The 57,671-nt window shown below is 40.3% G+C and carries 54 protein-coding genes; 24 read left to right on the forward strand and 30 right to left on the reverse strand.

The genetic code is table 11. The features are described 5' to 3' along the window. Positions 1 to 134: 134 nt before the first annotated feature. From ACOB80_RS20055 to ACOB80_RS20065, 3 genes are all read right to left on the reverse strand, one after another. On the reverse strand, positions 135 to 1,706 hold the full coding sequence (locus ACOB80_RS20055) for an ATP-binding response regulator (protein ID WP_473167659.1): 1,572 nt from the start codon (positions 1,704 to 1,706) through the stop codon (positions 135 to 137). A 122-nt stretch (positions 1,707 to 1,828) separates the two neighbouring features. Beyond that, positions 1,829 to 2,572: a Crp/Fnr family transcriptional regulator gene (locus tag ACOB80_RS20060; protein ID WP_473167660.1), complete on the reverse strand. Its 744-nt coding sequence runs from the start codon at positions 2,570 to 2,572 to the stop codon at positions 1,829 to 1,831. 329 nt (positions 2,573 to 2,901) lie between these two features. Then, entirely contained in the window at positions 2,902 to 3,921 is a 1,020-nt protein-coding gene (locus ACOB80_RS20065; RefSeq protein WP_473167661.1) for a phospholipase A, read from the reverse strand. A 209-nt stretch (positions 3,922 to 4,130) separates the two neighbouring features. On the opposite strand from ACOB80_RS20065, the gene ACOB80_RS20070 reads away from it, so the two are divergent. Then, positions 4,131 to 4,868, forward strand: a complete 738-nt coding sequence (locus ACOB80_RS20070; protein ID WP_473167662.1) for a hypothetical protein — start codon at positions 4,131 to 4,133, stop codon at positions 4,866 to 4,868. 30 nt (positions 4,869 to 4,898) lie between these two features. Here ACOB80_RS20070 and ACOB80_RS20075 read toward each other — a convergent pair whose 3' ends face one another. The 3 genes from ACOB80_RS20075 to ACOB80_RS20085 all read right to left on the reverse strand — a co-directional run bounded on the left by ACOB80_RS20075 (position 4,899) and on the right by ACOB80_RS20085 (position 8,247). Further along, positions 4,899 to 5,645 (reverse strand): response regulator transcription factor, encoded by a 747-nt coding sequence (locus tag ACOB80_RS20075; protein ID WP_473167663.1) that lies wholly within the window; start codon positions 5,643 to 5,645, stop codon positions 4,899 to 4,901. A 130-nt stretch (positions 5,646 to 5,775) separates the two neighbouring features. Then, complete coding sequence (locus ACOB80_RS20080) at positions 5,776 to 6,351, reverse strand: glutathione S-transferase family protein (protein ID WP_473167664.1); 576 nt, start codon at positions 6,349 to 6,351, stop codon at positions 5,776 to 5,778. A gap of 114 nt (positions 6,352 to 6,465) precedes the next feature. Continuing rightward, complete coding sequence (locus ACOB80_RS20085; protein WP_473167665.1) at positions 6,466 to 8,247, reverse strand: acyl-CoA dehydrogenase C-terminal domain-containing protein; 1,782 nt, start codon at positions 8,245 to 8,247, stop codon at positions 6,466 to 6,468. A gap of 154 nt (positions 8,248 to 8,401) precedes the next feature. Here ACOB80_RS20085 and ACOB80_RS20090 point away from each other — a divergent pair, with 154 nt between their 5' ends. Beyond that, positions 8,402 to 9,412 carry a hypothetical protein gene (locus ACOB80_RS20090; protein ID WP_473167666.1) on the forward strand — a complete coding sequence of 337 codons (1,011 nt, stop codon included), beginning with the start codon at positions 8,402 to 8,404 and terminating at the stop codon, positions 9,410 to 9,412. 27 nt (positions 9,413 to 9,439) lie between these two features. On the opposite strand, the gene ACOB80_RS20095 is transcribed toward ACOB80_RS20090, so the two are convergent. Further along, positions 9,440 to 11,341: a beta-ketoacyl synthase gene (locus tag ACOB80_RS20095; RefSeq protein ID WP_473167667.1), complete on the reverse strand. Its 1,902-nt coding sequence runs from the start codon at positions 11,339 to 11,341 to the stop codon at positions 9,440 to 9,442. 103 nt (positions 11,342 to 11,444) lie between these two features. On the opposite strand from ACOB80_RS20095, the gene ACOB80_RS20100 reads away from it, so the two are divergent. Both ACOB80_RS20100 and ACOB80_RS20105 read left to right on the forward strand, forming a co-directional pair. Beyond that, positions 11,445 to 12,461, forward strand: coding sequence for a GlxA family transcriptional regulator (locus tag ACOB80_RS20100; protein ID WP_473167668.1), 1,017 nt, complete (start codon positions 11,445 to 11,447; stop codon positions 12,459 to 12,461). Between the two features lie 88 nt (positions 12,462 to 12,549). Then, entirely contained in the window at positions 12,550 to 13,179 is a 630-nt protein-coding gene (locus tag ACOB80_RS20105; RefSeq protein ID WP_473167669.1) for a dUTP diphosphatase, read from the forward strand. Positions 13,180 to 13,246: 67 nt separating this feature from the next. Here ACOB80_RS20105 and ACOB80_RS20110 read toward each other — a convergent pair whose 3' ends face one another. The 4 genes from ACOB80_RS20110 to ACOB80_RS20125 are packed head-to-tail and all read right to left on the reverse strand — an operon-like array spanning position 13,247 to position 15,449. Further along, positions 13,247 to 13,696: a protein tyrosine phosphatase family protein gene (locus ACOB80_RS20110; protein WP_473167670.1), complete on the reverse strand. Its 450-nt coding sequence runs from the start codon at positions 13,694 to 13,696 to the stop codon at positions 13,247 to 13,249. Positions 13,697 to 13,709: 13 nt separating this feature from the next. Further along, complete coding sequence (locus ACOB80_RS20115; RefSeq protein WP_473167671.1) at positions 13,710 to 14,132, reverse strand: DUF6691 family protein; 423 nt, start codon at positions 14,130 to 14,132, stop codon at positions 13,710 to 13,712. Positions 14,133 to 14,141: 9 nt separating this feature from the next. Then, a complete protein-coding gene (locus ACOB80_RS20120) occupies positions 14,142 to 14,567 on the reverse strand; it encodes a YeeE/YedE family protein (RefSeq protein ID WP_473167672.1) in 426 nt (141 codons plus the stop codon). A 15-nt stretch (positions 14,568 to 14,582) separates the two neighbouring features. Continuing rightward, complete coding sequence (locus ACOB80_RS20125) at positions 14,583 to 15,449, reverse strand: MBL fold metallo-hydrolase (RefSeq protein WP_473167673.1); 867 nt, start codon at positions 15,447 to 15,449, stop codon at positions 14,583 to 14,585. A 136-nt stretch (positions 15,450 to 15,585) separates the two neighbouring features. Here ACOB80_RS20125 and ACOB80_RS20130 point away from each other — a divergent pair, with 136 nt between their 5' ends. The 8 genes from ACOB80_RS20130 to ACOB80_RS20165 all read left to right on the forward strand — a co-directional run bounded on the left by ACOB80_RS20130 (position 15,586) and on the right by ACOB80_RS20165 (position 21,041). Then, on the forward strand, positions 15,586 to 15,882 hold the full coding sequence (locus tag ACOB80_RS20130) for an ArsR/SmtB family transcription factor (protein WP_473167674.1): 297 nt from the start codon (positions 15,586 to 15,588) through the stop codon (positions 15,880 to 15,882). Positions 15,883 to 15,919: 37 nt separating this feature from the next. Then, positions 15,920 to 16,684, forward strand: coding sequence for a sulfite exporter TauE/SafE family protein (locus tag ACOB80_RS20135; RefSeq protein ID WP_473167675.1), 765 nt, complete (start codon positions 15,920 to 15,922; stop codon positions 16,682 to 16,684). 103 nt (positions 16,685 to 16,787) lie between these two features. Continuing rightward, positions 16,788 to 17,429 (forward strand): DUF2726 domain-containing protein, encoded by a 642-nt coding sequence (locus ACOB80_RS20140; protein ID WP_473167676.1) that lies wholly within the window; start codon positions 16,788 to 16,790, stop codon positions 17,427 to 17,429. A gap of 116 nt (positions 17,430 to 17,545) precedes the next feature. After that, positions 17,546 to 18,232, forward strand: a complete 687-nt coding sequence (locus ACOB80_RS20145) for a DUF3313 family protein (protein WP_473167677.1) — start codon at positions 17,546 to 17,548, stop codon at positions 18,230 to 18,232. 64 nt (positions 18,233 to 18,296) lie between these two features. Further along, positions 18,297 to 19,007, forward strand: a complete 711-nt coding sequence (mtnN, locus tag ACOB80_RS20150; RefSeq protein WP_473167678.1) for a 5'-methylthioadenosine/S-adenosylhomocysteine nucleosidase — start codon at positions 18,297 to 18,299, stop codon at positions 19,005 to 19,007. Positions 19,008 to 19,029: 22 nt separating this feature from the next. Further along, positions 19,030 to 19,986 carry a cobalamin biosynthesis protein CobD/CbiB gene (locus ACOB80_RS20155; protein ID WP_473167679.1) on the forward strand — a complete coding sequence of 319 codons (957 nt, stop codon included), beginning with the start codon at positions 19,030 to 19,032 and terminating at the stop codon, positions 19,984 to 19,986. Between the two features lie 29 nt (positions 19,987 to 20,015). Further along, on the forward strand, positions 20,016 to 20,414 hold the full coding sequence (locus tag ACOB80_RS20160) for a rhodanese-like domain-containing protein (protein WP_473167680.1): 399 nt from the start codon (positions 20,016 to 20,018) through the stop codon (positions 20,412 to 20,414). 6 nt (positions 20,415 to 20,420) lie between these two features. Beyond that, positions 20,421 to 21,041, forward strand: a complete 621-nt coding sequence (locus ACOB80_RS20165; RefSeq protein WP_473167681.1) for a trimeric intracellular cation channel family protein — start codon at positions 20,421 to 20,423, stop codon at positions 21,039 to 21,041. Position 21,042: 1 nt separating this feature from the next. Here ACOB80_RS20165 and ACOB80_RS20170 read toward each other — a convergent pair whose 3' ends face one another. The 6 genes from ACOB80_RS20170 to tyrS form a co-directional block, all read right to left on the reverse strand. Further along, positions 21,043 to 21,627: a porin family protein gene (locus ACOB80_RS20170; RefSeq protein WP_473167682.1), complete on the reverse strand. Its 585-nt coding sequence runs from the start codon at positions 21,625 to 21,627 to the stop codon at positions 21,043 to 21,045. Positions 21,628 to 21,771: 144 nt separating this feature from the next. Next, positions 21,772 to 22,092, reverse strand: a complete 321-nt coding sequence (locus tag ACOB80_RS20175; RefSeq protein ID WP_473167683.1) for a ribonuclease E inhibitor RraB — start codon at positions 22,090 to 22,092, stop codon at positions 21,772 to 21,774. A gap of 81 nt (positions 22,093 to 22,173) precedes the next feature. Beyond that, positions 22,174 to 22,617 carry a hypothetical protein gene (locus ACOB80_RS20180; protein ID WP_473167684.1) on the reverse strand — a complete coding sequence of 148 codons (444 nt, stop codon included), beginning with the start codon at positions 22,615 to 22,617 and terminating at the stop codon, positions 22,174 to 22,176. Next, complete coding sequence (locus ACOB80_RS20185; RefSeq protein WP_473167685.1) at positions 22,614 to 23,189, reverse strand: DUF4136 domain-containing protein; 576 nt, start codon at positions 23,187 to 23,189, stop codon at positions 22,614 to 22,616. Before ACOB80_RS20185 ends, ACOB80_RS20180 begins: the two co-directional genes overlap by 4 nt. Positions 23,190 to 23,264: 75 nt before the next feature. Further along, a complete protein-coding gene (locus ACOB80_RS20190; RefSeq protein WP_473167686.1) occupies positions 23,265 to 23,516 on the reverse strand; it encodes a hypothetical protein in 252 nt (83 codons plus the stop codon). A 187-nt stretch (positions 23,517 to 23,703) separates the two neighbouring features. Beyond that, positions 23,704 to 24,903 (reverse strand): tyrosine--tRNA ligase, encoded by a 1,200-nt coding sequence (gene tyrS / locus ACOB80_RS20195; RefSeq protein ID WP_473167687.1) that lies wholly within the window; start codon positions 24,901 to 24,903, stop codon positions 23,704 to 23,706. A gap of 158 nt (positions 24,904 to 25,061) precedes the next feature. On the opposite strand from tyrS, the gene ACOB80_RS20200 reads away from it, so the two are divergent. The 3 genes from ACOB80_RS20200 to ACOB80_RS20210 all read left to right on the forward strand — a co-directional run bounded on the left by ACOB80_RS20200 (position 25,062) and on the right by ACOB80_RS20210 (position 27,918). Beyond that, positions 25,062 to 26,420 (forward strand): peptidoglycan DD-metalloendopeptidase family protein, encoded by a 1,359-nt coding sequence (locus ACOB80_RS20200; RefSeq protein WP_473167688.1) that lies wholly within the window; start codon positions 25,062 to 25,064, stop codon positions 26,418 to 26,420. After that, complete coding sequence (locus ACOB80_RS20205) at positions 26,421 to 27,587, forward strand: anhydro-N-acetylmuramic acid kinase (RefSeq protein ID WP_473167689.1); 1,167 nt, start codon at positions 26,421 to 26,423, stop codon at positions 27,585 to 27,587. 139 nt (positions 27,588 to 27,726) lie between these two features. Continuing rightward, positions 27,727 to 27,918, forward strand: coding sequence for a hypothetical protein (locus tag ACOB80_RS20210; RefSeq protein ID WP_473167690.1), 192 nt, complete (start codon positions 27,727 to 27,729; stop codon positions 27,916 to 27,918). A gap of 105 nt (positions 27,919 to 28,023) precedes the next feature. Here ACOB80_RS20210 and ACOB80_RS20215 read toward each other — a convergent pair whose 3' ends face one another. From ACOB80_RS20215 to ACOB80_RS20230, 4 genes are all read right to left on the reverse strand, one after another. Beyond that, positions 28,024 to 29,625 (reverse strand): methyl-accepting chemotaxis protein, encoded by a 1,602-nt coding sequence (locus ACOB80_RS20215; protein WP_473167691.1) that lies wholly within the window; start codon positions 29,623 to 29,625, stop codon positions 28,024 to 28,026. Positions 29,626 to 29,806: 181 nt separating this feature from the next. Next, entirely contained in the window at positions 29,807 to 31,858 is a 2,052-nt protein-coding gene (gene argS / locus ACOB80_RS20220; RefSeq protein WP_473167692.1) for an arginine--tRNA ligase domain-containing protein, read from the reverse strand. A 316-nt stretch (positions 31,859 to 32,174) separates the two neighbouring features. Beyond that, on the reverse strand, positions 32,175 to 33,641 hold the full coding sequence (locus ACOB80_RS20225) for a serine hydrolase domain-containing protein (protein WP_473167693.1): 1,467 nt from the start codon (positions 33,639 to 33,641) through the stop codon (positions 32,175 to 32,177). A gap of 13 nt (positions 33,642 to 33,654) precedes the next feature. Then, positions 33,655 to 34,500 (reverse strand): TrmB family transcriptional regulator, encoded by an 846-nt coding sequence (locus ACOB80_RS20230; RefSeq protein ID WP_473167694.1) that lies wholly within the window; start codon positions 34,498 to 34,500, stop codon positions 33,655 to 33,657. 568 nt (positions 34,501 to 35,068) lie between these two features. Here ACOB80_RS20230 and ACOB80_RS20235 point away from each other — a divergent pair. The 4 genes from ACOB80_RS20235 to ACOB80_RS20250 all read left to right on the forward strand — a co-directional run bounded on the left by ACOB80_RS20235 (position 35,069) and on the right by ACOB80_RS20250 (position 37,241). After that, on the forward strand, positions 35,069 to 35,557 hold the full coding sequence (locus ACOB80_RS20235; protein ID WP_473167695.1) for a hypothetical protein: 489 nt from the start codon (positions 35,069 to 35,071) through the stop codon (positions 35,555 to 35,557). A gap of 179 nt (positions 35,558 to 35,736) precedes the next feature. Continuing rightward, complete coding sequence (locus tag ACOB80_RS20240) at positions 35,737 to 35,949, forward strand: hypothetical protein (RefSeq protein ID WP_473167696.1); 213 nt, start codon at positions 35,737 to 35,739, stop codon at positions 35,947 to 35,949. An 18-nt stretch (positions 35,950 to 35,967) separates the two neighbouring features. Next, a complete protein-coding gene (locus ACOB80_RS20245; protein WP_473167723.1) occupies positions 35,968 to 36,309 on the forward strand; it encodes an Imm26 family immunity protein in 342 nt (113 codons plus the stop codon). Positions 36,310 to 36,614: 305 nt separating this feature from the next. Further along, entirely contained in the window at positions 36,615 to 37,241 is a 627-nt protein-coding gene (locus tag ACOB80_RS20250) for a PEP-CTERM sorting domain-containing protein (protein WP_473167697.1), read from the forward strand. Between the two features lie 180 nt (positions 37,242 to 37,421). On the opposite strand, the gene ACOB80_RS20255 is transcribed toward ACOB80_RS20250, so the two are convergent. The 5 genes from ACOB80_RS20255 to ACOB80_RS20275 all read right to left on the reverse strand — a co-directional run bounded on the left by ACOB80_RS20255 (position 37,422) and on the right by ACOB80_RS20275 (position 43,159). Next, the gene (locus ACOB80_RS20255; protein ID WP_473167698.1) at positions 37,422 to 38,960 is read right to left on the reverse strand and encodes a serine hydrolase domain-containing protein; all 1,539 of its coding nucleotides are present in this window, start codon (positions 38,958 to 38,960) and stop codon (positions 37,422 to 37,424) included. Between the two features lie 224 nt (positions 38,961 to 39,184). Then, a complete protein-coding gene (locus ACOB80_RS20260; RefSeq protein WP_473167699.1) occupies positions 39,185 to 40,699 on the reverse strand; it encodes a hypothetical protein in 1,515 nt (504 codons plus the stop codon). A gap of 18 nt (positions 40,700 to 40,717) precedes the next feature. Further along, the gene (locus ACOB80_RS20265; protein ID WP_473167700.1) at positions 40,718 to 41,326 is read right to left on the reverse strand and encodes a hypothetical protein; all 609 of its coding nucleotides are present in this window, start codon (positions 41,324 to 41,326) and stop codon (positions 40,718 to 40,720) included. Positions 41,327 to 41,872: 546 nt separating this feature from the next. Next, positions 41,873 to 42,559: a single-stranded DNA-binding protein gene (gene ssb / locus ACOB80_RS20270; protein WP_473167701.1), complete on the reverse strand. Its 687-nt coding sequence runs from the start codon at positions 42,557 to 42,559 to the stop codon at positions 41,873 to 41,875. A 189-nt stretch (positions 42,560 to 42,748) separates the two neighbouring features. Further along, positions 42,749 to 43,159, reverse strand: a complete 411-nt coding sequence (locus tag ACOB80_RS20275; protein ID WP_473167702.1) for an acyl-CoA thioesterase — start codon at positions 43,157 to 43,159, stop codon at positions 42,749 to 42,751. Positions 43,160 to 43,241: 82 nt separating this feature from the next. Between ACOB80_RS20275 and ACOB80_RS20280 the strand changes: the two genes are divergently transcribed. Then, complete coding sequence (locus ACOB80_RS20280) at positions 43,242 to 43,940, forward strand: 2OG-Fe(II) oxygenase (RefSeq protein WP_473167703.1); 699 nt, start codon at positions 43,242 to 43,244, stop codon at positions 43,938 to 43,940. 13 nt (positions 43,941 to 43,953) lie between these two features. Then, positions 43,954 to 45,519: an amidohydrolase family protein gene (locus ACOB80_RS20285; protein ID WP_473167704.1), complete on the forward strand. Its 1,566-nt coding sequence runs from the start codon at positions 43,954 to 43,956 to the stop codon at positions 45,517 to 45,519. Between the two features lie 74 nt (positions 45,520 to 45,593). Here the strand turns inward: ACOB80_RS20285 and pssA are convergent, their stop codons facing one another. From pssA to ACOB80_RS20300, 3 genes are all read right to left on the reverse strand, one after another. Continuing rightward, on the reverse strand, positions 45,594 to 46,904 hold the full coding sequence (gene pssA, locus ACOB80_RS20290; protein WP_473167705.1) for a CDP-diacylglycerol--serine O-phosphatidyltransferase: 1,311 nt from the start codon (positions 46,902 to 46,904) through the stop codon (positions 45,594 to 45,596). 34 nt (positions 46,905 to 46,938) lie between these two features. Continuing rightward, complete coding sequence (locus ACOB80_RS20295; protein WP_473167706.1) at positions 46,939 to 48,909, reverse strand: methyl-accepting chemotaxis protein; 1,971 nt, start codon at positions 48,907 to 48,909, stop codon at positions 46,939 to 46,941. 154 nt (positions 48,910 to 49,063) lie between these two features. After that, complete coding sequence (locus tag ACOB80_RS20300; protein ID WP_473167707.1) at positions 49,064 to 51,118, reverse strand: oxidoreductase; 2,055 nt, start codon at positions 51,116 to 51,118, stop codon at positions 49,064 to 49,066. 148 nt (positions 51,119 to 51,266) lie between these two features. On the opposite strand from ACOB80_RS20300, the gene ACOB80_RS20305 reads away from it, so the two are divergent. Continuing rightward, positions 51,267 to 51,731, forward strand: coding sequence for a hypothetical protein (locus ACOB80_RS20305; protein WP_473167708.1), 465 nt, complete (start codon positions 51,267 to 51,269; stop codon positions 51,729 to 51,731). 41 nt (positions 51,732 to 51,772) lie between these two features. On the opposite strand, the gene ACOB80_RS20310 is transcribed toward ACOB80_RS20305, so the two are convergent. Further along, complete coding sequence (locus ACOB80_RS20310) at positions 51,773 to 53,137, reverse strand: MFS transporter (RefSeq protein WP_473167709.1); 1,365 nt, start codon at positions 53,135 to 53,137, stop codon at positions 51,773 to 51,775. A 138-nt stretch (positions 53,138 to 53,275) separates the two neighbouring features. On the opposite strand from ACOB80_RS20310, the gene uvrA reads away from it, so the two are divergent. After that, positions 53,276 to 56,098 (forward strand): excinuclease ABC subunit UvrA, encoded by a 2,823-nt coding sequence (uvrA, locus tag ACOB80_RS20315; RefSeq protein WP_473167710.1) that lies wholly within the window; start codon positions 53,276 to 53,278, stop codon positions 56,096 to 56,098. A 156-nt stretch (positions 56,099 to 56,254) separates the two neighbouring features. After that, entirely contained in the window at positions 56,255 to 57,049 is a 795-nt protein-coding gene (locus ACOB80_RS20320; protein WP_473167711.1) for a crotonase/enoyl-CoA hydratase family protein, read from the forward strand. Positions 57,050 to 57,671 lie beyond the last annotated feature (622 nt).

Below are 57,671 nucleotides of genomic sequence, written 5' to 3' on the forward strand. Positions count from 1 at the left end.
TAAACGAATCCAAAGGACAGCATTTATCATGCCTTTCTACTGCGTTATCGCTTATTTATGTGGAATAACCACACGGCATAAGCTCTGTCTTGTATAAAAACATGATAAATTGCTGCAAAAATAGCCTCGAAAGATCAACACGCCCTAGCAGCGCCTTTCAGTGCCACATGGATTCTCGTCTCTTTTTCGCGCGCATCCAATTTAATTCCCCCGCCTAAACCCTCAGCAATTAACTTGGCAGTGTATGTGCCCAGCCCTGTGCCGTTGACTTTGCCATGAGTAACATACTTGTCAAAGAAGCGATCTTGAATAGTGGTTGGAACAGCCCCGTCATTGGCAAAAGTAAGGATGTTAATATCGCCCTGCATTTTGTGAACCACCCGAATTTGGCTACTTTTAGGTGCTGCTTCTATCGCATTTAAATACAAATTGCTAAACAGGGTATAGAGTAAAATATCGTCACCTAAAACAATGGCCTGATCTTTAGTATCTAGGTTTACCGACAGATTTTTATCGTCGCGTTCTTTTTCGTGGTTTCCAGTCACTAGCTTTAATACTAGGTTTAAATCAACTGGTGACACATTTGGCTGAAAGTCTCTGTCTTCGAGTTTAACCATACCACTAAGTGATTCAACTAATCGCTCGATAGTCGTTTTCACTTTGTATAAAGCAAAACTTTCTCTAACTTGTGCGGAATCATGAAGGTGTTCAGATATTTCATCAAGCGTTTTCAAGGGAACTTGCATATGATCAAATAGCAGTCTTTCTAAGTCTGCTTTCAACGCATAGTTTTCGATATAGCCTTCTACTTGATCTTGTAATGCATTTTGTACTTCGATACTTCTTTTTTGATTAGCTACACGAGCTTGAAGTATTTTCGGATTAAAGGGCTTAGTAATATAATCGACCGCGCCCATTTGAAGGCCTTTTGCTATTTCCTCATCCTCAGATTTCGCAGTAAGGAATATAACAGGAATAGATTCAGTTAACGGGTTATCTTGCAAGGCTTGGAATACTTGATAACCATCCATTTCCGGCATCATTATATCCAACAGCACTAAATCAGGTGAGAAGTCTTCGCAAATCTCTAACGCTTTGGCGCCACTAGTGGCAAACCTTACTTTTCCCATGCCTTTTATTGTTTGTGCGGCAAAATCGATGTTAATGGGGTTATCGTCTACCACCAATATAGTAAATTCTTTCTTTTTAGGTTTGCTTCCGCGTTGAGAATATTGAGCGATACTCAATTGATGAAGACCTAAACCTGGTTCGCTCGAGACCTGCTGCTCAAATCGGGAATTAAGCGGTTGGTTGATGGCCTTGTCGACGTGTTTTTCAAAAATAGCGCGGCTAAACGGTTTAGCAATAAATTCTGAGACACCGGCTTGCAGCGCTTGCAAAACCGTTGATTGTTCAACTACCGAAGCACAAATGATAAAAGGTAGCTGCGCGGTTTCATCTCGCTCTCGACACCAAGATAATAGCGTCAGGCCTTCTCCGTCCTCTAAATCCCATTCCGAGACAATAACATCTGGCGTTGATTTTTCCAGTATGCGTTTAGCATCCACAACCTTAGTGGCGTGGAGAATGGTTTTCACCCCTAATTCTCGTAATATTTTTGCCTGAGCCTTTCTCAGATTGTCTGTCGGCTCTACCAACAAGGCAGATTTTCCAGTGTATTTTTGTTTTTGTGAAAACTGTTGCATCAACCAACCTCAATAATGTTTCAATTAAAGAGTAGAATATCTAAAACAAAATATCTTTATTACTTGTAAAGCAAGAAAAAGATATGTTCAATATAAATAGCGTTTGGCGAGAAAACGAACCGTTATGCGCTTGTTTGCCAGCTGCTCCGAAAGTTTGCATTAAATACCTGCTCTATCGGCATGAAACCAACACTTTTCGCTAGGTGTATTAACTTATCTTTGTTTAAAAAATACATGTGCTCACGACTAAGATCAATTAGATCGCGAGATTTCAAATCTTGTAATACTTCATTTACACGTGACCGAGATAAACTAGCCATAGTTGCAATCTGACTTTGAGATACGCATAGTGCAGCAACATTGTCACTTCCTTGTGGCATAACGTACTGGCTCAACCAAGCCAAAATAAATAGTACTTTTTCTTCCTTTTCACATCTTGAATACGCCAACGCATTTGCCCACCTAGGAGAAAAGTCATACGTAATTGCAAAAAGAAAACGATACACTTCAGGATAGTGTTTACATAACTTTTGCAACCCTTCTCTCGGAAAGAATACCAACTCAACTTCAATCAATTCTTCATGTGTTATCCACGTTGTATCAAAGATGTCGATACTAATAGCACCTAACCAGTCACCTTGGCCGACAATAACTGCCTGAGAAGATTTTTTATCTCTATTTAGCATGGCCATATAAGCTATGCCTTTTAGTAAAAAGCACGCTCCTTGAAGCTTTGATGCATAAGGAGGAAAACCAACGTGTTTGAGTCCCTTCGTTATTTTCGCAATCGATAACAAAGCATCTTGTGTTTGGTTGCTTAGCTCACATGGCCACAACACATACTGTTCATAGTTAAAACTAGGCATTTTCCGCGCTTCCTTGGTCAAAATTGAGGTTATTTGCCATTGAAAAGTTTTCTACATTTTTCTTAAAGCCATGAGAGCTTTAAATTAATTATAGATGCTGAACCCTTTAACACCCGATTCCTGTTGCTCTTTTTGCATCAGGTGTAAATATTTATCGTGTTTTACAGCAAAAAAATTATGCAGATTGAGAATAGATACAACAAATAAGGTAGCATTACCTAAACTTTACGGTGTACCTAACTGATTGCTGAGAGGCTAGTACTGAAGAGTAAGGATGAGATGATAAAAGAGTCATCAACGACTCTTTTATCAATGAGGGGTAATAATACTTAAAGTACGTCAGTTAACGCAAAACCAATACCTATTCGTTGTTGGTTATGATTGTAGTCGATTAAGCTTTCACCGTAGCCGTTGGTATATTGCACATAACCACGTAGGCGTCCCCAAACAGGAAAAGTAAAACCAAGCTCTAAAAACCCTTTATGTGTCGAGAAGTTTTCACGACCTTTAATAAAGGCCTCATACGAATCCCACTTGTACGCCATCGCTAATTCAAAATGGCCCATATAATCGAGGATATCTGGGTTATCATCACCAGCTGAGTCGAGAGGGTCTGTTTTTTCTTCTTCAGGTAAGCGATACCATGGACGAAATGACAGGGCAAAGTTGTCTTTTTCAAAAAGAAAATTAACATACGCTCGGTTCCAACTTCTCGACAATACATTACCGCGACCGTTGGATTGATGCTCTAAACCTACCACCAAGCCAGTGTTTCCTTCAAATGGCTGCCATTTTAGAGGTGTTATATAAAACACTTCTGGTTGATAGTTGGTTTCCCTAAATGGTTTGGAAATGTTTTTAGAGTAAATTTGCCACCAAGAATTTAAGGTGAAGCCAAAATACAAACCGTCACCTCTGGTGAACAAGTCTTGATATAACAGGGGTACCTTAATACTTAATTGAAATTTTGCTTCTGCGTCATCTAAGTTTTCCGGCCATGTCGGAAATACTTCATAAGCAGTTGTATTAATTTCATCGGTGCCAATGTAAGGCAAAATATAATTCATTTTATGCGGCGTAATTACATGAGGATCCTGCTCTGATAATCGCTCAGAGATGATTCTACGAGACAATACACCTAAATTGCGTGGCAATACTTCCTCTTCTTCTTCAATTTTGTTTTTTTCAGTTTTGATCAAACATTCCTTTTTAATTTCTTCTACGGTTTTTTCAGCAGACGACTTTTTTAAAGAACTTAACAAACAATGATCAAAGTCAGTAATGACGCTTTCTGCAAATACTGTAGTAGAGAATGCACCTAGTAGAAGTACCATGGATAGTCGGAGCATAAATTTCTCTCGCCTCTTATTTTTATTAATAAATTTTTATAAAACAAATAGCTAATTAACAATAATAGCTCAATTGTTTTACTTTTTAATTAAGCTTTTCAAAATTAATGTTTAAATTGTTACCTAACTTGCTGTTGTTTGACTATAGTTAAAATAAACACTATCACTCACTTCAAATTTATATATACGAATAAATTGTTAGGTGGTCTATGAAACAGGGGATGTGGCTTGTATTGCTTGCCTTTAGTGCGAGCTCTCTTGCTCAAACACAAATAGATAAATCGGCTAATCAACAAGATTCTTTAATAGAAGATTGGGGATTGTCTGCAATATCTATCCCGAAAACATCTTACAAAAGTGCAGACATATTAATGCAAGTTAATCAGTCAGAGCTGCAACAACAGTTCAATAAAAAACCTCTTGCACAAAAACAACTGGTAGCCATCGACGGACAAGCAGGTAAAATTAGTATTCACGGGGTAAGCAACATCGATAATGATAGTTTAGCCATGTCCAGCGATATTAGCCTTGATGAACAAAAAGCCATTAATCATGACGTTCAAGGTATGAACGCATTGTATCAATTAGGCTGGTTTAGTGCCGAAACGGGTGTATACCAAGATCAGAGTGAATTAAACCTCGGGCAAAACTTCTATTTGCAAAGTAATTTTTTATTGTATGAGAGAGAACATTTTCATGTCTCTATTATGGCAAGATTTGATGCAACGCAATTGGATGGTGTCCCAGCTATAACGCTTAATCAACATCAGCAATACAATTCATTCGTTAGTCAAAAATCGTTAGGATTGATTACCACCTATACACTTGGCAATGCTTGGACTATTCATGGCTCGATCAGAGCAAACTCCTTTGACCATGATTTAAATCCCGCATTGCCCGGTGAAGATGACGCTAAAGCCAGTGTTGGCGCAACGTTTTCCTTTTAGAGAGCACCTTTAGACTACCGTTAGCGACGATTATGCTGTTCGCTGGTTGAAGTCTTTTTCTTTAAGTATGTACCCTTTTCCCCATACGGTTTCAATTAATGTCTCTGACATGCCACGTGACAATAACTTATCTCTTAATCGAGAAATACGTACATCGACGGTTCTTTCCGAACCATTGTATTCTCTGCCGAGCAGCACATTGTAGATAGTATCTCGTGTCATCACTCGTCCAGCATTACGTAATAATAATGCTAACAGTTGGAACTCAAAAGAACTCAACTTAACACCAGCACCTTGAACCGTACAAGAGTTTGCTTGGGGATTAAGCTCTACATCACCAACGCGAAAAACACTTGGCGCATCTAAACTATTTTGAACAGGCTGTCGTCTAAACAAAGCGTGAATGCGTGCTTTTAATATGGCCGGTGAAACTGGCTTAATAAGATAATCGTCGGCACCTAAATTTAGCGCAGTCACTTGCTCTTCTTCACGTTCATGGGCCGTCAAAATAAGTAGAGGCCCTGAATAAACTTCTCGAACTAAGTGACATACTTGAAAACCGTCAAGTCCTGGTAGCCCTAGATCTAAGACCACTAAATCAGGTTGAACTTTGCCGACTTCTTGTTGTGCTGTATCGCCACGGTAGCATTGATGAACATTGAGACCTTCTTTCTCTAATGTCGACTTAATCAACATAGAAACCATGCGATCATCTTCAATTAACAACACACTTCTAACTTTTGCGACACCATCGGTTGCCTTTGCAGAGTCAAACATAATGCCTCCTACGACTTATACAATATTGTAAAGATTATAGTGAACTTGCTGACCCGCTTGTGTTATTGATTGCTGCACGCGCGTAACGAATTGTAATCACCACATTCCTAGCGCATTGTATTCTAACGATTTAAACTCTTGGATCTGTCTCCTTAAGAACACTTCTAGAACTATTTTGCTGAAAAAATTGATATAAGTTAGGTAGATGTTGCCATTTAGCCAGTTCTCTAAATGTTGCCCAGTCCAGCAAACACCACAAGCAAACCGACGGGTAATGCCACTCGGCAAAAGCACCTTTTGCTACTTCTTCATCGAGTACAGCAAGAACCGTATCGACACGTTCACGCTGTAAATTAAAGAACAGTGCGTCTTGCATGGTATCAACGTCGCTGCGACTCAAAATCAGCATAGAAACCAATGAATCATTCACTGAATCGATTAACGTCAATAGGTTTTCTTGATCCCAACTAAGTGCTGGATCTTGATATTTGTCAGCTAAATAGCGAAAAATTACCCGTGAGTCATAGATACATTTATCGTTGTCCAATAAGGCGGGAACTTTCTTAGCAGGGTTGTTTTCGGTGAGTAACTTTCGATCTTCGTCAGCAAAGATATCAAGATTTACGAATTGATAATCTTTGTTCTCTAAATAAACGCGCAGTCGTCTAACAAATGGTGAAGTCGTCGAACCTAATAATTTCATCATGTGGCCTACAATACAAATAGTTGAAAGTAGGCCAGAGTATAATGCCAATCATGTAATTGGAATACTGGCGTATTAATATTTTATCAGTAATACGCCCTTATTTTAGATAGTGGTTTAAAACAATTCGTCTGCTATATCAAACATAGGAGCAGAACCCGCTTTAATCGCCAGAATTAGCGATTGAGTACGCGGCAATAGGCGGGCAAAGTAGTATTTTGCAGTCACTATTTTACTTTGATGGAAATCATTGTCTTGATCCATATTATCTTTCGACACACGAACCATTTTCGCCCATACATAAGCCATCGCCACGTAACCAAATACATGTAAGTAGTCATTAGCGGCTGTACCTAAAATTTCAGTATCTTGTTGCGCTTGTGTCAGCACAAACTCTGTAATTTGTTGTAAGTCGTTTACCGCAGCTTGTAGTGGCTGAATAAATTCTGCCATGTCTTCACCCTGCTCTTGTGCAATAAATGCAGCGACATCCGTCAAAAACGGTTTAATTAGCTCACCTTTACTGCCTGCAACTTTACGTGCCAACAAATCCATAGCCTGGATACCGTTAGTGCCTTCATAAATTTGAGCAATACGCGCGTCACGAACAAGTTGTTCTTGGCCCCATTCACGAATAAAGCCATGACCACCGAATATTTGCTGACCTGCTACCGTATTATCAAAGCCCATGTCAGTAAAGAACGCTTTGGCAATAGGAGTCATCAGTGCTACCAGTTGATCAGCTGTTGCTTGAGCTTCGCCTTCACCATAGGTCGCAATATCTAATTGGTTAGCAATGTACATCGAAAGCGCACGAGAACCTTCATTTAGTGCTTTCATGTTTAACAACATACGACGAACATCACCATGCACCATAATGGAGTCAGCAGCTTTATCAGGTGATTTTGTGCCTGTTAGAGAACGGCTTTGAATGCGATCTTTCGCATATTCTAATGCCGCTTGATAAGAGCGAACACTTGCTCCTAGACCTTGAATACCAACGCCAATACGCTCAAAGTTCATCATGGTAAACATGCAAGCTAAACCTTTGTTCAGCTCACCTACCAGATAACCTTCTGCATCATCAAAATTCATCACACAAGTTGCTGATGCATGGATTCCCATTTTATGTTCGATAGCACCACAAGATACATGGTTAAACTCGCCTACCGACTCATCGTCATTCACTTTATATTTCGGTACTAAGAATAAAGAAATTCCACGAGGACCGGCTGGCGCATCGGGTAACTTAGCCAAAACTAAGTGAACAATGTTTTCTGCTAAATCATGTTCACCGGCAGTAATAAAAATTTTATTACCAGTAATTCGATAACTGCCATCTTCTTGTGGAATCGCTTTTGTGCGGATCATACCTAAGTCGGTGCCAGCGTGAGACTCAGTTAAACACATAGTTGCTGTCCACTCACCTGAGTACATGCGAGTCAAATAGCGCTCTTTTAATTCTTCACTGGCGTGTTTAGCTAAAGATAAAGCGGCACCAGCGGTTAAACCTGGGTACAGAGAGAAAGAAATATCAGCAGAACAAAGCATTTCTTCGTGTAACGAAGTAATAGCTTTTGGCATCCCCATACCACCGTAGTTAACATCGCCGCCAAGCGCTGTCCATCCACCTTCAACATAGGTGTTGAACGCTTCTTTATAACCTGGAGCTGTTGTAACTTTACCATCGTCAAAGCTAACACCTATTTCATCGCCTTCACGCGTTAATGGTGCCAATACCTGCTCTGAGATTTTTGCACACTCAGACAGAATTGCTTGAGAAGTTTCTTTGTCTACGTGCTCAGCCAGACCTGGCAAGGTCTGCCACGTTTTATCAACTTGAAACACATCCCATAACAAATAATTCATATCTTTTAACGGCGCTTGATACTCAGCCATAAGGTCACCCTGAATTTAAACAATCATTTCAAACATATGTTTGAATATATACAAATTACTGAAAATGTAAAGTAAGGATAGACAATTTACTTGTTCTTGCCTGCTTACTTGCCTAAAGTGAAAAGGTAAGAGAAAAAATGCAGAAGTAGGTACGATGATATTACTCAAAAAAGTAACAAAGAAAGCTTTGATTATATTAAGTTTATTGAGTGTATCTGTTGTTTCCAGCACTAATGCTAAACAGGTATCTTTCACCAAAAAACGTATAGATGACGGCTATCAGTTTAGCTATGTGTGGCGTGATGTTAAACAACAAACACAACGTTTATCTTTTACCTTATCCAACGAACAATTATTTGATAGGTATAGAAATTTTGGTGAATATCATCCCAGGATAGCACAAGAATTCGTCAATAATGCTTTACGCCGCTATGTTGTCACAAATCCTACGCCTGGCGTTTATGTGGTGTTAGATAACCCCGAACAAGGGCAAATTTCCGCAAAGATCAGAGGTAAAGACAACAAACTGATCCAAGAAACCGAACAAAAGCTACAAAACTTAGGGCAGGAATTTAAAAAGAGTTACTTAGATAAAATTTATTATCACGAATTTGTTACACCAGATAATGACATTGCGGTAAAACCAGATCACCCTCGTATCGCCATGGAATCAGTCGATGACTTTAAACTGCTTAAAGACACGATTATCGAAAAAGCGTCGATAAAAAATATTCGGCGAGTCACTAACTTTGTCTTAGGGTTTGTTCAGAATATTCCTTATTCCACGCTTGAATCTAGGCTAACTTCCTCCGGTGCAGGCTTTAACCCGCCAACAAAATTGCTATGGGAAAACCAAGGAGATTGCGACAGTAAAGTCACCCTAACCGCCTCTTTATTGCGAATGCTGATGCCGCGAATAAAAATGGCGATGGTATTTATCGAAGGTCATGCCTTGATAGGTGTTGAATTAATGCCAAAAGCGGGAGATGAGTACATTGAACACAATGGTGTATTTTATGTGTTAGCAGAGCCTACTGGGCCTGCTCTGTTAGAAATAGGTACTATTGATGAAGAATCGAGCATAGCCATTAACAGTGGCTATTATTCTCTCAATTTATTTCATGCTGAAAATAACGAAACGGAAGGCGATACGCCTTCCGAATAACTGTTTACTCAACAAAGAAATGGGCCTTTACACCATGTCGGCAAAAGGATTTTCTTTAGGTAACGGAATAGTTTTCGCTTGGCCTGACATTCCAATAGCATCAGTGCTCAATTCAATATCATCATCAGTTAACACGCCGTTGCCAAATCGATAAATTAACTCAAATTCACCATTGTCGGCTTTTTCTTGATAAGCATGTTGCGCTTGTTGCACACCAGAAAGTTTTTCTTGGTATTGCGCATGAGCATCATCACCATGTCTTTTCGCCATCATCGACAATGTCACTTTCGGCGACAACAGCGTTGCTGTAGCATTGTTACCACCAAAGCCTTTCGAGTTAATAAATGCCACGTCCATATCGTCACAAACCCAATGGTCAGTAGCGATATTTAAACGCTCGGCATAAACATCATCAGCAACTTTATCGATAGTCGTTATACCGGGCATGATGTTATGAGAAAACACGCCTAATGCCCAAGCTACTTGGTCACCACTAGCAGGACCAATTGTATGGCCTACATATGCTTTAGGCGCGGCTACTGGCCAGCTAGTAATATCAAATGACTCAGCAATACGGTGATAAATAAGTGACTCTGTTACTCTGTTTTGTGGCGTACTTGAGCCGTGCGCCAAAATAAAACTGCGCTTTTGAACGGCTTCTTCACCCAAAATGCTTACCGCTAACGATACAGATTTAGCCATAGTGACATAGTTACCAGGGCCTGGAGCGGTAATCGATTTCTTGATGCCATCAGCATTGGTGTAAACATCAGCAATAGAGCCTAATACATTAGCGCCCATTTCCATCGCTAAACTGTCGTCCATCAACACTAGGAACTGCGCTGCTTCACCGATAGTAAAACCACAGTTATCACCAAATGGACGGCTTGTACGACGATGATTAGCTTCACCTTCGGTAATACCGTCTAACTTTTTAAGCCCTTCTTCATTTGCCAAAGCACTCATGTTACCGAAACCTTCGATAACTTCAGGCGTTACCGAACAATCGTTACTGCCAACAATCGCTAAACGAATACGACCTGACTGAATATCATTAACCGCTGCTTTTAAGTTATATAAGAAAGTTGCACAAGCGCCCGTAGATGTAAAAGTAGTACCAACACTACCTGTGACATAAGCATTGATAAAATCTGTCGACATAGTGTTTAAACCTAAAGCAAGGTTTTTAGTGGTTACGCGATCCCCTTTTAAACGGTTTTGCATCATGCCGCCCAACCCTTCTGATTGCATTTGACCAAATACAGAAGCAGAATAGGTCCCAATTTGATCTGGGTTTACTTTGTCAGCCAATGTTTGCCAGCTAAACCCTGTCGAATGAATCGCATCAGCAGCGCCAAAAATTGTTGCTTGCAAGCCGCGAGGTTGATAACGACTATTGTATAGGGTTGCAGGGTTAAAGCCTGTTGGAAATTGGCCCGCCGCTTTAATTGGGTTGTCACGAGTTGAGTCGTGTTTAACCTCTAAAGTCCCTTCGATTTTAACTTCGACCGTTTTCTCGTCAATGTCTGTTAGTTGCCAAGTTCTTGGCAAAGGTTGAGGCAAATCGCGCTTTCTTGCGGTAAATACAACTGAGTCCTCTTTTGTCTCAAAAGTAACTTTTTGCTGCCACGCCGTTGCATCGGGATCAAAGTGCTCTTTCTCAATTTTACGAATCAAGGTACCCGCTAGGATTTGTTCACCAAAACGTTGTTCAATATCACCACGAGCGACTTCATTGTTGTCTTGGTCTACATACTTACCATCTTCAAACTTCACTAGCTGCATTAAAGTTGCTAAGCCAACAAAGGTTTCTTGGCGCGCTTCTGCGTTTAATTTTTCTAATACAATTCGGCGAAAGCCTTGATGAAATGAAGTTCGACCTGCGGCGTTAATACCACCCATGCCAACAATAACAGGTAACGATGTCATACGATTTATCTCTATTAAGATGCAAACTAATTGAACACAGTGTAAAAACTTTGTTGATAAATTAATTGTTCAATTTAGCCATATACTGTGCCATTATGGCCAAATGAAGCAAAGTAGCACGAATTCAATCCCTAAAGTCAGTATCGCCTTAGTGTTATACGACCATATGTTGGCAACTAGTGTCAGTCTACCTGTTGAAATGTTGCGCGCAGGTGAAGCGGCTGGTATTCGTGAAAATCCAAATGCCCCTCGATTATCTATTCAAATGGTGGCCGAGCAACGTAAACCTGTCGCCACTCGGGCATTAATTCGCTTACTACCAGATGTTGATGTAGATAACGCCCAAGATCCTGACTTTATCGTCATTCCAAGTTTGTGGCGTAACCCTAGGCCATTGCTGAGAAAGCATCCCAAATTGATCCAATGGTTAAAATCTCAATGGCAAACAGGCAGTACATTAATTGGTGGTGGCACAGGTGTTTGTTTTATGGCTGAGGCTGGAGTCCTCGATGGTAGACCAGCAACTACCCATTGGCATTATGTCGCGCAATTTCAACGCGATTACCCAAACATCGCATTGAAGCCCGACTTCTTTATTACCCAATCAGAACGGGTTTACTGCGCCGCCAGCTTAAATGCACTAGCTGATATTGTTGTTCATCTGATAGACCAAATTTACGGAAAGTTTGCCGCTCAAACGGTTGAGCGTAATTTTTCACATGAAATTAGGCGACCATACGAAGAGCAGCGTTATTTAGAAGGTGCTGCAGATAGACATAGTGATGAGCTTATCAGTCAAATTCAGTTTTGGATGCAAACCAACTTAAAAACAGATATTTCTTTAGCTGATTTAGCGGCACAATTTGGCATTAGTCAGCGAACGTTTACCCGAAGGTTTAAAGCCGCAAATGGCATCAATGCCATGCAATACTGGCAACAACTAAGACTCGAAGCGGCTAAAGAGTTGTTATCTTCCAGCAATTTATCGATACAAGAAGTGGCTTACCATGTTGGCTATCAAGATCAGAGTCACTTTACTCGTTTATTTAAAAAAGAACTTAACATTACCCCGAAAGACTATCGAATTGTCGCTAAGAAAAAGTTGTTCAGCGCTCAGTAGTTTTAATTAACAAGGCAAATTTTGCGTAGTCATTATCTTTAGCTCATGGCACACTATAGCCAATTAAGAATGACCAATTAGGAACACTATGAGCGATAACGCACTAGCTCAATCACAACTGAGCCAAATGTTACAACTTCAAGATGCCATGAACACACGTGTCAGCGACACATGGCGAGAGAACGGTTACGAGTGGTACCGTGCTATTTGGGTAGAGTGTGCAGAAATGTTAGATCACTATGGTTGGAAATGGTGGAAGCATCAAGAAGTTGATGTTGCTCAAGTACAGTTAGAGTTAGTCGATATTTTCCATTTTGGCTTAAGCTTACGTTTAATGACAGGTGCTTCTGCCGAAGCTATCGCTGACGAGTTAGCGAATGAATTAACCCATAAAAGCGATCAAGCAGACTTTAAAATTGCGTTAGAAGAATTAGCCTCAAGTGCAGTTAGCAATAAGGCGTTTAACGCGCAAGCATTCGCTGATTGCATGCGTTTAATGGACATGGATTTAACCGAGCTTTTCCGTCAGTACGTGGGTAAAAACACGTTAAACTTCTTCCGCCAAGACCACGGCTACAAAGATGGTAGCTACATAAAAATTTGGAACGGTGCAGAAGACAACGAAGTACTAGCTGAAGTGGTGACACAACTAGATCCAAGCGATGCAGACTTCCAAAAAGCCGTATACAACGCACTTAAAGATAAATACCCTGCTTAAAAATTTGGTCTTTTACACCACAAAAAAAGAGGCTTAATAGCCTCTTTTTTCTTTTACGAAAACCAGTTTAGCACTGCAATACGTGCCTAACATCCGCTTCCAATTTCGTTAAACCTGCTTGTAGTCCATGTGCTAAGGCTACTGAATTGTCGATATCGTTTAACCAGTAATCGGCAAGTGCCACTAACGCCCCCACTCTATTGCCACTGGCACAGTGGACTAAAATAGGTTGCCCCAAGTTGACGATAGATTGGTACTGCTCAGCAGCAGTTTTAGAGTAGCTGGCAATATCCGTTAAAGGAATTAGGTGATATTCCATGCCTAATTCTTTCACCAAACATGGTTCATCATAATTTATTGCTTCTGTTTCAGGCCTTAAATTAACAATATGCTTAATACCTAAATCTTTTAATATAGCTAAATCATTTTCGCTAGGTTGGCCACCAACAATTAGCTTCTCGTTCGGCACTAAGGTATTAATCATGTCTAACTGTTGAGTAATTTGTTCTACGTTCATGATGCGATCCTACCTAGCTTGCTTTTGACTTATTTGTCATCACTTGTGCGACTTTAATACCGACAACCATAGCCGCCACAAAAATAAAAGTTTCTTGCTGTAGTAATACCAACCCAGCCAGTGCAGGGCCTGGGCAGTAACCTACTAAGCCCCAGCCGATACCAAAGATACTGGCACCAAGGACAAGTTTCTTATCGACATCAGTTTTTTCTGGCAAAGAAAATTTGCCCGTAAATAAAGGTGACTTTTTCTTAAAAACGATCGGGTAACCTATCGTCGTGACCAATAAAGCGCCGCCCATTACGAACATAAGAGCAGGATCCCAGTTTCCTAGAAAATCCAAAAAGTTTAAAACAACTGTCGGGTTTATCATGGCAGACACAGAAAGGCCTAAGCCAAATAAAACCCCTGAAATCAATACAAGTATTAGTTTCATCGATGGCTCCTATGAAAATACGTGTCTAACAAGAAAAACAGTAACAATGGCCGCAAACATAAAGATGCAAGTGGCGATAATTGAACGTTTTGAAAATCGACCAATGCCGCAGACACCGTGGCCACTTGTACAACCGCTTCCTAAATAGGTACCAAAACCAACTAAGAAGCCACCAATAACCAATAGCCAAGTTGCCGGAGCGTCTCTAAAAGGTAAGTCAAAGCCAATCGTTGCTTGATAGATGAATGCGCCTAGCAATAAGCCAACTAAAAATACCCATCGCCAGCTATCACTAGCACCTGTTTTTGATAAAGCTTGTCCTAAAATGCCGCTAATACCGGCAATTCGACCAATAGCTAACATCAACAAAAGCGCTGAGCTACCGATGAGCAATCCGCCAACTAAAGCGGAGGTGAAAGGAAAAAAATCGTTCATTTAGTTACTCCTCAACTAAGCTTTTGGTAAAACAATGGGCGCTTTCATATACGACTTTCCATTAGCCTCAGGCTCAGGAATGTGACCCGCGTCTACATTTATCTGGACAGAAGGATAAAGCAGCTTAGGTACAGCTAGTTGAGCATCGCGTGATGTTCTAAAAGAAATAAAATCTTGCTCGCTATTACCGTCATGCACGTGAATATTTTGTTGTCGTTGTTCCGCTATAGAAACCTGACATACTGGCTCTCTATCGCCACTTGGGTAGTCATGACATAAGAACAAGCGCGTATTTTCTGGCAAAGAAAGAATGCGTTGAATAGAAGAATAAAGCATTGATGCATCGCCACCCGGAAAGTCACATCGTGCTGTTCCAACTTCAGGGTGGAACATAGTGTCCCCAATAAAGGCTGCGTCACCAATTAAATAAGTCACGCTATCATTCGTATGACCTGGCGTTTCCAACACAGTGATATTCATCTTACCAACGGAAAATTGCTCGCCATCAGTGAAACAGCGATCAAATTGCGAACCGTCAGTTTTGAAACTTTCTGGTAGGTTAAAGACGTCTTTAAATGTCGTTTGAACTTTGGCAATACCGGCACCAATGGCGACATCAGCGCCTGTTTTTTCTTTAATGTATTGTGCGGCGGTTAGATGGTCTGCATGGGCATGAGTTTCCAACACCCATTTAACAGCTAACCCATTGCTCTTGATATACTCAAGCACAAGATTGGCAGATCGGTAATCAATCTGACCCGATGGCTGATCAAAATCCATAACAGGATCAATAACAACGGCGTTTTTTGACTGCTCGTCGTAAACCACATAAGTAAAAGTAAATGTGGCAGGATCAAAAAAGGACTTCACCTCTGGTTGCATGAAAACTCTCCAAACATAACATTCTCTTCTAGTCTAGAACTAGACATTATATTAGTCAATGCTAATTTAGAATTTACTTATTTAGAGTTTGCTGATATAAATAATACAGTTTTTATAGTTATTGAGATTCTCGCTAATGGACACCGCAGAGTTAATTGCAAGTGCAAAGCATACCGCAGGTTTACTGAAACTGATGTCGAATGAAAATCGCTTGATGATCCTATGTACGTTAATGAATCAAGAAATGTCGGTGAGTGAATTAAATGATCACATTCCATTGAGTCAATCAGCTTTGTCTCAACATTTAGCGGTATTAAGAAAGGAAGAAGTTGTGACAACAAGAAGAGAATCACAAACCATATACTATCAAGTGGCAAATCAAGATGTCGTTAAAATCATCCAGACATTGCACGATTTGTTTTGCCCCAAGTAAAACAGGTTTGAATCTAAATTCTTAGGAGACATGTTAGGTGGTATCTATTTTTGGTTGGTTAGGTGCAATTTTAATTGGTGTTAGTTTGGGCTTGCTTGGCTCAGGAGGCTCCATTTTAACTGTACCTGTTTTACTGTACTTGTTTGATCAACCAGAACGCCTTGCCATCGCCAGCTCCCTTGCAATTGTTGGCCTTATAGCGCTATCAGGCGCTATTCCCTATATTGTAAAGAAACAGGTCAACTGGCGCTGTATTTGGTTATTTGGCTTACCAGGAATGGCTGGAACCTATGCAGGCGCATATCTCTCTCAATTTGTAGAACCCGCAGTTCAGCTCATTACCTTTGCTGTTGTTATGTTATTGGCTTCTTTTTTCATGTTACGCAAAAGCAAACAGCAAACATCTGAACAAAACCGTGGTAATAGCAAAATAATTATAGATGGACTCATCGTTGGCGTTCTTACCGGCTTTGTCGGTGTCGGCGGTGGTTTTCTCATTGTTCCTGCTTTGGTATTAATGGCTGGCTTACCTATGCTTTCAGCAGTAGGCACGAGTTTAGTCATTATATTCTTAAAGTCAGCGACAGGCTTTTATAAATACCTAGATGTACTTGCCAAAGAAAATATTGAGCTTAACTGGCAGGTTATCATTTTAGTCACGTTACTTGGTGCTATCGGCAGTTTTACCGGCAGTAAAATCGCTAATAAAATATCTCAACAACATTTGAAAAAAGGCTTTGCCTACTTCTTAGTGCCCATGGCAGCCTTCATTATTTGGCAAAACATAGACAAAATACTTTAACGATCAAAATAGCGATCCTCAGATCTAAAGATCAGTTGGCATAATATCTGCTTTGTTATATTCAAAAAGTTTTACGTCAATTTTTTGAATACTGGAGTCCCTTATGGAATTTATCCTGTTTGCCATGATCAGTTTAATCGTTATTGTAGCTTTACTTGCTAATCGCTTAAATGACAACAGTTTCCCATTTCCATTCGATAAAAAAGCGACTGTATTTACAGGCGCAGAAAAGAATTTTCAGAATTTGGTTGAGCAAGCTGTTGGCTCAAAATACCGCGTTATCAATCGCGTCAAATTATCAGATATTGTCAGTATTCGTGGTGGCGTATCACAACGAGCAGCACAAACTGCTGTCAAAAATGCCGATAGCAAATATTTAGATTTTGTTATTTGTGAACGTGACACTATGCGTTTAATGGGCGCCATTGATTTGGTGGATACACAAGGTAAAGGATACAAAGTCAAAAGAGATTGGTTTGTCGGCGGTGCACTAGAAGCAGCAGGTATTCCACACGTACGCATTAAAGTTAAGGCGACTTATTCAGTGGAAGAAATTAAGCACTGTATTCAAAACAGATTGTTTGCGAATAAAATGCCAGAGCCAAAAATGAAAGGAAAAGTTATTCCTGCACCTATGGTAAAAGCACGCGCTAACAGAGCTCCAGCGGGTGTGCTAACAGCGCAAGCAGCAGCTGCTCAAACTCCGCAATTAGCCAACCAAAGTGTGCCAGCTTTACCCCACTAATTTCAAACCCCTGTGGTAAATTACAAGCTGTAACAATCTGGTTAATAAAGCTAGTCTATACTAAAAATGTTACTCACTTTGGGTAACATTTTTTATTGAAAATGGAGGAAATAATAATGAAAAACACGGTGTTGGTTTTAATAGCACTTATCGTACTGATAGGTTGCAGCAATCGATTACAAAAACCTGATTCAACCTCAGGCTTTTTAAAAGATTACACATTATTTCGCCCCATTCCAGATCGCGACAATGCGTGGATTCGCGCCAAACAAGGCTTTAAGATTGACGAGCTTCGCAACTACAAATACATTGCCATTGCCCCAATTGAACTGTGGTTAGATACGAATAAGCCACTGGCTATCAAAGACAAATCAAAGCAAGAAAGACTGACCGAATACTTTGAAGAACAAATAAAATTACGCGCAGGTGATCAATTTGACATTGTCCGCCCTGGCACAAAAGATTCATTACTTATTCGCATCGCAATCACCAATATCGAAGAGTTTTCTCCTGAGCTTAGCGCATTAGACGCGCTGCCTTTCCGCATTGTAAAAAATGTTGGTGAATCGGCTTATTTAGCAGCAACAGACCAAAAGTCGATTATTGCCCGTGCGGGAATTGAAGCTGAGTTTATTGACCAAAATTCCGGACAATCAAAAATGGCTGTGATCGTTAATAAGGAAACTGACGAGCAATACGTTCCAGATAAAGTACAAAACATTGACGCACTTAAAACCATCGTTAATGGTTGGATTGATAACTTATTCGATAGCTTAAGAAAAACGAGTGAATCTCAATCATAGAGTTAAAAGACATTTAGCTCGGAAGCGTTTATAATTCGCAAAAATTTTATCGGAAATAAAACCTATGATCGCTGGTGTAATTGGCGCGATGGAGCCAGAAGTAGCCATCTTAAAAGAAAAACTATCAGATCTTACAACCTCTGAAAAGTCTGGTTTTACCTACTATCAAGGTAAACTTAACGGCAAAGAGGTTGTTATTGTGCAATCAGGTATTGGTAAAGTTGCTGCAGCACTAGCAACAGCTTTCTTAATTTCTGAATTTTCACCAAGCTATGTAGTAAACACAGGTTCAGCTGGCGGCTTTGATCAATCTCTATCTGTTGGCGATATCGTCATCAGCAATGAAGTTAGATATCACGATGTAGACGTAACAGCCTTTGGTTACGAAATTGGTCAGCTTCCAGGTAACCCAGCCGCTTACACACCAAATACTCATTTAGTTTCTACTGCTGAACAAAGCGCTAAGAAGCTTGACGGTATTCACACCATGATTGGCCAGATCACCACGGGTGATACCTTTATGACTAAGGAAGATGATATTGCTAAAGCAAGAGATAACTTCCCAAATATGGCTGCTGTTGAAATGGAAGGTGCCGCAATTGCACATACCTGCCAGTTATTAAATACTCCATTTGTTGTCATTCGCTCTTTATCTGATATAGCAGGCAAGGAATCTCCTACTTCATTTGAAGCTTATCTGGAAACAGCCGCAGTTAATTCATCAAAACTTGTAGAAGACATGATTAGCCAAGTTGATGTTGCTCAACTTAGCTAGTTAATCGCTAATTCAGGTTGTAATGACAGAGCTTCAACATTTACCACCTTTGATACACAACTTGTGTATTTTATTGCTAGTAATCACTGTAAAAGCGATTACTAGCCAGTTCAGCTCGGCTCCCACGGTTTCGATTTATTCGCTCTACTTAGCTAAGTTGGCGGAAAAAGTAAATAAATCCGAAAATAGCGCATACCAACAAAAAATCGCTGGTTTTGTAGGCCTTATCATCACGCTAGCGCCCTGCATTGTTATTTTATGGTTATTTGAGAGCTTTATCGAAGTTCCAGAAATTTGGCATTTCTTGTTACTGTTTTTTGCATTAGGTCCTTTTAATTTAAGAAAGACCCTCAAAGAGACTGCCGATGCTTTGCAGCAAGGCAATAAAATAAAGGCACGTCAAATTCTAGAACCATTCACTTTAAGAGAAGTAGGTGAGCTCTCCACCTTGGGGATGTCGAAAGCAACAATTGAAGCGGTATGGCTTAAACATGTGCAACAGCACATCGTCATTGCCGGATATTATCTGTTGTTTGGCCCTATTTTTGCCATCGCCTTGCGTATGGTATTAGAAGCCCACTATCAGTGGAACGTAAAGCGCCATAAATTCTCAGCCTTTGGTGCATTCCCTAATTATGTCGTTAAACTGTTAAGCTGGCCGTTTTCACGGATGTTCATCGTATTGTATGTGATCAGTAATACAGGTCGAGTCATAAGTAAAATGAATCAACTTTCATTTTTTCATTTTTTTAGCTTTGATAATAATTACCTTGTTCATGTCATTGCTTGTGCTTCAGGCATCCAGCTTGGAGGGGTGGCAAAATACGACGGAGTTAAACTGCGCAGGCCTTCATTTAACCCGCAAGGCCAGCAGCCACAGATAGTAAATTTGCAGCAAGCTGCCAGCCAACTTAGATTAATCAATATATTTTTTATCAGCTTGTTAATGTCAGCATTAGTTATCGGGTTTATACTTTAAGCTCGCACATTTTTAATAGGGAAATAATAATGAAAATAACCAGAATCCTACTGAGCTGCTTGTTGCTACTAAACGCGAGTTACTCTATCGCAGAACAAAGCAACGTATTAGAAGTTTCTCAAAACCAAGTCATGAGCTTTAACAACGCCGCCAAGACATCTCCGTTCGTCGTTCTTGACGTTCGCTCTGAAAAAGAATTTGCCGAAGGCCACATAAAAGGTGCTGTGAACTTGCCCCATAAACAAATTCTTGAACGCATTGACGAACTAGCAAAATATAAAAATACCTTAGTTATTGTGCACTGCCGTTCAGGTGCTAGAGCAGCCAAAGCTATCAAGATATTACAAGGTGAAAATTTTTCTCGAATAGGACACTTGTCAGGCGACTATCTAGGCTGGAAAGCCGCAGATCTTCCTCTTGAAAAATAACTTTAAATGACAGAGCTTATATACTGGTTAGATATCTTTGGCATAGTGGTTTTTGCCTTATCAGGCGCACTCATGGCAGGCAGATATCAATTAGATCCTTTTGGTGTCGTCGTGCTTGCAGCAGTAACAGCCATAGGCGGTGGCACCATTCGAGATGTAGTACTAAATACCCCAGTATTTTGGGTTGAAAAACCCCTGTATTTATACATCATTATGATAACAGCTCTACTCACTATTCTGTTAATTCGTCAGCCTAAACGGATCCCTAAGCGCTTTTTATTAATCGCCGATGCATTTGGCCTGGCCTTGTTTGCCGTACTCGGAGCACAAAAAGCCCTCAATCTAGGCGCACCTGTCCCAGTATCAATTGTTATGGGTACTATTACCGGCGTGGCGGGGGGTATGATACGTGATGTTTTGTGTAATGTTATTCCACTGATATTGCGCCAAGAAATATATGCCTTAGCTGCCATGTTAGGTGGCAGCTTATACGTCTTATTATTGTGGTTTGGCATAACCGATTATCTTGCAATTGTTGGCGCAGTTATAGGTGCACTGGCTTTGCGACTCGCAGCGATATATTGGCGGGTATCTTTACCCGCCTTCCAGATTAAAGACGAAGAATAAATTAGAACGAATAGCTCATACCTAGGTGCGTCGTGTTTAATTCTACGTCACCAGCATCTGAGTATTGTAGCCCTGCGTGAATGCCTAAGCCGTTATCCCATTGATATTGCCAGCCAATCTCACTTTGCCAGCCTAGGCTACTATCGTCGATATTAGCACCTTGAAAGACGCGTAAGTCATAATCAAAATAATTAGCACCTATTTTGCCATACAAGCTATTTCGTTTACTCAGCGCTACTTGTGCTTTAGCGGCAATATAAATCGAGCGATACTCAAATTTATCAGCGTATAAGTCTTTATTTACACATTTAACGACGTAATCATCTTGATTGTATTTGCATTCTAAATCATCTAAATCACTCGCATATGACAACCCTGTCTCTACACTAAAATGCTCTGACAATTTCAAATTGTAAAAGCCATTTATTTTCCAAACAGATTGGTTTTTAGAGTCCTTTCCTTTAAAAGCAATAGATCCAGAGCCAGCATTAACGCCGACGGTATTTAGCCAATCATTTGAAGAGAATTGCGCAGCGCTAACGCTGCCGGTAAGTAATAATGCGAGGCAAGTAACTAGAGGTTTCACTGTATTTTCCTTAATTAATGGGTGAAAAACTAACAGTGATTACTCTAGAGAAAAAGATGAGAAAGTGATGTCCTAAAAATGTCCAATAGCTGTCAGAAAGTGTAAGAAAGTCATCAACATTCGTAAGTGACTTTCTACATTTATTTACGCTTCGATACCCCAGCCATCGTTATAGCCTTTAAACTTTCGAGCCACTTGCTCAAATTCAGCTTCTTGTGCCACGATAGCATCATAATCAGGGATCATAGCTACCGTAACTTCCAAATCCCATACATTTGGTGTTTCATCTGGTTTAACGTCGATTTGCATATCTGGCACTTTTTCTTTTAAGTGCTTTTCCATCGCTAATGCATCTTCTTTGTTTTCGAACAATTGAAAATAAACCACTTGATGTACTTGGGTTAGATCTATGCCAGCTTCATGCATTTCAGCTAAGACCTGGCCGGTATCGTCGTTTGGAAACATATAGTTAATTACACTCTCGTTAGAATGGCGTCAGTATACCTAGGTATTGCGCTTGTTCACACTCAAATCAACAAAAATCTCTTATTCAGAGGCCCCACTGAACTGACAAATATTATTTGCACAGACTAATTCACCGTTTTCTGTATCTGAATCGCATCCCTCCACCATGACTTTTTCTTTCATCTTGCGTAAGCTCGCTGCACCAATTTTATTAACAGCGACGACACAACTAGCATTAGAAAATTTAAGTAAGGTACGTGTACATTGACTCGCATCAACACAAATTAAATGTTGCGATAATGTATTGAAGCTCTCAGTTTCCGACAAAGGGACAATGGGAATGATGTCCACCTTCATCTGATTGCTGTTAGCTTCTTTCTCAGCTTCGGCTTGCTCTTCTTTTTGCACTTGCTCGATATAAGCTTTATTAGCTTCTTTATTCGATTGCAACAAATGGCCAATACCCGCCAAAATAAGCAGCATGATAAAACCCGCCACTAGCGTAATCACTATCCACTTAATCAAGAGCATACTCCTTTACAGTTAGCTGCAGGTAGTTCTCGTAATAACAAATCAATTGCCGCATGAAGTTTTTGTTGAACCTCTCTTGGGTTATCGTCTTCATCAATAGCTAGGGCGCCAACGCCACGCCATATCGATCGCTTCTTTTTAGTGTCAACCAAATCCAAAATAATGCTGCCTGCGACAGTATCAAGATGTTTAGCTTTACTCGCACTATCATTAGAACTTGCTTGTAAGCGGTACTTGTTATACCTAACGCCAGCATTGTATCGCTTCAGCTCTGTGTCTTTAGCCACTATATGGTATCCAACAATAACGTCAGCCTCATCAGGATTTTTATAGACGTATCCTTGCTGATCTAACGCTTTCTCAATAGCAATTTCTATACTATTGCGTGTTGAATCACTGATATTTTGAAAATCGGAAAAAGAAGAGTTTCTATCGTATAAGCTGTAGCTTTCAATAACAGAAAAATTGAAATTATTTCGATAACGCGTGTCAATTTTAGGACGTTCAGCGCACCCTTGAATTACCAAAATGATAAAGAAAAAAAGTACACTAAGTTTTTGTAGCATAGAAATAATTGAGACAAAGTTTTATGTCATCATTACCTGAGAAGTACAAAATTTCAAGGTAATTTAATCGAACGATTATCTTAGGTTAATATTAGGAGAAGTATCAATTTGTCCGTCATTGGCAACTGTTGTAACTTTATCTTCAAGTAATAATACCGCTAAGTTACCGGCTGAAGAATGACGAATAAAAGCGAGCTCATAGCCATATTTAGCTAAGCTACTGGCAGAAAATTTCTGAGCGATGGTTAAACTAGACCACATCTGATCTCGATTCTCATTGTGAAAACGCCGTTCTATGAGCGGATCTCGAGCTTGGTTATCTTCCATGGTTATCACGTAAGTAGTATTGACCTAAAAATTATCAATGCACATTACATTCCAAACAAAAATTTAACCTAAATTACAACAAGTTAAATAAGAACGCATTCTTAAAAACATTTGAATTGTAAAAAAAATCGACAACAAAAAAGCCGACAACAGTCGGCTTTATTATTCTGCTTAACAAGTGCGAGTATTAGCTTACCGTAACGCGAGCGAATTTACGCTTACCCACTTGGAAAACACCTTGTGTACCTGCGGTAATTCTAAGTTTATTGTCGGCAATTTTTTCGCCATCTAACTTAGCAGCACCTTGTTTAATCATACGCATTGCTTCAGAAGTACTCGCTACTAGGCCAGCCTCTTTAAGTAGGTTAGCAATTGCCAACCCTTCTTCACCACCGTCGAAAGTAAATTCCGGCATTTCGTCTGGCATAGCGCCTTTTTGAAAGCGGTTAATAAATTCTTGATGAGCCGCATCAGCTGCTGCTTCGTCATGGAAACGCGCAATCAATTCTTTCGCCAACGCGATTTTTACATCTCTAGGGTTTGAACCGTCAGCGATTTGTTGCTTGTAACCTTCAATTTCTTCCAATGGCTTGAAGCTTAACAATTGATAATAACGCCACATTAAATCATCAGAAATTGACATGACTTTACCGAACATATCTGATGGTGAGTCAGTAATACCGATATAATTACCTAACGACTTCGACATTTTTTGAACGCCATCCAGGCCCTCAAGTAATGGCATCATTAGTACAGTTTGAGGACGCTGCCCTTCCGTTTTTTGCAGTTCACGGCCCATTAAAAGGTTGAACTTTTGGTCTGTTCCGCCTAATTCAACATCAGCTTCTAATGCGACAGAATCCCAACCTTGAACAAGCGGATACATAAACTCATGAATGGCAATGGCTTGACCACCAGCATAGCGCTTTTTAAAGTCATCACGTTCCATCATACGAGCAACTGTTTGACGAGAAGCAAGCTTTAACATGCCAGCTGCACCCAACTTTTCCATCCAAGTTGAGTTAAAGGCTACCGTTGTTTTTGCAGGGTCCAAAATTTTAAACACTTGCTCTTTATAGGTTTCAGCATTCGCTAACACATCATCTTTAGACAACGGCTTACGGGTCACATTTTTACCCGTTGGGTCACCAATCATGCCAGTAAAGTCACCAATTAGAAAAATAACTTCATGACCAAGCTGTTGGAATTGACGTAATTTGTTAATTAGAACGGTGTGACCTAAATGTAAATCTGGAGCTGTAGGATCGAAACCAGCTTTTATTTTTAACGGCTTGCCTTCTTTTAACTTCTCTAGCAACTCGTCTTCTAACAAGATTTCTTCCGCGCCGCGTTTAATTTCTGCAAACGCCTGGCTGACATCTGTCATGATTTAACTCCAAAGATTGTATAAATTTTACGAAACTGGTGGCGAATTCTACTGTAAACAAGCGATTGCGGAAACCCTAAGATTGTTTCTCCGCATAAAATTTTGGTATAGTTAAGAACAATTGTTGCACAAAACAACGAAGTAAAGGCCTTATCTCTTTGAAAAATATATCTAATTTCTATACGCAGCTTCCTAAACAGCATAGAGTTTTATTGTCTGCTGTTAGCGTATTATTTTTGATCTTACTGTTTTTTCCTTCAGAAAAAGCCACGGCTAGCCGTCAAACCGAACAATCTTCGTTGAAAATTGGCGAGCGCTATCAAATAGCCCTTCCTGAAATAACGACAGAAACAGCAACAAAAAACGCTTCAGATTCTACAGACACTCATTTTGAAGAAAACGACGCTAATGCTATAGCCTGGCAGACCGCCAAAGTAAAACGTGGTGATTCGCTAGCAAAAATATTTAAGCGTTTGGGTTACAGTGCCAAAACTACTCACAAAGTGAGTAACGCCCACGGCTCAGAGAGCAAGTTGTTGAGAAAATTAAAGGTTGGCGACACTCTTCACATTGGTAAAAACAAAAACGGCCAACTCGCCGCTATTGAGTATCCACTATCAAAAACAGAAACGCTGTACATTACCCTTGAAGACGATAGCTACTTAGCTATGGTTGATACCAAACAAGTTGAGATACGCGAAGCCATTGCCCATGGCGTTATCAAATCAAGCTTTTGGAACGCAGGTATCGCGGCAGGTTTAGATGACGGCCAAATTATTAGCTTAGCGAATGTGTTTGGCTGGGACATCGATTTTGCTTTAGATATCCGTCAAGGCGACAGTTTTCATGTGGTCTATGAAAATAAATTTGTTGATGGTGAATTTATTGGTACCGGTAAAATCTTAGCTGCCGAATTCAATAACCAAAATGATACTTTCCAAGCGATCCGTTTTGATGATGGCAATTACTACACGCCTGAAGGCAAAAGCATGCGTAAAGCCTTTTTACGCGCGCCTGTTAATTTCAAATACATCAGTTCAAACTTTAAGCCGAGACGTTTCCACCCTATTCAAAAACGCTGGAAAGCTCATCGCGGTACCGACTATCGTGCGAAAACAGGCACACCTGTAGTTGCTTCCGGCGATGGTAAAGTTACGCATTCAACCTATAACAAGTTCAATGGCCATTATGTATTCATTCAACATGGCAACGACATTGTGACTAAGTACCTGCACTTTTCTAAACGCGCAGTGAAAAAAGGCCAGCGTGTTAAACAAGGCCAAGTTATTGGTTACGTAGGTTCAACGGGGATGTCTCAAGCACCCCACCTTCATTACGAGTTTCTGTTAAACGGTGTTCATAGAAACCCAAGAACAGTGAAGCTTCCTGATGCTGAGCCAATTGCTAATAAGCACGCTGACAAGTTCGCGTTATTAGCACAGCGCCGCTTAAAGGAATTAGCGGGTTCACGTTTAGCATTAAATACCAATATTCCAAGCACCTCGGTAACACCTTAGATGGCTAACGCGCCTTACTATATTGGCGTGATGTCTGGGACTAGCGCCGACGGTGCTGATTTGGTGTTAGTGTCTTTTGAAGACGAAAAGCCAGTTGCCGATAAATGCGACATTAAAGCCACGTTGCACCAGCCATACCCTGATGCGTTAAGACAGAAAGTACTGAGCTTGTATCAGCCTAGTGACAACGAGATAGATAGACTAGGCAGTTTATCTGTAGAACTCGCTCACTTTTACGCGCAAGCGATACAGTTGCTTTTAGCAAACGCTAACATATCGCCTGATCAAGTCGCTGCAATTGGCAACCATGGGCAAACCATTAGACATCGCCCTGATGTTAATGACCAAATAGCACATCCTTTTACCTTACAGATAGGTTGTCAGCAAACGTTGGCGCTTTTAACTGGCATCAAAGTAATAGCTGATTTTCGCACAAAAGATATTGCTTTGGGCGGCCAAGGTGCGCCCTTAGTTCCAGCGTTTCACCAGTATTTATTTTCTCCTGTCGAGCAAGATACGTTTATCGTTAATTTAGGCGGAATTGCTAACATCACTTATTTGTCCACCGACGAAAGTAAAATTTTAGGCTACGACACAGGCCCAGCAAATGCATTGATGGATGCTTGGTGTGAGCGACACACGGGTAAACCTTACGATAAAGACGGGCAATGGGCAGCTAGCGGTCAAGTCAATCATATGCTACTTGAGCGTTTACTTCAGGATGACTACTTTGCCAAACCAGCACCTAAAAGCACTGGACGAGAATATTTCAATCTAGCTTGGCTTGAACAGCACCTCGCCAATTTAGATATTTCGCCCGTAGATATCCAAGCAACACTTTTACAATTAACTGTTGTTACCGTTGCCGACCAAATCCAAAAAACCATTAAAGCTAATTTAAATCCCGCAGTAAATACCTCCCCGAAAAGCTTCGTATATTTATGCGGCGGCGGAGTTGAGAATATTACTTGTTATAAGAATATAAAACAGTTACTTAGCGAGCACGAGGTCAATTCGATTCATTCACTTAAGGTGAATAATCAAGCATTCGAAGCCACAGCTTTTGCATGGTTCGCCTACGCTTATGACAAAAAAATCTATAACCACATACCAGAAGCGACGGGGGCTAGCGCAAAAACTATCTTAGGCATCGCCTATTACCCTTAATTCCCTGTAGATCTTAAGCGATAGCCGCTTATAATGATTAACTCTGTTTAAAAATCGCACATAACGGTCGACATTTGAACTATGTTCAAGAAGTAGTGTCTAACGGATGTGCTGTCTTTTCAGCATTAAAGGAGGAACTATGGAGTTTAATGATATTCACATTGGCATGAAGTGCGGCAGTAAAAAAGGTAGTGGCACAGTTACATGGATTGATGGTTCTACCCGAACAATTTATCTTGCAAACACAGAAGATAACAATAGTTTTGAAGTTAATTTTGACGAGATCATCGATGATCCTCAAGTCCATAATCGTGAAGATACTTACTATTAGCCTCGCATTCTCACACAACGATTAGTTAATTAATAACAGCCGAAATAACCAATAAAAGCCTCGTATAGAGGCTTTTGTTTTATTGAATCTTAGCAGCTGAACTTTCTATAGCTTAAATTTAGATACCTGCTTATTAAGCTCATAAGACAAGGCAACCAGTTCTTCACTAATTTGCTTACCTCTTATAGCATCTTGGCTTGATTGCTCAGCAATATCACTGATAGAAACAACATTATGGTTAATTTCCTCTGCCGCTAGGTTTTGTTGCTTCGCAGCGTTCGATATCTGGCAATTCAATTCATCTAACTCTTGAATTTGATCAGTAATTTCCACCAATACTTCTGCGACATTAGACATTTCCGCCGCTTTTTCTTGCGCTTGATTACTCACATCTTCCATCAATACCACTGCACCATTGGCGTCTTCTTGTAGCGAGATGATGGTTGCTTGAATTTGCTCGATTGATTCACGGGTTCTTGTAGCAAGTGAGCGCACCTCGTCAGCAACCACAGCAAAGCCTCTTCCTTGCTCGCCAGCTCGTGCCGCTTCTATCGCTGCGTTTAGCGCTAGTAGATTGGTTTGTTCAGCGATTGCAGTGATAACCTCAAGCACAGTACCCACTTGCTTAGTTTTCTCACTCAGTTCTGTGACCTTACCGGTATTGTTGATAACTTGATCTCTAAGCTGATCAATGCCTTGTTTTGTCGACTCCACTAGGTCTAACCCTTTCTGGGCATGATCACTTACTTTTACCGACTTATCGGCGGCACTTTCCGTATTTAACTGAACTTCATCTGCTGAAGCATCTAGCTCATTTATCGCTGCAGCGACTGAGTCTGTGCCATTTTTTTGAGTTAGCACAGCTTCACGCGTTAAACTTGAAATCTCATCAACATGGGTTGCCGACTCAATTAACTTGTCACTAGCGGTAGAAACCGAGATAAAGCTAGTTTTAAACTTAGTCATCATATTGTTGAGTGCTTGAGTTACAGCGCCTAGCTCATCTTTATAGTGCACTTTAATATCTTTATTAAGGTCTAAGTCTTTCTCAACCGCTTCGATTGTGCCGCGTAGTCTTTTTAAACGGAACAGCACCATGCGATTAAACAGTAAGCTCAATAAACCAAAACAAATAACGGTAATGATAAGTTGAAGTACGCTGGCTTGCGTGATGGAATTTCTAATTTCCTTTTCAACTGTCGACAAGTCATAAGTAATCTTAACTGCACCCAACACGGTATTTTCTTCAACCTGATGACAACCAAGACAGTTAGTGCCACGGTAATCTTTACTCGCACGAATAGGATTAATAAAACTAATAAAATGCTTACCGTTTTGCTCGAAATAGTCGAAGGACTTTATGCCAGCAATACCAGAACGTTCAAAATCATTATTGGCTATCTGGCCATCAAAGCCTTTACCGAAAGTTTTAACTAGCTCAGGTGCTCGCAGGATCTTTGCCTCGACAATATCTTGCTGACTTTCAATTTTGTGTTGGATTATCTGCCTATTGGCGATTGTTCCCGTTAACATCATGGTATTAACAGAATCAAAATAATTTAAAGAGAGTGATTCAAGGTTTTGTTTTACGAACTTCTCACTTAACGCTTGTTCATCGTAGTAGAAAAACAGCATAGTCGTTGATAAAAACAAAACAGCAAAGACCACCAGTGACAAATTTATTTTTTTTGCCAAAGACAATTGCATGTTATACCCCAATTTAATGTTTTTTAATTGCAGGTATTTTATCGACTAGCAGGTATTTTGCAGATTTAACCAACGAAAGCTTAATCTAGCGCAAAGTTTTTCTTAAGGTTTATAAAGCGAGAACAAAAAAAGCCAGTATAAATACTGGCTTTTGAAAATAACTAACTATTTGCTAGGCAGCTTAAATAGCTTCCGGACACTCTACATGACAAACTTTCAAACAGTTCACTAGCACTTGCTGAACAGCATTAGTAATGATCAAGCGCGCATGATTCGCTTTACCATCAACAATCACTTTTGCTTGCGCATAGTACGAGTTATAAAGTGCCGCAGTTTCCATCAAGTGACGAACTAATAACGCAGGATCTGACTTTGTTGCTGCAGCGATAATACGGTCTGGTGTTTGTTGTAGTTTTAAGATTAATGCTGCTTCTTGAACATCAATATCAAACTCTTCGATCTCATCAACACGCTTCACCGGCTCTTCTAAACGACGTAAAATACTACGTGCACGACAAGCAGAGTATACAACGTAAGCACCACCAGACTTCTCAAAGCCAGCAATTGTCGCTTGTAGATTTGTTGTATTGATATCTACAGAGCCTTTCATGTCTTGTTTAAGATCATTAAACACTAATGAACCAACCGCAAGTTCCTTAGCGGTTTTTTGCAATTCTTGTTCGTCCTCAGATAAACGCTCACTTAGCTTGCTATGGAAGTATTCCACCGACTGGCTAAGTAAGTGGTTTACGTTAGCTACTGTGTCACGAGAGGATAGTTTTTTACCTGTGTCTGAATCAACATAAAAACCAAAGTACAAGTGTAATAAATTCATCTTGTCTTTATCAGCTAATCCCGTTTGGTAAGCACTGTTGAACAAACGCGAAAAGTGCACGCGTTGCTCTTGGCCAACAACATAAATAATATCCGTTGGGTCAAACAACTTCTTACGAAGCTCAATTGCACCTAAATCACGGGTTGCATAAATACTGTTACCATCTGAGCGTTGAATAACGTAACGCGTACCATCGTCTAACGCGACTAGCACTGCGCCAATGTCTTTTTCTACAGACTGACGGGCGATATCGTATTCAGCGTCTGACATGTCACCGCCAGCTTTTTTCGCTTCGATTTTCGCTAACTCTTTATCAGCTAGTTCTTGAGTAAACTCAACAGCGCCACCAGAAGCTAAGCAACGTTGAACAACTTCACTACCCGCATCGTAGTAGAAGCTTTCACCAACAACATAGTCGATGTTTACGTTAAGCTTTTGGTAGAAACTATCGAAGTCTTCTAAACTCCAAACTACCATCTTCTTCCATAAAGCCACTTCGTCTTCGTCACCCTGTTCAAGCGCAGCAAAACGCTTATCTGATACTTGCTCAAAGTCAGCAAAAGCTGCTTTAACATCATCAAGTGTTTTAGCTTCTGGTAGGTATCGGTTAACTAACGCTTTTGCGTCTTGTTCGAAACCGTCTACAGCATCACCATAATCGCCAGCAACCGCCTTCTCTAAAGTACGACGGATACTATAAATGGCTAGCAACTTATCGTTTTCGCTAAAGTCGGCAGGAAACTGTGCTTGGAAACGGCGGTAGCCTTCTAAAACAAAACCAAAGCCACCAAAATCATTAATATGGTTGAATCTAAATACTTGACCACCACACGTTTCATATAGGTTTGATAATACGTGGCCGATGATAGTTGAACGAATGTGACCAGCGTGAAGTACTTTAGCAACGTTTGGCGACGAGTAATCAACAATGTAACGTCTGTCAGTAAGCTGGCTGTTAAAACCGAAATCATCACCGAAATCACAAATCGCTTGAGCACTGCTCAATAACCATTTTTGTGAAAGCGTTAAGTTGATATACATACCGCGCGTTTCAATTTCACAGATGTAATCAGCAAATTGCTCGCCTTGTAATACTTCGGTTACCCAAGGTAAATGCTTTTCAATGAACCCTTTAGGACCACCATCTCGTAATAACTGAGGAATTTTAACAGCGATATCACCACCAAATTTGGCACGATCAATCAATTCAAATTGTGGCTGTAAACGACCTTGACCCCATCGCTCAGACAAAGCAGTGGCAATATTATCGTATAAATTTTGCAAAGGATAATCGGTGAGTTTAGGTAAAGTGCGTTTTGCAGCAGCTTGTTGTTGCTCATCACGTAACGCGGAAATTTTGTTCTCTAACTCGATATTAGCTTGTCTTAAGTGGTTCATTTTTCGTCAAATTCTCAATGAAAACCTTGTAGGAATTTACAAGATTTATGGTTAAGTTTTGGTGTTAATAAAGATAGAAATTGGCAGACTATTTTTTCAGGTCGAAGAATACTATAAATTGCCTGTTACCGCCAGTGTATATAATGATGACGAGAACTTTTTAAATCTTGGTATGAATCGATCTACGTACAAACTTAAACCAGTATTCCTTCGAAGAGAAAATGATTTAAAAACGCAAAGAGACAGAGCATCTGAGATATCGAGAAATTAAAAAAGGCTACGTTACCGTAGCCTTTCGTTTAAGCGTGTCAGTAGATCACTGTTTAACAAACTTATAGTCGTTAAACTCAATATAGTGGTTACCATCCGTCCCAGTTAAGAACAGGACTCCTCGAGGGCGATTAGGGAAAAACTCCACCGCCATTTTGGTATCATTAGAACTCTCCCAAAGCGGGCTTTTTAGATTTCCCCAAGACAGTTCTACTCCATTTTTTAACGATGTAACTGTTATTGAGCCCATAGTATCGTGGCGAAACTCGCCCACATATTGCGATGGCAAATTAGCAACCATCGAAGCAGGCTTAGCGCTTTTATCCGCATAAAACTTATCTGCTTTCTTTTTAGAAAACTGTATGTGTTGCTCTAACAATCCCAAAACTTCTTCTTCAGATTTTCCTAATCCTATCGAGTACGCGATATCTTCTAATGCCCAGTAAAGGTCACCGCCCCACTTATCTTGATTAGAAAGTACGATCAACCCTAGGTTATGTTCTGGCATAAAAGACATGTAAGTATTAGCGCCCGCATAGCCTCCACGATGTTCAAAAATATTCTCGCCAAATAACTCTCGATTGAACCACCCCCAAGCATAATTCCCTTTTTGCTTATTCTTACCGAAGCTAGCTTCAATTTGATGAGACTTGGCAATCACATCAGCAGGGATGACTTGTTGATTATCAACTTTTCCTTGATTAAGTTGAGCAATAATAAACTTCGAGAGATCTTTCACAGTAGAAATCATGCCACCGGCAGCGTGCATCGATTTATCCGTTTTCTGTAAATATAGCGGAGCAGCAGGATCTGGTGATTTAACTGAGTAGCCCTGTGCATAACGCCATTGGTTTTTAGCGATATCGCTCATTTTTGCTGATGTATGATTCATGCCCAGTGGCATAAAAATTTCGTTCGCAAGTTTAGATTGCCATGTTTCCTTAAACGCCTGATCCATCCAATGGCTTAAAATGTTATAGCCAACATTTGTATAACGGTAGCTTCCTAAAGGCGCTGACTCATTCACATATGAATCTGCGATAATTTGGTCTAAACGCCCTTTGTCATAATCCCCTGTATATGCTGTTGCTTGTACTAAAGGCCAATTATCAATTCCACTTGTATGAACCAATAAATCTTTTATTGTGACCTCACTAGCTCTGATACTTGGTTTAAACGCTACTTCGGGCATAATCTTAGCTAATGACCAAGCGCTATCTAGCTTACCTTGTTCTTCTTGCATGAGCGTCAACAGTGAATAAAAAGGTTTTGTCATCGAAGCGATATAGAAAACTGTGTTTTCATCTACTTTCGTTTTATTCGCTATATCCGAATAGCCAAAATAACCCTGATAAACAATATCTTGCCCTTTAACAATGGCAACAGCAGTGCCTGTTGGCAGTTTGATCGCTTGTTTATGCTGATTAACGTAATCATCAATCACCGAATAATCGCTAGCGGAAGAAACAAAGCTAGCAAGTCCAATGAAAAGAGTTGAGATAAAGGTTTTCATAAAAACTCCTGTTCTAAACCTTGTAACGGCTTTTAAGCCTCTGAAAAACAACATTTTCAGCGCCAAGAGGGTGTAAATGCTCTGTTTCTTGTAAACAAACTTTTGCAGACACTAAGTCGTCGTTTTGGATGAATTTTTTAATGTTGGTCAGCACTTGTCCGTAAAGAATGTAGTTGTGAACGGTTAAGTTCATCAACGCACTGTGACTCTTAAAGGCTTGAATTACTGACTTGCCTTCAGGTGTGAGCATTGCTGTCACAAATTCGTGTCCGTCAGCACACAAGCTGTATGAGATATCTTGGCTTTTATCATGAATATCAGGACCGTGGTCACGGAGTGTCAGGTGCACGCCAGGCAGTGATATTTTCTCATATATTTTAACTCTAACTTCAACGCCACGGGCTGCGGCAGCTACCAAAGCATCTTCAAAGTATTTCATCGCTTTTGGCTCAATATCGCCTAAAACAACATCTTTCGCCTTTTCAATCATGTAAAGAGTGCTTTCGATAACCTGATCTTTGTTGTCTAGTTGATACACTTGTTCATCGACATGCTGTTGATCAACTTGGATCAGCTTTTCACTCAGTGCTTCCAAGTTTTGCTGAAACTGTTTTCGATGTCGTTCCAGCAACTCTTTCCAGTGAATTGCTGAGAAACTTTTACTATTACTCACCGATGCATTCACAGCACCTTTTTGACTTAATGTACCCAATGCCTTGTAGACATTAGCAGCAGGTTTATTAATACCTTTCGCAATTGAGTAGCCGGTACTCAAACCATTTGCCAACAGAAAACAATAGATATCGCTTTCTAATTGAGTAAAACCTAGCGCTTGAAAATGTTCAGCTATTTCTGACATTGCTTTAACCTCATAAAACTTTATTAGTAGCACATGCAACTAACACCTTAAATATAGTGCAATGAAATTTTAAAAAGATCAAATGGAATTGTGAGTCTTCAAAGAGAAACGAAAGAAAAATGTCGAAAAGAAAGTGATAATTTATATTTGAAACAATGAGTTAATAAAATGAATTTTTTATTCACTAAATCAATTTCAAGAGAATGAAAAAGGATCGAAACAAGATTTAACACACAGCAATATTCTAAAGCATTAGCTCAAATCTTAAGGTAGTTTGAATGAGTTTAGACTTCGCCTAACAGACTGTTACGAGCGAACAGCGGACGTTTAAATTTTTTGCACTCCTTACTGTTAATCCTTTGAAATAAAAACTTTCCCCCATATTCAGGAAAATGCGCAAGTTGCGCACTTTTATCTTTCTCAAAAAATTAATAACATTTACTTTTAATAAGGATAGCAATGAGTTATCAACTTTGTTAAAAATAACATTTTCAGAAAAGTACGCGATTGCAAATCAGAAATATGCGCGATTTGTGCACTATTAAATTGTTATGTTTTCAGAGGTAGTATGAGCTTCTTATCAGACAAAAAAGATCAAATTGCATCTTTTGCAGCAATATTTGGTATGACATTAAGCTTTATTGCTCTTTGTATAACTGCGTATTCACTTAGAGATGTCCCTAAATCACCAGATTTAGTACTCAAAATTGCAAACTTGTCTGATAAAGAAATTCGAGTTGTCACATATAATGGTGGAGAAGCGCCATGTGCAGAGTTCAAAATACATTATCCAAATACATTTAAAAAAGTTGAGCATATTATTCAGTATCAAGAATCGGTTTTATCTAATGCATACATAATTGATAAACGTATTGAGCTGCCACCACTATATTATGCTGAAATAGGCAAGTGTGGTACTGACAATCAATGTGTAGTTGAAGGTGGTTTTCTAAAACCGAATCAAGTATTTGCTTTAAGGGTTACAGAGCCTCCTAAATCATTTGAATTAACTGCGAGTTGCATAGATGATTCAATTACTGAAGAGTTTGAAACATAACAAGTTACTCAAAAGGACGCAAAACGCTTGGCTTGTGCTCCTTCGTCGCTAATTTTAGCCAAGCATTTATACGCCCGTTAGTAAGGCGTTAGGTGCCTATGCGTATAGTAATACTTTTATTCACGTTGTTTTTAACAAGTTGTACTAATTCAGAGGTGAAAAAGCTCTACGCAACATGTATGAGCTTTAAAAAGCCATTAAGCGCTGATACCCTATATCAGAATTTTAGGAACGGTGAACTGTTGGAAGTTAATGAAGAAGGAAATCAATTTCACTTTTTCTCTCCACACCCAGATTACAACTTGATATACAGCTCATTTATTGTTGCTGAGATTGGCAAAGATAAGCTTGTGTTGCATTTGAAGTGTGCGGAAGATAAATATGCATTTTGATAGTCAGCACCTAACAAGCTGTTTAATAGTGGACATTGGACTCCAGGAAATTATGTAGAAATACCTTTTAATAACGACAGGTATTGCTATGGAGTAGTTACTATTACGGAAAGGTTGGCAATTATGGATTATTGCAACACCGAAAAATTAACTCCTGAACAAATTTCTGATTTACCTAATTTGTTTGAAATTTCTGTAATGAATTACGCAATAGGAAAAAATGGCTGGCCTCTAGTAGGTCACATTGAGTTGGATGAAAAATTCAAAACTTATCCGATCTATTACAAAAAAGACCCTATAAATGGAAATTACAACATATTGGATCACACATGGATGAATGAATCGCCAGCAACGGAATAAGAATGTCAGAATTTAGAAGTTGCTGCATCATGGGAACCTTGCCACATAATTGAAAGGCTCGCTGAACACTACATTAGTCATTAGGCGCAACATAACAAGTCAATGATGGATGGGGCGTTAAGTGTCTTAGTTGAACTAGGTTTAATATCACACTCAGGTAAACAAAACTTTAACTGTCAGGTAATTTTACATCTAATTTGCAAAATGTAATCTTGTGCTTTGTAATACATTGAAATATATAACTTAAATTTCTTGGTGTAACTTTTGCTTTGCGAGCTTAACAATAGTGAATTAAGGAAAATATTATGAAAAACAATAATATATATAGCTTATTTATAAAAGTGTTTTTTTTCGTCAGTCTAGCCTTTACTAGTTCGGCAAACGCAAGTTTGATTTTAAATATCGATACTAATACAGGGGAACTAATTGGAGCATCAAACATTGACGTAAATGGTACATTTTATGATGTTCTCTTTAGGGAAGGTTCAATCGAAGAAATATTCAGTCCACTCCATTCGTTTGACGCCAATAGTAAAGAAGAAGCTGATTTATTTTCCCTCGCTTTACTAAATCAATTATTTAGCCAGAATCCGTCTTCAGGCTACGATTATAATCCAGACCAAATCTTTGGGTGTAGTTACCTTAATGAATGTAGTATTTTGACCCCATATGCTGTAGATATTACTAATACGTATACAAATTCTTCTGGTGTAGTTAATCAAAATGGAGACTCAGCAGACTTTATTGCTCTTTTTTCAGGGTTGTATGACTTTAGCGATTCAAGTTTATTGTATAGCGCTCGAGTTGACTGGAAAGTATATGCTGACTGGACGTTATCTACTCCCGTTCCGGAGCCTTCAAGTTTAATTTTATTTGTATGTGCTATTTTGGGTTTAAGCAGTCGTCGACTATTTCACCATAAATACACTTAACAAAGCACTCAAACGGAAAAATAACAATTGGCTCGCGCTTCTCATATTATAGCCAAACTGTTATTTTCCGCTTATTTTAGCATTACGAATGATAGTTGTTGGCACAGTAAAGACTGCCAGATTCGATTAAGTTGTATTAGTCGAATCTGACAAAACAAGCTAACGCTTATTCATATTACGCTAGTTGTTAGAAGCTACCTTCAAGGCTTTGCTCTTTGCAAACACATTACCGTCATACGTTAAGCCAACGACCTGTTTATTTAGCTCATCTAAAGTGAAAGTTATCACTTCTCCTGAAGTAGGATTCAGCGTAACACGCACTTTGTCTAGCTTGTTAAAGCCTTGCGCTTTCGACTGCATTACGCCCCAGGTTATTGTTACGCTATCGGTACTATCTGCATTAACATACACAGAGCCAAGTAATGGATGTTGATAATGACCTTGATAAGACTCAGCAGGCAAAGATAGATTCATTTTACGGCTGGCAATCTTGGCTTGCTGTTTTGCCAACATCTTATCTATGTTTGCTACTTTGCTATTAAGATGAGTAAATCTAGTCGTTACTTTTTCAGCAACATTGTCCTCATTTAGCAAAATACCGTAAACGTAATCTGCAATCAGACTGGTCATTTTACTACTCAGAAAATCTTCATTGTTTAATACAACTAAGCCAATCTTTTTCTCCGGTATAAATGACACATGTGCATGCGCTCCAGCAAAGCCGCCAAAATGATGTAACATGCGCTCGCCTTTGTATTCTCCTGTGTACCAACCCCACGCATAGCCATCACGTTTGAAGTCCATGTAGTTACGTTCAGTTGTTACTTGTTGTTGTTGTGATTGCTTAATTACATGTTCAGGAAAGACCTGTTTACCATCAACTTTTCCTTCGTTTAACTGCGCAATAACAAATTTCGCTAAGTCATTGGCACTCGCGTACATTCCACCTGCGGCATGCATCGTTTGATCTTGTTTCTCCAGATAAAGAGGCTTATTCAACGGCGCAACCATTAACGAATAGGGTTTAGCTACCTTCACTTGTTTGCCTTCAAAATACGTTCTGGTTGCAGAGGTATTTGTAGTATTAAGAGGGCTAAACACGTTGTTTTGTAGGCGCTTTTGCCAAGGCTCACTAAAGTATTCATCAGCATACACACTGTAAACGTTGTAACCGACATTGGTATAGTCAAAATCACCTACTGGGTGTTTATCCTTTATTGTGTGTTCATACACCATGTCTTTTAAGCGAGTTGGCGAATGTTCACCACTGTATGCGGTAGCTAATACTAACGGAGAATTATTGAGAGCACTGGTATGTGTCATTAAATGCTTAACCTGTACATTGGCAGTATCTAAGCCATCTACTGTTAGTGTAGGAAACATACTTGCCAGTGTTGTTTCTAACTTTAGCTTGCCAGCGTCTTGATCAAGTAACACATTTAGCGCTATAAACGGCTTTGTTGCGGACGCAATATAGTACGGCGTATCACTGCTCGCTTTTACGTTATTGAGTATGTCTGCATAACCAAAATTGCCAGCATAAATGACACTATCACCTTGGATAACCGCAATTGAAGTTCCGGAAGAAAGCCCCGCAAGAGACTTAGTTTGATTGATATTATTTTCTAGCGTTGAAAAAACTGAATCAGCCCGTTCGTTCGCTTGAACACTTCCCACAGAAAAAAGAGCACTACACAAGAATACTGATAATTTTTTCATCATTTGTACCTAATTAACTTCATTTAATTAACTAGATACAAATAAGTAAGGTTTGGATGCAAACTGAGATGAAAAAGAATGTTTAGGCACAAAAATCCCAGCGTGTAGCTGAGTTCTTAATAAATGTTTTAGCTTTAATACGTGCTTATATTTACACTTTTAAATGTTAATAATTTACGCTGAGTCCATCAGCGGTATACATTCATCCATGCGGCTAATATCAGTTAACTTTGCATTATTTTCTCTGAGTAGCTTAGGTTTAATCTCTCTATTGAAGCTTCAATTTTTTCAACATTAAGCTCAATTCTAGATTCTAGTTTTCCCATAATGAAATCATGTCTCTCATTTTTATTTACACCTAGAAGGTCCAATTTATCAATCATGAATACGACAAAGAGGGAACCCAGTCCTGAAATCATTCCTGTCAATACCATTGAGATGGTATCGGCAAACGGTATCCCATTTAACATAGTAGCTATAGATTCGCCTGCTAATATACTTCCACTGACAACTAAACCAGTCGCTAGAACTTTTGTTGCTTCATGAGCCGCTTGCTTAGGCGTTAAGCCTTCCGGTGGAAATATAAATGTCTTCAGTGCTTTCATTAATGAGACAAAGCCTTCTCTAATTAATCTCACTATATTTTTCCCGGTGCGGACAAACATATTAATCAAAGCCGTGATGATAGCTGATAAAAAACCTGACAATGCACCGGTAGCAAAAGCCTCTACAACATTTTTCCATTTAGATAATAATTTACTTTTAATGTTATTTAATCGAGTGACTAAAGCATCAACCCATGAAACATCGTATTTCCCGTTCTTCCAACCATTATCAAATATATCTTTGACTTCGGAATAAGATGCAGATATGAATTCTGATATTAGAGCACCCAAAGCCTGCTGTAAGCCTTGGGCGGCGCCTACTTTAACGCCATCTTCCGCAGCTCTTTTTGCAACAAACGCTGTCTTTTCAACTTTATTCGAAGGAACATATTTTTCTGCTGCTTTCTCTCCTCTCTCGTGAGCTGCATTACTTCGTCTTTTATCGATATCATCATTACCTGACTTATCAACAAAGTCTTTGTGATCTTGGTCTCCTTTCGACCTATTTATACTTCGGTGAGTAAAGTCATGGTTATCAGGGTCTGAGCCAAACTGTCTCTTTTCTTCATCAGTCAACATAAAGCCGCCTCCATCATGAAATGATTTAAGAGGCTTGTTATGATCTAAATCCATTTCTGAAGCATCATGGTAAAGTCCTGTATTTACATCCTGTATTTTCCCATCTGAGGTTATAGCTTTATCCCTAGTTTGTTTTCTTTGAGCGTCAAATGAAATACCGTCTCCACCGATGGTTGAAGGCGACTTGGTATAATCGTCTCTATCATATTTGAAATCCCTATCTACCTTTGCCAGATCAGATCGACTTAACTTCAGAGGAGCTAGCAATTGCTCTATCAATACCTCTCTACTGGACTCGAATAGTGTATCGTATTTATCCTTGGTGAATTGTCTATCAATAAGCTCTAAAGATTCTATAACCTCCTCTTGGGACACTTTGAGGTTGTAGGTCGGAACATCTTTTTTCAGTACTCTTTCAACAAATTCAGTATCTGGTTCCTGAGCTAACAAACGCCTAACTGGAGCTGAGTTAGATAACTCCTTCATGTGAGCTGTTTCTTGATACGCATTGCGAATATTTTTTCTCTGCTTATAGCGTTCCGCTCTACTAGACATTAAAAACCTCCTTGCTTATTAAGCTGCTACTAATTCATTCCATGCATTCACAAAGTCTTGCTCATTTTCATGCACATACCCATCAGCGTGCATTACTACTTCTATAATTTCATTAAACAGATCAAAAGAATCTAGACCTACGTTAGAAGCAAGCTGGAACGCAGTTGTTATATTCGGAGGGTTGTTAGCGATAGCTTCAATCTCTCTTTTTACATTGGAAGGTAATTCACTAGAAGATATTCCGGCAATAAATTCGTCTATTTCTTGGCGTTCTTCAGGAGCAATTTCACCATCACAAGCCGCACAAGCTAACCCAACGGCTTCCATAGCTATTATTAATTTAAAATAGTCTTCTGATTCACTCAGCCTACTTTCAGCGTCATTAAACGCAGCCTCAAGTTTTTCATACTTTTTGTCATATTTAGCCGCTGCGCTTCTAGCTCCACGTTTTTCTGCTTGCTCTTCACTATCGTCCATTGCAGAAGCAATTCCTCCTGCCGTTGCACCAACCCCACCTGCAATAGCCGCCCCAGCGGCCGTAATTGCTCCTACAGGACCCGCAACAGGCAACGCAACCACACAAGCAACTCCAGCGGCTGCACCACCTAATACTTTCCAAAAACTCATAAAACATCCTCTTTACTTAAGTTTGTATTTGAAAGAAATTACTTTTTTAATATCATAACAATTGATAAGTAAGCAATTTTTTAATTCAGGTCACATTATTAATTCATGTAAATAACTCCGCCTTTTATGGGAGTTACTGATGGATTTAACACTATGACTTAATATCTCTTTGCTAGAAACAATATGAATTTCTATTTCCGCTCTTGTTATTGCTGTATACAACCAAGCACCATGCAATCCAAAATAGATTGATTACCCTCTACCTTCCCATATATATCAAGCATGACCTCGCAATAAATATCACCAGAAAAAATAAGGCTGGTTAGCGTACCAAGAGAGCTGTTTGGAATGCCACAATGTTAAGAGTTCGCAGTAGTCAAGATGAATGAGTTCATCTCGCTTTATCGGCTGAAACTACAGATCTCCAGTATTGCAAATACTGTGAATTTATAATTAAAGCTCGCACTTTTTCACTTTAAATTGTTAACGTAAAAAACCCAGCATGTAGCTGGGTTCTTAAAAATCGTTTAGCTGTTAAATAGCTATTTAGAACGGAATATCGTCATCGAAGTCGATAGATGGTTCTTGTGGGTTTACCTTAGGTGCTTGCTTAGGTTGCTGGAAGCCACCTTGTTGACCTTGTGGGCCACCTTGTGACTGGAAACCACCTTGCTGCTGTGGAGCAGATTGTTGTTGGAAACCGCCACCTTGCTGCTGTGGAGCTGACTGTTGTTGGAAGCCACCTTGTTGCTGTGGAGCAGACTGTTGTTGGAAACCACCTTGTTGCTGTGGAGCAGATTGTTGGAAACCACCTTGTTGCTGTGGAGCAGACTGTTGGTAACCACCTTGCTGCTGTGGAGCAGACGCTTGGAAACCGCCACCTTGACCTTGGCCACGCGAATCTAGCATTTGCATTTCATTGGCAACAATTTCAGTTGTGTACTGATCTTGACCTTGTTGGTTCTGCCACTTACGTGTTTGCAGACGACCTTCTAAATAAACTTTTGAGCCTTTTTTCAGGTACTCGCCAGCAATTTCAGCCAAACGTTGATAAATTACAATACGATGCCACTCGGTTTTCTCTTTTTGCTCACCTGTTTGCTTGTCCTTCCAAGTTTCAGAAGTAGCAACAGTAAAGTTAGCAACAGCACTACCATTTGGCATAAAACGTACCTCAGGATCTTGTCCTAGGTTTCCAACGATAATGACTTTATTAATCCCGCGACTGGCCATGTAAAAATCTCACTCAGTATCTAGTTAACGTTTAACTTGTCGACTCTCATCGATTTGGGCGAAGTTAACGTTAGTAAAGTTGGTAACTTATTGATAATTTAGGCCTTTAAATAAAAGCCTCGCGCCTTGCGCTTATCAATTTAATCGAAAGAGATCCATTCTATCACTGCTCTTTGTCTAGCGATAGCATCAATTTACTTTCTTTAAGTAATCCGACATTTTTTCAACGATATCTGCCGGAATTTTCTCAGCTTTTTGTTCATCGTAATTAAAATGAACCATCACCGCCGTACCGGAAGCTACACATTTATCGTTTTGCCAAAGCTCTTGCCATACGTCAAAAGAAGAGCCACCAATTCGACTAACATAAGTGCGTACTTCCATCGGAAATTCGTAATACATTTGTAGATGAAAAGTCACGTCTATTTTCGCCAGAATTAAGCGCCATTTTGTTAAATCTAAATCTGGCGTGAACCATTTAAATACGTCATCTCTGGCACCTTCAAACCACACAGGAACCATAGTGTTATTAATGTGCCCCAAAGCATCAGTATCGCTGAACCTTGGCTTGAACGTGTCACTAAAATATTTAGCTGTCATATGAACTCGATTTGCAGTGAAGACATGATCCTTTGTACACTTCAGTTGGTCTATAACAATTGAACGCAGTTCACACATACAAATGACAGACTTTATTGAAGTATACCCAAACACCTTGTCTAAAGAATTTTGCCAAGAATTTATCGCCTCTTTTGAGCAAAGTCCACACAAAAATAAAGGACGCACTGGTGGAGGTGTTGATGAGTCGAAAAAGCTCAGCCAAGACATCTATCTACCTGAACATGAAGAGTTTCATCCAGCATTAAAAGTCATTCATCAAGCTTGCACCGACAATTTACTCGCTTACATTAAGAAGTATTACTTTAGTTTGATCAGTGGCATATCTCTTGTCGTTACTCACCCTAAAACGAAACAGCCAGTGCAACTAACTGCCGAGAACTTCGAAGAAGTTACCGAAGGTAACTTGTTTAATCTCGTTCGTTATCTGTTTAGGCTTGCGCCAATTAATGCGCAAAAATATGAGAAAAATAAAGGCAATTACCAGTACTGGCACTCAGAAATATTCCCAGAAGTAGGTGAAAACAATGCGTTGCATCGTATGCTGCTATTTATCATCTATTTAAATGACATTGAAGAAGGTGGTGAAACTGACTTTTTCTACCAAGAACGCAGCATTAAGCCTAAGGCAGGAACTATGATTATCGCACCGTGTGGTTTTACGCATACTCATAGAGGAAACATTCCGCGTTCAAATGATAAGTACGTTTTAACGTCTTGGATGCTGTATAACCCTGCGAAACAAATTTACACCAATGGCTAACATGAGAATAACCATGAAGAAAATACTGATCTTACTCTGCACGCTTACAAGCATGCTGGCATTTGCAGATGCCGGAAAGAAAGCGCCTGAAAGAACCACAGGTGAAGGCCCATACAAAAGGCTTATTCTTCGTGGTGGCACCATAGTCAATGGTGAAGGTGCGCCAGCCCGTGGCCCAGTCGACATCGTAATAGAGAACGACAAAATTGTTCGTATTGCTAGCGTTGGCAACCCTGGGGTACCAATTAAAGCGAATTATCGGCCTAAAGCTAGAAAAGGTGATATTGAGTTAAATGTTGAAGGCCAATACATATTGCCTGGCTTTGTTGATATGCATGCTCACATTGGCGGTAGTGCTGACAATATTCCAGCTGAATACGTGTTTAAGTTATGGCTAGCACACGGTATTACTACAGTGCGCGAAGCTGGCAGCTTTAATGGTGTCGATTGGGTGATGGATCACGTAAAGCGTAGTAAAGACAACTCAATTGCCGCGCCAAGAATTATCCCTTATGTGGGTTTTGGTATGGAGCATAAAGGTCCAATTACCACACCAGAACAAGCAAAGAAATGGGTACAGCATATTGCCAAACGCGGTGCTAAAGGCATCAAGTTTTTCGGCGCGCAACCTAAGATTATGGCTGCGGCAATCAGTGAAGCGAAAAAGCAAGGCTTGGGCACCATGATGCATCATGCACAGTTAGAAGTAACCAACATGAATGTTGTTGACTCTGCCCGCTTAGGCTTAACGTCGATGGAACACTGGTACGGTTTACCTGAAGCATTATTTGAACATCAACATATTCAAAACTACTCGCCTGATTACAACTATAACAACGAGCAAGACAGATTCGGCGAAGCTGGACGTTTATGGCTTCAAGCCGCTGAACCTGGCAGCGAACATTGGCAACAAGTACGTGACGAATTAATCAAACTGGATTTCACTATTAATCCAACTATGACCATATATGAAGCGAGTCGTGATTTAATGCGTGAAATGAATGCCGACTGGCATCAAGATTACACCTTGCCAACCCTATGGGAGTTTTTCCAACCTAATCGTTATGCACATGGCTCTTACTGGTTTGATTGGACAACCGATGATGAAATCGCCTGGAAGAAGAACTACCAACTTTGGATGAGCTTTATCAATGATTATAAAAATCATGGCGGACGCGTTACCACAGGCTCTGATTCTGGCTACATTTTCAAAATCTATGGCTTTGGTTACATTCGCGAATTGGAACTTTTACGCGAAGCGGGCTTTAATGCCTTAGAGGTTATCGAATCTGCAACGATAAATGGTGCTCAGGCACTCGGCTTAGACGATGAGATTGGCTCTATTCGTGTCGGTAAAAAAGCCGATTTAGTGATCGTCAAAGACAACCCGTTGAGAAACTTTAAAGTGTTGTATGGAACAGGTCACTTTAAGTTAGATGACAACAACAAACCTGTGCGCCAAGGTGGGGTAAATTACACCATTAAAGACGGTATCGTTTACGATGCAAAAGAACTATTAAGCGAAGTACGGGAAATCGTTAAGCAAGCAAAAGAAGCGGACGCTAAAAAAGCAAACTAGTACGCTAACTTTCCAACAAAAAAGGCTTATCTCAATGATAAGCCTTTTTTGTTAAACGCATAAAATCTTGAACTTTATAAAAAGCGCTGCAGTACGCGGTCAATTTTCGACATAGATAATCGACGTAAAAGTTTACTCGGTTTTTCTGGATAATCAGTAATTGCGGGCAATTGTTGATAATCTGTCACTTGATGAGCATGCTCTAGTATACCCGCCAACTCCTCTTCTACACGCGGCCACAAAAGCTTATTTTCATCGGTGATCAATAAACCATTTTCAATATCTAAGCCCCAAGCTCTAGGGTTTAGGTTGCTACCGGTAACTAAGTGGTATTTTTCATCAACGATAAGGCCTTTAGCATGATAACTATTGCCTTTATCTTGCCATAGCTTAATCGTTAACAAGCCCCGCTCGATAAAGTGGCGTTTTTTCACTAAGAAACGACGCAAAATTTGTTCGTAGATATATGGCACGATACCGATAGTGGTAAACGGTTTATCTTCTGGAATAAAAAAGTCATTCGCACACTTGTCACCAACCACTAAAGTTACCTTAACACCACGTTTCATCGCACGGCGAAGTGCTCTTAAAATTGGCCCAGGCAAATTAAAATACGGTGTGATAATGGTAATCGTATCTGTACTTTGTTTGATCAGTTGCGTACAAGCTACATTAAGTGCATTACGTCTTTTGCCGCAACCCACGATAGGCGTAATAGCCAATTCATTTGCAGCTTCATTCGCGACTTGATACTGGTTGCGCTTAATAGCTTTAAGCGTTGTTTTACTTAATCTTTTTTGTTGAGGTAAGGTCATTAACTCGTCAGAAGAAAGATTATTAGCACACCCTGTATTGATAAAAGTGTTGGCAAGGTAATTACATAAACTGTCAGCTAAGCCTGCATGCTTAATTACGTAATACCTATCTAATCGATATTTATCACCATGATGCAAATAAACATTATTAATGCTGGCACCGGTATAAAGCACAACATCATCGAAGATCATGCCTTTTAAATGCAAAACACCTAATAGCTCTTTACGCTTTACACGAACACCGAAAATGTTAATTGGCTCTTGGTACTGTTTAGCAACTTCTTGATATAGCTCTCTATTACCTAAACTTTCTTTCTCACCGATTAAGCCACGCTGCGCACGATGGTCATCAATAAAAACTGACACATCCATTTGTGGGTGTTGTTGTTTTTGCTGGTACAACAAGTGTAATATTTCACGCCCTACTTCATCATCTTGCAGGTACAAGGCACTAATATAAATGCGAGATGAAGATTCGGTAATCAGTTGTTTTAATTGGCGATAATAAGCCTTAGGCGATTCCAAGATGCTAACATCTTCTGCCGCAAGGCCAAACTGAGCCATTGTCATATGTACTTCCACAAAACGTTTTAATACGCGCAGTTTATTGACCTAACGTGAACTGATCAAGTTGTGTTGCAATTTCATCGGCTAATTGTGACACATGACTGCCCGTTTCTGACGCTTTTTTCGCAGAGCTAACCATCTCATCAGCACCTTGTGCGATGTTGCTGGTATTACTGTCTATAGTAAGTACTCGCTCCCTTTGAGCAGCAACAGCGGCAGAGATTTCTTGTGTTGCTTCCACAATATTGTGAACATTTTTAGCTACTTCAGAAAATGCGCTGTGTACCTGAGCGGTTTTCTCAACGCCCTGTTCTGCCGTTTCTACGCCTTGTTTCATAGCATCTACAGATTGGTTAGCACCATCTTGCAGTTCGCTAATAATTCGTTGAATTTCACCTGTCGCTTCCTGTGTTCTGCTTGCGAGTGTTCTTACTTCATCAGCAACTACCGCGAAGCCTCGACCTTGCTCACCTGCACGCGCTGCTTCAATCGCAGCATTTAATGCAAGTAAATTGGTTTGGTCCGCAATTTCACGAATAACATCCACAAATCCACCGATTTCAGAGCTATTTTTCGCTAGCTGATTAATGATTTCCGCTGAGTGGTTAACTTCTTGAGAAAGGCTCTCAATTGCACTTTCCGTATCATGAACAATGGTTTGCCCTTGAGTAACGTGTTCATCCGCAGTTTCAGTGACTTGTTGAGCTTCTTCAGCATTTTCCGCTATAGAGTTCACTGATACCGTTAACTCGCCAATCGCACTAACAACCTCGTGAGTTTCAGATTGTTGAGCCGCAATCGTGTTTTGCATATCAGCGGTGAGTTTATCGATATCAGTTGATGCATCCCTTAAGCGTGCAACATCTTGCTGAAGTAATTCAAGTAACTGGGCTACTTTGCCTTGCATATGTTTAAAGCTTTCACCAATATCACCAAATTCATCTTTAGAGTTTAAAGACAGTTGATGTGAAAAATCACCATTACCTAAACTTTTTGCTGCGCTTTGGATCGCAGCCACGTTGTTTTTAAGGGCAAAGTAACTGGCCATTAACCAGTAACTTGTCGCTACCACGACAAAAATAATCAATAGAGACAACCACATTAAATTCTGTGTGCTTGACGAAGATAAGGCTTCTAAATTACCGGTAATGTGTTTATTGGTTTGCTGTTTAAAGGAAGCAATCTCTTCAAGTAATTGAGACGAACGCTGTTTTGCACTCGAAAGTGACAAGCTAATATCGTCTGGCTCAATAACTTGCTGATTATACGTAGTTTGTAGGCTCTCAATTTGCTCTAAAATAGCTTCACCTTGGCGGATATAGCTTGCGTATTCTTTCGGTGCAACGCGTTTTAATTGCGTTAGCGATTTAAAAAGCTGCTCACGAAATTCAGCCACGCGCTTTTCTAAAGCCACCACCAAAGTGTATCGCTCCGCATTGAAACCATCATCGATAATGATATGAGTGAGATCGGCAAATCGCGATACGTATTCTGCTAAATGTGGTAAACGCTCTTCACCAATTTGTAGAAAATAGAAGGCATTGGCATCACTTTCGCGCGTTAAGCCACTTTGTGCGGCAATGTTTTCTCTGATCGAGTAACTGCGTTGGTAAAGCTCTTGGTAAATCGAAAAGCTTTCATTACCAAGGTCACCTTGCTGTTCCTGCCAGTAACTATTTAGTTCACCAATTTGGCGGCTAACAAGCTGATAGTTGCCTGCTTGATTCAAAGATTTCTGCAATTTATTCAGTAAGCTTTCAACGCCACTGTTTGACGCTTGACCACTGCGCGATTGTGCAATTTGTCTTTCTACTTTGACAATTTGCTCTATAAATTCAACGCCCTGCATTTCTTGGTCGTATTGTTCAATAAGGCCTAACTGTTCATCTAAAATCCAGATAAATGAAACAATCAATGGCAAATAAAACATCAAAGCCAATAGCGTGAACTTGGCTTTAAAGCGCATCGAATTTGATAATGCAATGGCAGGTGAAAACAGCAGACTCATCTTTTACCTTTATTATTGAATTTATTCTTAACAGATTATGACCCAAAAAATAGCCATTGCCTTTCAAATAAGCAATATTTTTGAAAAATAAAGAAAAAAGCCGACTAAATTACGAGAATTTAATCGGCTTTAATTTAGCTATTCAAAAGGGTTGTTATATTGAGATCGCCAGCTCTAATGCTTGACGAATAGCACGTTTGGCATCTAATTCTGCCGCAACATTTGCGCCACCAATTAAATGCGTAGTGATACCGCTATCTTCTAAACCCTGTTGTAATGAACGCTCTGGCTCTTGGCCTGCACAGATAATCACGTTATCAACGTTGAGCACTTTCGCTTCACCGTTATGGGTAATGTGTAGCCCTTGGTCATCAATTTTTTCATAACTCACGCCAGCATACATATTCACACCATTGTGTTTTAACGTAGAGCGGTGGATCCAACCCGTTGTTTTACCTAAACCTGCACCAACTTTGCTTGTTTTACGCTGCAATAGATATATCTCTTTGGCTTGTTTTACTTCAGCAGCTTTTGGCGCAGCCAACAGAGCACCACCACCATTGTATTGCTTATCAACACCCCAGTTTTCCATCCAAGCCTCTTTGTCTTGCGACAATTGCTCTTGCTCAACTAGGTAACAGCCAACATCAAAACCAATACCACCAGCACCAATAATGGCGACTTTATTTCCTACTGGTACTTTTTCTTTAAGTACCTGTAAATAGCTTAATACTTTCGGGTGATCAAAACCTTCAATATTTAGTTTGCGAGGCACGATACCTGTTGCTAACACAACATGGTCAAACCCTTGCTCTTTTAAGCTTTCGACCGATTGGCGACTATTCAGTTGAACATTAACTTCATGCTTTTTAAGTTGCACACCAAAATAGCGCAGGGTTTCATAGAATTCTTCCTTGCCCGGAATTTGTTTCGCAACATTAAATTGACCACCAATTTCCGATGCTTGATCATACAAAGTCACACTATGGCCTTTCTGAGCAGCGTAAACGCTGAATGCTAAACCGGCAGGACCAGCACCAATAACAGCAAGTTTTTGCGGCGCATTAGTTTTCTCTAATACCAGTTCGGTTTCATAGCAAGCTTGTGGATTAACTAAACAAGAAGCGCGTTTTTGTTTAAAGACATGGTCTAGGCATGCCTGATTACACGCAATACAGGTATTAATTTCTTCACTTTGATCAGCCGCCGCTTTATTAACAAAGTGAGCATCAGCAAGAAACGGACGTGCCATCGACACCATATCCGCATGGCCATCTGCTAGCACTTGCTCAGCTACTTCAGGGGTATTAATTCGGTTAGTTGTTACCAAGGGCACGCTAACTTCTTTTTTCATGCGCTCAGTAATCCAAGTAAACGCAGCCCTTGGCACTGAAGTAGCGATTGTCGGTACGCGGGCTTCATGCCAACCGATACCGGTATTAATAATAGTTGCGCCAGCTTGTTCAATCGCCTTTGCCATAGTGACAACATCTTGCCACTCGTTACCCCCTTCGACCAAATCGAGCATAGATAAACGGAAGATAATAATAAATTCTTTGCCAACTTTTTCTCGCACGGCTTTTACTATTTCGCACGCTAAGCGCATACGATTTTCGATACTGCCACCCCATTCATCGGTACGCTTATTGGTACGAACACAGCTAAATTGGTTAATTAAATAACCTTCAGAGCCCATGATCTCAACACCATCATACCCAGCTTTAGCAGCAAGCTTGGCGGAATGAGCGAAATCTTTAATCGTCGACTTTATCTGTCTTGCTGACATCGCACTTGGTGTGAACGGGTTAATCGGCGCTTTTAGTTTACTCGCTGACTGATTAAAAGGGTGGTAGGCATAACGACCAGCATGTAGAAGCTGTAAGCAGATCTTGGTTGGGTATTTATGAACAGCTTCAGTGACTATTTTGTGCTTCTTCACTTGCCAAAAGTAACTTAGCTGACACCCTAAAGGCGCTAATCGGCCACGGGCATTTGGACTGATACCACCAGTAACAATCAGACCTACGCCACCTTTGGCTCTTTCTTGATAAAAAGCCGCTAGCTTTTCAAAACCGCCCTTTTCTTCTTCTAAGCCAGTATGCATAGAGCCCATTAGCGTTCTATTTGCTAATTGCGTAAAGCCCAAATCCAAAGGTTCGAGTAATTTAGGAAAAGGAGATGTTGAAGTAGATTGTTCAGTAACCGACATAGTGAATTCTCAAAAAAGGTCTAACCAGTTGCTTATAAGTTAGTTGCTGTTTAATAAAAGTTCAAGCTTTATTTTGACACCTGTCAGATTGTAAAATGCTATTGTTTATTTATATGTAGAATTACCAAGAGCAAAGAGGTTGATCTCCTTGGATAAAAAAGCCATTCAGCAGCAATTGTTATCGGAAATAGAAAAAGCCATCGGCGAGGCAGAAACTGCTGCCGACAACGCTCATGCAGCGGCGACCGACGATGAATCCGTTGCAGAAACTCAATACGATACTTTAGCCATAGAATCGGCTTATTTAGCTCATGGACATTCAACGCGTGTAGAGCAGTTAAAAGTAGATCTACTCGCGATTAAAGAGATGGTAATCGCAGAGAGCGAATTTATAGAAACCGGCGCGTTATTTAGCTTTGAATCGTCCGAGAGTAGCTTTTATTTCATCGCGCCAGCAGGGGCTGGAATAACACTGACTATAGATGAACATAAAGTCACGGTGATCACCCCAAGTTCACCGCTTGCTAAAGCGTTGTGGGATAAAGAAGAAGGTGAGGAAATACTATTGCCTCCGCAATTTACTAAACAAGATGAAATTGCGAAGGTGCTTTAGCTTTAAATAATGAAACTTAACTGAGCGGTAAGTAGTATTGATTAAGGCTTTAGAAGTGCTTTAACTTGCTGAAAGTCCACTTGCTTATCATCAACCTTCAAGTAAGCCACCGCTTCGCTTTGCACTAAGGTTGCTTCAATAACGCCAGGTAGATTAATCAGTTGTTCGGCTATTTTCTCTGCTTGCTCGTCGTCGCTAATGGTGGTTGAAAAGCTATAACTCTTAGACTTTTTCAACGGTTTCAAACCAGCAACAGCGATAAACCACAACAGCGCGAAACACGCCATCACTAAGAAAATCGTTTGTTCACCAAACTGACTGGCAATAACGCCACCCAATAAGCCACCTACAAAAGCGCCCATAAATTGGCTGCTTGAGAAGATGCCCATCACGCTACCCTTTTTACCAGCAGGTGCTAAACGAGAAAGAATAGAAGGCATGGTCGCTTCTAAGTAATTAAAGGCGGTGAAGAAAAGAACCACTAATAAAATTAAGCTAAACAAAGAAGTAGGCAATACCCAAAGCAATAACAAGGTTAGCGCAAGCAACAATACTGCCGATGAAAACATTTGCTTTTCTTTTTGCTTTTTAATGCCGATGATCATAAACGGCACCATCAAGAAAAATGAGCCAAGCAATGCTGGTAAATACAATTGCCAATGATCTTCAAGGGCTAAACCTGACGCAACAAACTGTTTAGGTAGGGTAACAAAACACGCCGTTAGCACCATGTGTAAAATAAACACACCAATGTTAAGGCGGCACAACTGCCCGTCTTTAATCAAGGTAATAATTTGGTTTGGTAAAGCAACATTATCGCCACGTGGAGCTTTGTTGACTGAATAAGGCACCATAAATTGGATCATAAACATGGCACCAACGGTAAGAATAGCAGTGAACCAAAATAACCCAGCTAAGCCATAAGCTTCCGCCACAATTGGGCCAACCACCATAGCGACGGTAAACGACAAACCGATAAACATACCGATAGTAGCCATCACTTTAGGACGTTGCTCTTCTCGGGTTAAATCTGCGGCTAAGGCAAGTACTGCGCTGGCTATCGCGCCCATGCCTTGCAAGGCTCGGCCTATAACCACACCGTAAATAGACTCAGACATAGCAGCGACAATACTACCAATAAGAAATACCACTAGGCCGCCTAAAATTACTGGCTTTCGGCCAAATTTGTCTGACAAAATCCCCATCGGAATTTGTAATAAAGCTTGGGTTAAGCCATAAGCGCCAATGGCGATACCTATCCAAATAGGACTAAAGCCGACAAGTTGTTCACCGTAAATAGCAAACACGGGTAAAATCATGAACAAGCCCAACATGCGCAAACCAAAAACGGTTGCTAGCGAAAACGCGGCCTTTTTCTCGATATGATTTAAACCTGACTGACTCATTACTTATTAACTACTTAACCTCTAGAAAATCGGCGCTAGTTTACCACGGGAATCACCATTACAAAAACCGATATTATTGTTCACGATCAACAAAGTTCTGTGCCATAATATTCGGCTGCAATTTCATGTGGAAAAGTTATGAGAAAAATAGAAGTTCGTGGTGCTCGTACACACAATTTGAAGAACATCGATTTAGACATTCCTCGCGATAAGCTAATTGTTATTACAGGCTTATCTGGCTCTGGTAAATCTTCCCTTGCATTCGATACCTTGTACGCTGAAGGTCAGCGTCGTTATGTTGAATCTTTATCTGCATACGCCAGACAATTCTTGTCGTTAATGGAAAAACCTGATGTTGACCACATCGAGGGCTTGTCTCCTGCAATTTCTATCGAGCAGAAATCTACCTCTCATAACCCAAGGTCAACTGTAGGTACGATCACCGAAATCTACGATTACTTGCGTTTACTCTATGCACGTGTTGGTGAGCCAAGATGTCCTACTCACCATGAGCCACTTGCTGCGCAAACCGTTTCGCAAATGGTAGATAAGGTGCTTGAGCTAGAAGAAGGCACCAAAGTAATGGTGTTAGCGCCGGTACTGCAAAACCGCAAGGGTGAGCATGTTAAGCTTTTAGATAACTTAGCCGCCCAAGGCTACATTCGTGCACGAATCGACGGTGAAGTGTGTGACTTGTCTGATCCACCGACACTAGAACTTCATAAAAAGCACACGATTGAAGTTGTGGTAGACCGCTTAAAAGTAAGACCTGACATTCAACTGCGTTTATCTGAATCATTTGAAACAGCACTAAGTTTAACCGCTGGTACAGCACGTGTTGCCTTTATGGATGCACCTGACAAAGAAGAACTGCTCTTCTCTGCTAATTTTGCCTGTCCACAATGTGGTTACAGCATGCAAGAATTAGAGCCGCGTTTATTCTCTTTCAACAACCCAGCTGGTGCGTGTCAAACCTGTGATGGTTTAGGCACACAACAATTTTTCGATCCTGCGCGTGTTATTGCTAACCCTGAATTAAGTTTATCAGGCGGTGCAATTCGCGGTTGGGACAAACGCAATTTCTATTACTTCCAAATGCTACAAGCATTAAGTGAGCACTACGGGTTTGCTATCGACGAACCATTCCAATCGCTTGATAAAAAACATCAAGAGCTTGTACTTCGCGGTAGTGGCAAACAAGAAATTGAATTTAAATACATGAATGATCGTGGCGACATTGTTATTCGCAAACATCCTTTTGAAGGGATTTTGAATAACATGGATCGTCGTTACCGCGAAACTGAATCTAACGCAGTGCGCGAAGAGCTTTCTAAATACTTAAACAGCCAACATTGTCCAGATTGTGGCGGCTCTCGTCTTCGCTTAGAAGCACGTAACGTATTTATCGACGACACGCCGCTGCACAAAATAGCAGAACTCGCCATTGCCGACGCACTGTCTTTCTTTGAAGGGCTAAACCTAACTGGGCAAAAAGGCCAAATCGCAGAAAAAATCTTAAAAGAGATCAACGACCGTTTAGGCTTCCTAGTGAACGTTGGTCTGAACTACTTAAACCTATCTCGAAGTGCTGACACCTTATCAGGTGGTGAAGCGCAGCGTATTCGACTTGCCAGCCAAATTGGCGCAGGCTTAGTAGGCGTTATGTATGTATTAGATGAACCATCTATTGGTTTGCACCAACGCGACAACGAACGCTTATTAAATACCCTGATCCACTTACGTGATTTAGGCAACACAGTTATCGTGGTAGAACACGATGAAGATGCCATTCGCGCAGCCGATTATATTATTGATATTGGCCCAGGTGCAGGTGTTCACGGCGGTGATGTTATTGCCAAAGGTTCACTGGCTGAAGTATTAGATTGTGAACACTCACTTACGGGTAAATACCTATCTGGTCGAGAAGGCATTGAAGTACCGAAGAAGAGAACCAAGTTCGACAAGAAGCAAATTGTTGAGCTAAAAGGTGCCCGTGGTAACAACTTACAGAACGTAGATTTAACCATTCCAGTAGGTTTGATGACTTGTATTACAGGGGTATCTGGCTCAGGTAAATCTACCTTAATTAACGATACTTTATACAAGTTAGCTCATACACAACTTAATAATGCCACAACCTCTGAGCCAGCGGCTCACGATGAAATCGTAGGTTTAGACCAACTCGATAAAGTTATCGACATTGACCAAAGCCCAATTGGTAGAACACCGCGTTCTAACCCAGCGACATACACAGGTATTTTCACCAACATTCGTGACATTTTCGCCGGCACACAAGAAGCAAGATCACGTGGTTACAAACCAGGTCGATTCAGTTTCAACGTAAAAGGCGGTCGTTGTGAAGCCTGTCAGGGTGACGGTGTAATCAAGGTAGAAATGCACTTCTTACCTGATGTATATGTACCATGTGATGTATGTAAAGGCGCACGCTATAACCGTGAAACCTTAGAAGTAAAATACAAAGGCATGAACATTCATCAAGTGCTCGATATGACCATTGAAGATGCCTATGACTTCTTCTCTGCTATTCCAGCGGTGAAGCGTAAACTGCAAACATTAATGGATGTAGGCTTAAGCTATATCAAGCTAGGCCAGTCAGCGACTACCCTTTCCGGTGGTGAAGCGCAGCGTGTGAAGTTATCAAAAGAATTGTCTAAGCGTGACACAGGTAAAACTCTATACATTTTGGACGAACCAACAACCGGTTTGCATTTCCACGATATTAAGCAGTTACTACAAGTGATTCATCGTTTGCGTGATCACGGTAATACCATTGTGGTTATCGAACATAACTTAGATGTGATCAAAACCGCTGACTGGATTGTTGACCTTGGCCCTGAAGGTGGCTCAGGTGGCGGACAAATCTTAGTCTCTGGCACACCAGAGCAAGTAGCAGAGTTTGAAGGCTCTCATACCGCTCGCTTCTTGAAGCCGCTTTTATAAGCTAGGTAAGGAACTAAAAGCCAGAAAAAGCGACAAGCAACACACAGCTAAGAAGCGCTCTTATGATTATCGTAATGGCGCTTTTTTATTACTTGGCATCAACTGGTCAGATCTGATAACGTAAAGCCACGCTCAAATAATGATAAAAGCCTAGCCATGCCCTCTTCGTCTTCTGTAGTTAGTTTATCGATTGAAAACCATATTGCGTACGTGCAGCTTAATCGCCCAGAAAAGCACAATGCCATCAACATGGACATGTTCATCGCTATCGATAGCACCATTAAGCAACTAGCAAAAGACAAAACGGTAAGAGCGGTAATAGTATCAGGCAATGGCGACAATTTTTGCTCTGGTATCGACATTAAATCGGTACTGACCAACCCTAAACATGCCATTAAATTATTGTGGAAATGGCTACCAGGCAATGCCAACTTAGCACAGCGAGTATCTGTGGGTTGGCGCATGCTAGATGTACCCGTAATTATGGCGATATCAGGCCATTGCTGGGGCGGCGGTATGCAAATTGCCCTTGGCGGCGACTTTCGAATTGCGACACCGAATACATCACTTGCGGTAATGGAAGCCCATTGGGGATTAATTCCAGACATGGGCGGTACACTCGCACTACAAGAGTGCATGAGCGAAGATCAAGCCATGAAACTCGCTATGACGGCCGAACCCATTTCAGGCCAAGACGCCCTCGCCCTTGGTTTAGTCACCGACACATCAGAAACACCACTTGCAGCAGCCCAGCAGCTAGCTGAAAAACTGGTTAACCGCTCACCAGATACAAACCGCACTATCAAAAAGATGTACCACTCTATCTGGCAGCCTAAAACCCGACGTATCTTATCCAAAGAAACCCTCAATCAACTCAAAGTAATCATAGGTAAAAACCAAAAAATTGCCGTTAAAAGAGCGCAAGGTAAAACAGATATTGAGTTTAAGTGATAGGAAAGTTTAAGTGCCTTTTAGTAACACTTTGCTTCCTGACAGAATGTGACGCTCGCCCAAAATCTCTCGAACTCATAACTTATGAGTCAGAACTAAACCTCAAAAATGTAAAAAGCTACCCACAATATTTATTCAACAAAAAGACAATATTTAATTTTATCTTTAGTTTTTAGGTAATTAAGCCAAGTTCCTTATTATTTTTTCTACACCAGTCTTTGCGCATTATTGTCCCCTTCAAAATCAATGCTAACGTTATTTGCAAAGAAAAATGTGTTAACTGCCAACTCTATAATCAGAAGCTATAACACAACAAATGGAATGAATAAAAGGTGGGACTATGCCCCTATTGTATCAATACAGAGCTAACCATTTATTGAGAAAATCAGCATTAGTGATAATAGTTAATTATGCTGTTCTAGGTTTAATTCTACTTATCTTTGCCGCGGAAAACTCAACACAGCTAACCGGGTTGATGTGGCTAATAAATTGTTCACTCGCTTATCGCGCCTTAACAAATCGCTCGAGTAATCTTTATTACCTGTCGTCTATCGGTTTAGTGGTACTAATTTCCATTTCCTTGATTCCTCACATGGAGCATTTGTCGGCTGTTTCAGTTTGT

The organism is Thalassotalea coralli (assembly GCF_055786205.1).

Bases quoted from the DNA above. Each gene is read 5' to 3' on its own strand.
- ACOB80_RS20120 (WP_473167672.1), bottom strand. From the start codon at position 14,567: ATGAACGATTTTTTTCCTTTCACCTCCGCTTTAGTTGGCGGATTGCTC.
- ACOB80_RS20215 (WP_473167691.1), bottom strand. From the start codon at position 29,625: ATGCAATTGTCTTTGGCAAAAAAAATAAATTTGTCACTGGTGGTCTTT.
- ACOB80_RS20265 (WP_473167700.1), bottom strand. From the start codon at position 41,326: ATGAGTTTTTGGAAAGTATTAGGTGGTGCAGCCGCTGGAGTTGCTTGT.
- ACOB80_RS20055 (WP_473167659.1), bottom strand. From the start codon at position 1,706: ATGCAACAGTTTTCACAAAAACAAAAATACACTGGAAAATCTGCCTTG.
- ACOB80_RS20125 (WP_473167673.1), bottom strand. From the start codon at position 15,449: ATGCAACCAGAGGTGAAGTCCTTTTTTGATCCTGCCACATTTACTTTT.
- ACOB80_RS20205 (WP_473167689.1), top strand. From the start codon at position 26,421: ATGGCTAACGCGCCTTACTATATTGGCGTGATGTCTGGGACTAGCGCC.
- ACOB80_RS20105 (WP_473167669.1), top strand. From the start codon at position 12,550: ATGAGCGATAACGCACTAGCTCAATCACAACTGAGCCAAATGTTACAA.
- ACOB80_RS20115 (WP_473167671.1), bottom strand. From the start codon at position 14,132: ATGAAACTAATACTTGTATTGATTTCAGGGGTTTTATTTGGCTTAGGC.
- ACOB80_RS20130 (WP_473167674.1), top strand. From the start codon at position 15,586: ATGGACACCGCAGAGTTAATTGCAAGTGCAAAGCATACCGCAGGTTTA.
- ACOB80_RS20145 (WP_473167677.1), top strand. From the start codon at position 17,546: ATGAAAAACACGGTGTTGGTTTTAATAGCACTTATCGTACTGATAGGT.
- ACOB80_RS20190 (WP_473167686.1), bottom strand. From the start codon at position 23,516: ATGGAAGATAACCAAGCTCGAGATCCGCTCATAGAACGGCGTTTTCAC.
- ACOB80_RS20255 (WP_473167698.1), bottom strand. From the start codon at position 38,960: ATGAAAAAATTATCAGTATTCTTGTGTAGTGCTCTTTTTTCTGTGGGA.
- ACOB80_RS20320 (WP_473167711.1), top strand. From the start codon at position 56,255: ATGCCCTCTTCGTCTTCTGTAGTTAGTTTATCGATTGAAAACCATATT.
- ACOB80_RS20080 (WP_473167664.1), bottom strand. From the start codon at position 6,351: ATGATGAAATTATTAGGTTCGACGACTTCACCATTTGTTAGACGACTG.
- ACOB80_RS20100 (WP_473167668.1), top strand. From the start codon at position 11,445: ATGAAGCAAAGTAGCACGAATTCAATCCCTAAAGTCAGTATCGCCTTA.
- ACOB80_RS20060 (WP_473167660.1), bottom strand. From the start codon at position 2,572: ATGCCTAGTTTTAACTATGAACAGTATGTGTTGTGGCCATGTGAGCTA.
- ACOB80_RS20175 (WP_473167683.1), bottom strand. From the start codon at position 22,092: ATGTTTCCAAACGACGATACCGGCCAGGTCTTAGCTGAAATGCATGAA.
- ACOB80_RS20110 (WP_473167670.1), bottom strand. From the start codon at position 13,696: ATGAACGTAGAACAAATTACTCAACAGTTAGACATGATTAATACCTTA.
- ACOB80_RS20230 (WP_473167694.1), bottom strand. From the start codon at position 34,500: ATGTCAGAAATAGCTGAACATTTTCAAGCGCTAGGTTTTACTCAATTA.
- ACOB80_RS20300 (WP_473167707.1), bottom strand. From the start codon at position 51,118: ATGTCGGTTACTGAACAATCTACTTCAACATCTCCTTTTCCTAAATTA.
- ACOB80_RS20075 (WP_473167663.1), bottom strand. From the start codon at position 5,645: ATGTTTGACTCTGCAAAGGCAACCGATGGTGTCGCAAAAGTTAGAAGT.
- ACOB80_RS20165 (WP_473167681.1), top strand. From the start codon at position 20,421: ATGACAGAGCTTATATACTGGTTAGATATCTTTGGCATAGTGGTTTTT.
- ACOB80_RS20310 (WP_473167709.1), bottom strand. From the start codon at position 53,137: ATGAGTCAGTCAGGTTTAAATCATATCGAGAAAAAGGCCGCGTTTTCG.
- ACOB80_RS20140 (WP_473167676.1), top strand. From the start codon at position 16,788: ATGGAATTTATCCTGTTTGCCATGATCAGTTTAATCGTTATTGTAGCT.
- ACOB80_RS20250 (WP_473167697.1), top strand. From the start codon at position 36,615: ATGAAAAACAATAATATATATAGCTTATTTATAAAAGTGTTTTTTTTC.
- ACOB80_RS20070 (WP_473167662.1), top strand. From the start codon at position 4,131: ATGAAACAGGGGATGTGGCTTGTATTGCTTGCCTTTAGTGCGAGCTCT.
- tyrS (WP_473167687.1), bottom strand. From the start codon at position 24,903: ATGACAGATGTCAGCCAGGCGTTTGCAGAAATTAAACGCGGCGCGGAA.
- ACOB80_RS20065 (WP_473167661.1), bottom strand. From the start codon at position 3,921: ATGCTCCGACTATCCATGGTACTTCTACTAGGTGCATTCTCTACTACA.
- mtnN (WP_473167678.1), top strand. From the start codon at position 18,297: ATGATCGCTGGTGTAATTGGCGCGATGGAGCCAGAAGTAGCCATCTTA.
- ACOB80_RS20210 (WP_473167690.1), top strand. From the start codon at position 27,727: ATGGAGTTTAATGATATTCACATTGGCATGAAGTGCGGCAGTAAAAAA.
- ACOB80_RS20085 (WP_473167665.1), bottom strand. From the start codon at position 8,247: ATGGCTGAGTATCAAGCGCCGTTAAAAGATATGAATTATTTGTTATGG.
- ssb (WP_473167701.1), bottom strand. From the start codon at position 42,559: ATGGCCAGTCGCGGGATTAATAAAGTCATTATCGTTGGAAACCTAGGA.
- ACOB80_RS20225 (WP_473167693.1), bottom strand. From the start codon at position 33,641: ATGAAAACCTTTATCTCAACTCTTTTCATTGGACTTGCTAGCTTTGTT.
- ACOB80_RS20295 (WP_473167706.1), bottom strand. From the start codon at position 48,909: ATGAGTCTGCTGTTTTCACCTGCCATTGCATTATCAAATTCGATGCGC.
- uvrA (WP_473167710.1), top strand. From the start codon at position 53,276: ATGAGAAAAATAGAAGTTCGTGGTGCTCGTACACACAATTTGAAGAAC.
- ACOB80_RS20090 (WP_473167666.1), top strand. From the start codon at position 8,402: ATGATATTACTCAAAAAAGTAACAAAGAAAGCTTTGATTATATTAAGT.
- ACOB80_RS20095 (WP_473167667.1), bottom strand. From the start codon at position 11,341: ATGACATCGTTACCTGTTATTGTTGGCATGGGTGGTATTAACGCCGCA.
- ACOB80_RS20285 (WP_473167704.1), top strand. From the start codon at position 43,954: ATGAAGAAAATACTGATCTTACTCTGCACGCTTACAAGCATGCTGGCA.
- argS (WP_473167692.1), bottom strand. From the start codon at position 31,858: ATGAACCACTTAAGACAAGCTAATATCGAGTTAGAGAACAAAATTTCC.
- ACOB80_RS20155 (WP_473167679.1), top strand. From the start codon at position 19,030: ATGACAGAGCTTCAACATTTACCACCTTTGATACACAACTTGTGTATT.
- ACOB80_RS20275 (WP_473167702.1), bottom strand. From the start codon at position 43,159: ATGACAGCTAAATATTTTAGTGACACGTTCAAGCCAAGGTTCAGCGAT.
- ACOB80_RS20160 (WP_473167680.1), top strand. From the start codon at position 20,016: ATGAAAATAACCAGAATCCTACTGAGCTGCTTGTTGCTACTAAACGCG.
- ACOB80_RS20240 (WP_473167696.1), top strand. From the start codon at position 35,737: ATGAGCTTTAAAAAGCCATTAAGCGCTGATACCCTATATCAGAATTTT.
- ACOB80_RS20260 (WP_473167699.1), bottom strand. From the start codon at position 40,699: ATGTCTAGTAGAGCGGAACGCTATAAGCAGAGAAAAAATATTCGCAAT.
- ACOB80_RS20280 (WP_473167703.1), top strand. From the start codon at position 43,242: ATGACAGACTTTATTGAAGTATACCCAAACACCTTGTCTAAAGAATTT.
- ACOB80_RS20235 (WP_473167695.1), top strand. From the start codon at position 35,069: ATGAGCTTCTTATCAGACAAAAAAGATCAAATTGCATCTTTTGCAGCA.
- ACOB80_RS20185 (WP_473167685.1), bottom strand. From the start codon at position 23,189: ATGCTACAAAAACTTAGTGTACTTTTTTTCTTTATCATTTTGGTAATT.
- pssA (WP_473167705.1), bottom strand. From the start codon at position 46,904: ATGACAATGGCTCAGTTTGGCCTTGCGGCAGAAGATGTTAGCATCTTG.